The sequence below is a fragment of the Lelliottia nimipressuralis genome (assembly GCF_041464075.1).
GTDB classification, from domain to species: domain Bacteria; phylum Pseudomonadota; class Gammaproteobacteria; order Enterobacterales; family Enterobacteriaceae; genus Enterobacter; species Enterobacter nimipressuralis.
Genome location: NZ_CP167172.1, coordinates 3150776 through 3208446 on the forward strand (window position 1 = coordinate 3150776; position 57671 = coordinate 3208446).

Below are 57671 nucleotides of genomic sequence, written 5' to 3' on the forward strand. Positions count from 1 at the left end.
AGTTCTTCAAGGGGAATGGGACGACCGGGAACGGCCTTAACGTCGCCCAGGCGGCTAAACAGCTCACGGGCGTAAGGCATATTTTCATCAACGAGGATTTTCACGACAGAGTACCTGTTTGAGAGGAAGTTAACCGGCCAAGTGTGCCATAATCTCGCCGCCAGGCATACCCGAACGCTTTGCCTGGTTTACGGTGAGTAATGACTTTAAGGATTTTGACGATGCAGCCCATTTCAGGTACGCCGCCGCGCCCTCCCGGTGAAGGCCCAGTAACACCTTCCGCCATTGGCGAACAGCCGTTATCGACGCAGCAGCGCACGGTGCTGGAGCGACTGATCACCCGCCTGGTTGCGCTTACGTCGCAACAGAACGCGGAGGTGTGGGCGGGAGTGAAACATGATTTGGGGCTGAAAAACGACACGCCGCTGTTATCGCGCCACTTCCCTGCCGCCGAGCAAAACCTGAATCTGCGCCTGAATACCGCGCAGCAAAATCACACCACCCGCCAGATGGTGTCACAGCTCACCGAACTGTTAGGCCAGGGGAATAATCGTCAGGCGGTGAGTGATTTTATCCGCCAGCAGTTTGGTCAGACGGCCCTGAGCCAGCTCACACCGGACCAGCTGAAAACGGTGCTCACGCTGTTACAGAGCAATCAGCTCTCTATTCCGCAGCCGCAGCAACGCCCGGCGACGGAGCGCCCTCTGCAGCCAGCTGAGCATAATACTCTCAAGCAGATGGTCACCCGGCTGGCTGCTGCCACGGGCGAGTCAAACAAGCTTATCTGGCAATCCATGCTGGAACTTTCCGGTGTGAAAGCCGGTGAGTTGATCCCGGCGAAACAGTTTACCCATCTGGTGACCTGGCTTCAGGCGCGTCAGACGTTGAGCACCCAAAGCGCGCCCACGCTGCATACCCTGCAGGCGGCACTTAAACAGCCGCTGGAACCACGAGAATTTGAAGTGGTGCGTGAATACGCGCAGCAGAACTGGCAGGTAACGCCGCAGACGGTGCTGACCCCCGCCCAGATTCAGGATTTACTGAACCAGATCTTTATCCGCCGCGCCGAACGTGACGGCGGTGTGCCGGAAGCGCGCAATATTCAGCCGATCTACAGCCCGCTGTTCGCCCCGGTGGTGGACACCATAAAATCGATGTCTGCACGCCCCGGCCTGATGTTTATCGCGCTGATGGTGGCGCTGGCGTTGTTCTGGCTGGTTGCCTGAGCCGAAGCATCTGCCACCCGACCTGCTAAATTACGGACTTTGCAGGTCGGGTTATCCGACAATGACGTTTACTGCTTCCGGAATGCGATAACCGTTACCACTATCCCCACCACTGCCGAGACGGCCCCTGCCAGAAACACCGACGGATAGCCGAACGACGTCGCCAGTACCCCTGCCAGCGGGCCGGTGATACCGTACGAGATATCCTGGAATGCCGCATAGCCGCCGAGTGCAGTTCCACGAACCTGCGGTGCCACGCGTTTCACCACCTCCACGCCGAGTGCCGGGAAGATCAGCGAGCAGCCGCAGCCGGTTAACGCCGCACCCAGCAACGCAATCCACGCCACCGGTGCCTGCCACAACAGCAGCAGGCCGAGGGTCTCAATCATTAGCGAAACCACTGCCACTTTTACGCCGCCAAAACGGTCCGGCATCCAGCCGAACAGCACGCGCATCAGCACGAAGGCCCCACCGAATGCGGTTAAGGTGAAACCGGCCATTGCCCAGCCCCGGCTCATGAAGTAGAGCGAGACAAAGGTGCCAATTACGGCAAAACCTACGCCCTGCAATGCCAGACCGAGGCCCGGCTTCCAGATTTGACCGACCACGCTCCACAGCGACGGGCGATCGCCTTTATGAGCTGGCACTTTACGCACCGTGCCGTTAAAGGCCCACGCCACCAGCGGCAGCACCATGGTCGTCCCCGCCAGCACGGCGAAACCGAAATGGCTGTGGATCAGCAGCCCCAGCGGCGCGCCTGCGGCCAGTGCGCCGTAGATCGCCATCCCGTTCCAGGACATCACTTTTCCGGAACGCGTCGGCCCGACCAGCCCCATACCCCAGGTGAGCGTCCCGGTCAGCAGCTGGCTTTCGCCAAAACCGAGAATTAAACGCCCGACAATCAGCAGTGCGAATTTATAGATGGCGTCCACCGGCAGCAGCGCGGCCAGCAGCCATGCCCCACCCGCCAGCCCGCAGGCGAACATGCCCTGTAACGCGGAACGCTTTGCGCCATGCTGATCGGCCAGGCGTCCGGCATAGCCACGGGTTAACACGGTCGCCAGAAATTGAATTCCCACGGCGACACCCACCAGGGTATTGCCGTAGCCCAGCTCCTGATGCACAAACAAGGGGATTACCGGCAGCGGCAGGCCGACGGTCATATAGGTAAGAAACACCGCGAAGGCGATGCGAAACAGCGAGACATTCGCTGAAGAGGTTTTTTCTGCTTGGGTTACTGCGGTCATGCATTACTCCGAAAATGAAGAGTAAGGCGGGGAAATGCCACGCCCCCTCTACCTGAGGATCAGGATTAAGGTGCGTTGGTTGACGTTAAACGCTTACGCATTATCAAAGTGATAATGTTGAAGCCGAAGTTTGCCTTTTCAGTCAATCAATTGTCAACGCATAAAAAAGGAGCCATCAGGCTCCTTTTTTTCATCAGAGGAAAACTTACGCTTTCAGCTTACGCATTACCAGTGTGGCGTTGGTACCGCCGAAGCCGAAGCTGTTGGACATCACCGTCGTCAGCGCCTGCTCAGTCGGCTTGGTCACGATATTCAGGCCAGCAGCCTGCTCATCCAGCTCTTCAACGTTAATGCTTGGGGCGATAAAGCCGTGTTCCAGCATCAGCAGAGAGTAGATAGCTTCCTGCACGCCAGCGGCGCCCAGAGAGTGACCAGTCATCGCTTTCGTCGCGGAGATTGCCGGGCTGTTATCGCCGAAGACTTCACGAATTGCACCCAGCTCTTTCACGTCGCCGACCGGAGTCGAGGTACCGTGGGAGTTCAGGTAGTCGATTGGGGTATCAACGCCGTTCATCGCCAGCTTCATGCAGCGCACTGCGCCTTCGCCTGATGGAGCAACCATGTCTGCACCATCGGAAGTCGCACCGTAGCCCACAACTTCAGCGTAGATGTGCGCGCCACGTGCCAGCGCGTGTTCCAGCTCTTCAACCACAACCATACCGCCGCCGCCTGCGATGATGAAACCGTCACGGTTCGCATCATAGGTACGGGACGCTTTTTCTGGCGTTTCGTTGTATTTGGTGGACAGTGCGCCCATCGCGTCGAATTCACACGCCATTTCCCAGCACAGCTCTTCGCCGCCGCCAGCAAATACGATGTCTTGTTTACCCAACTGGATCTGCTCTACCGCGCTGCCGATACAGTGTGCGGAGGTCGCACATGCGGAGCTGATGGAGTAGTTCACACCGTGGATTTTGAAGGGGGTCGCGAGGCACGCGGACACCGCTGACGCCATCGCTTTGGTCACAACGTAAGGACCGACCGCTTTCAGGCCGCGCGGGCTACGCATTGCGTCTGCGCCGAACACCTGAGATTTAGAAGAACCACCGGAACCTGCGATCAGGCCCACGCGTGGGTTGTTCTGATAAACGTCTTCTTTCAATCCAGCATCTTCTACAGCCTGCTGCATTGAGAGGTAAGCGTAGATAGAGGCATCGTTCATGAAACGGACCACTTTGCGGTCAATCAGACCGGTGGTGTCCAGTTTGACGTTACCCCACACGTGGCTACGCATACCAGAATCTTTGAATTCTTGAGAGAAAGTGATCCCCGAGCGTCCTTCACGCAGAGATTCCAGGACTTCCTGCTGGTTGTTACCGATGCTGGAAACGATGCCCAGGCCAGTAATCACTGCACGTTTCATTCAATACCTCTGTAAGTCATACTATATTAAGTTTCGAGTCGCACAATAGCGTACACTTGTACGCTGAACAAGTCCGATCAGCCAATTTCTGTGGAAATTTGCACCATCGAACACACATCGCTAAGATCCTGCCACTGCCTGTCAGACGAGTAACTTACGTGAAACAAAACGCCATACAACCCGCCAACCTTGAGTTCAACGCTGAGGGTACACCTGTTTCCCGAGATTTCGACGATGTCTACTTCTCTAATGATAACGGACTGGAAGAAACCCGTTATGTTTTCCTCGACGGAAACCAGCTCAACGCGCGTTTCCCTGTCCATCCGCGCAGCCAGTTTGTGGTGGCGGAGAGCGGTTTTGGCACCGGATTAAACTTCCTCACCCTCTGGCAGGCGTTTGTTCAGTTCCGTGCGGCGCACCCTGACGCTACGCTACAAAGATTACATTTCATCAGTTTCGAGAAATTCCCCCTCACCGCCCACGACCTGACCCTGGCCCATCAGCACTGGCCGGAACTTCGCATCTGGGCCGAGCAGCTGCAGGCCCAGTGGCCACAGCCGATCGGCGGCTGTCATCGTTTAGTGTTAGACGGTGGTCAAGTCACGCTGGATTTGTGGCTCGGGGATATCAACGACCTGACGGACAAACTCGACGATTCTCTGAATCAAAAAGTGGACGCCTGGTTTTTGGATGGCTTTGCTCCCGCGAAAAACCCGGACATGTGGAGCCCGCATCTGTTCGCGGCGATGGCGCGTCTGGCGCGTCCTGGCGCTACGCTCGCGACCTTTACCTCCGCCGGGTTCGTGCGCCGTGGTTTGCAGGACGCCGGTTTCACTATGTACAAAACCAAAGGATTTGGCCGCAAGCGAGAGATGCTGACAGGCGTGATGGAGCAGGATAATCCCCTGCCTGAACGCACCCCCTGGTTTGCCCGCAGCGGTGCGGAAAAACGTGAAACGGCGATTATTGGCGGGGGTATTGCCAGCGCACTGCTGTCACTTGCCCTGCTCCAGCGCGGCTGGCAGGTGACGTTGTACTGCGCTGATAACGCCCCCGCCACGGGTGCCTCCGGCAATCGCCAGGGCGCGCTGTATCCTCTGCTGACCGCCCACGATCCGGCACTTAGCCAGTTTTTCCCGGCCGCCTTTACCTTTGCCCGGCATCTTTACGACAGCCTGCCAGTCACCTTTGACCATGCATGGTGCGGCGTCACACAGCTCGGCTGGGACGAAAAAAGCCAGCGCAAGATCGACCAGATGCTGAGCCTGGAATTACCGGCGCACATCGCGGAAGCCGTGGACGCCGAGCAGGTGCAGGCGTTAAGTGGCCTGGAGACGGGCTGCGGTGGCATTCACTATCCGCAAGGCGGCTGGCTCTGCCCGGCGCAGCTTACGGCAGCGGCCATTGCGCTGGCCCAGTCGCAAGGGCTGACCGTGCATTATGAACATCAGCTGGAATCCCTGGATCGCATCGACAGCGACTGGCAGCTGCGTTTTGCCCATGGTGCACAGGCCCGACACGCCGGAGTGGTGCTGACCAACGGCCATCGCATCAGCGATTTCCCGCAAACAGAAAATCTGCCGGTCTATCCGGTTGGCGGTCAGGTGAGCCATATTCCCACGACAGCTCAGCTCGGCAATCTCCGTCAGGTCTTGTGTTACGACGGCTATCTGACGCCACAAAACCCGACCAACGGTCATCACTGCATCGGAGCCAGCTATCATCGCGGCGAAGCGGACATTCGCTACAGCGAAGCGGATCAGCAGCAAAACCGCCAGCGCTTGATCGACTGCTTCCCGGAGGCTGAATGGGCGAAAGAGGTGGACGTAAGCGGCAGCGACGCGCGCTGCGGCGTGCGGTGTGCCACCCGCGATCATCTGCCGATGATCGGCAATGTGCCGGACTACGACGCGACGCTTGCGGCCTATCAGGATCTGGCAGAATCCAAAGAGAATGCCGTGCGTTCTCCCGTCTATCCAAACCTGTTTATGCTCGGTGCGCTCGGGTCGCGGGGATTGTGTACTGCGCCGCTGGCCGCTGAAATTCTGGCGTCGCAGATGAGCGATGAGCCGATCCCGATGGACGGTGTTACGCTTGCAGGATTGAACCCAAATCGGCTGTGGGTGCGAAAATTACTGAAGGGTAAAAAGGTAGGATAAGGTTTGGAGGCCCGGTAAGCGCAGCGCTACCGGGCAAAAAGCCACTACTTCAGATTAGCCTGCTGGAACAAATTGTCCCACATCCCCAGCACCAGTGACTGGTCGCGTGGAGAAAGCTCGCCCGCCTGAATGGCTTTTTCAAGACCACGGCTCACTTCAGCGTGGACCGCTTCAGGTGAGTGATCGTCGCCCGCTTCCAGCTCGGCAACAGCAAGCGTCAGGTGACCACGCAGATAACCGCTGGCAAACAGTTCATCGTCACTGGCGTGTTCCACCATGTCATCAATTAACGCCAGGATGCGTGATTCAAATTCTGCGATCATCTTTTTTCCTCAGTTGAGATCTTCCGGCCACGGGAAGCATTCCGCCGTTATTGCCGGCGTGTGGTAATAATTCTGTAGTGCCTTGATAAAACGCGCCGGTCGCTCCGGGATGCCTTTCTCAAGATATTCCATCACCTGCGCGTGAACGCGGCGCTGGAAGGTAATACGATCCGGCTCGCAATCGCCTTCGAGATTGTCACAGCTGACGTTGAACGGAAAACCTGCCGCCACGCAAAACAGCCAGTCGAAGGCCTGCGGTTTGACTTCCACATCTTCAAACTGCCCTTGCGTCGTGGCATCTCGCCCGTCCGGGCAGTACCAGTAACCGAAATCGACCAGTTCGCGGCGCGCTTTCCCGGCAATACACCAGTGGGAAATCTCGTGCAGACCGCTGGCATAAAACCCGTGGGCAAACACGATCCGGTTGTACGGCACGTCTGCATCAGCAGGAAGATAGATCGGTTCGTCGTCGCCTTTAATCAGACGGGTATTAAAATCATCCGCAAAACAGCTGTCGAAGATCTCAATCAACTGTTCATATTTATGCGTACTGTTCATTAGTTCATCCCCAACCAGTGGAGGATCTCCTGTCCGTGGCTGTCATAAAGAAGTTTGGCACTCATCACCGCCGACACAATCACAATCATCGGACGAATCAGTTTTTGCCCTTTGCTCAATACCAGACGCGAGCCGACGCGCGCGCCTAAAAACTGCCCGACCATCATCACAAAGCCGGTCGCCCAAATCACTTTCCCGCCAATGATAAACAGCAGCAGACCGCCCAGGTTTGAGGTGGCGTTGAGCACTTTTGCGTGGGCGGTAGATTTGGCGAGGTTAAAACCGGCCAGCGTCACAAACGCCAGGGCATAAAAAGAACCGGCACCCGGCCCGAAGAAGCCATCGTAAAAACCGACGCAGCCGCCTGCAATCAGGGCAAACGGCAGACCGTGCAGACGGCGCTGACGATCCTCTTCCCCTAATTTTGGCATCAGCAAAAAGTAGAGACCAATGCAGATCACGAGGATCGGTAAAATCTGGCGCAAAATATCCGATTGCACGTGCTGGACCAGCAGCGCGCCGCTGGTGGAGCCGATAAAGGTCATCAGAATATTGAGCTTTTGGTCGGCAAGACTGACCACTTTACGGCGAATAAAGTAGATGGAGGCAGAGAGCGAGCCGCCGCAGGCCTGTAGCTTATTGGTCGCCAGCGCCTGGGCCGGGCTCATACCCGCCGCCAGCAGCGCAGGCACTGTCAGCAGGCCACCTCCCCCCGCCAGCGCATCGATAAATCCCGCCAGCATCGCAACAAAAAACAGCACCGCCAGCAGCAGCGGTGACACCATAAACAGATCGACGAAATTATCCATTAAAGTACATGCTCATCCAGTAGCGCCTGGCAGGAAGGCGGCAACGGAGGCGGTGTCTTCTTCTCAGGCTTGGTGGTTCCAGGTTTTGCTGGCTCAAACCAGCTCTGGAGTTCTGCCCCGCAGCCATCTCCCGGCGGCGGTAACGGCTGATCTTCACATTCGAGGCTGTTGGCCGGGCAGCGCAGACGAACGTGCATATGCGCGCGATGCTGGAACCACGGGCGCACTTTACGCAGCCAGTCACGATCCGTTCCGGCGTCCAGACAGAGCTGCTGCTTGATCGCCGGATTGACGAAGATGCGCGTCACATCGTTATCTTTTGCCGCCAGCTTAATCATGCTGGAGACGTCTGATGACCACAGAGACGGCACCACGCTTTTGCCGTCACGGGCGACGAGATCCAATGCCTGGGGTTTAAGCAGCTGCGCCGAACTCCAGCGGGTTTTCGGTAGTTGCAGGAAAATATCCACATCCAGACCGGACTGATGGCTGGCGTGTCCGCCATTGAAGCGACCGCCCGCTGGCATCCCCATATCGCCGATCAGCATCGTCCCCAGCCCCAGGTTATGCACCTGATTGCCCAGACGCTGGATAAACAGCACCAGATCCGGATGACCAAAGTAGCGACGCTGGTCGGTACGCATCACCTGATAGGTGTCGGATTGCAGCGGCAGATCCTGCGCGCCAACGATGCAGCCGTTAGCAAACGCGCCGATCGACTGGGCGCTGCCCGCGATCGGGTGGGTGATTTTTTGCCACGGCGTGGCTGCGAGACTAGCTCCGCTGGCAAGCAGAGCCAACAGAGCAATAGCGGTTTTTTTCATGTTTACCAGCGTGGAATGGTGGTCGTCACGTCCGCATTCTGCGCGCGCTGGCGCAGGAAATGATCCATTAGCACGATGGCCAGCATCGCTTCCGCGATCGGCACCGCACGGATACCCACACAAGGATCGTGACGCCCTTTGGTGATCATCTCAACTTCTTCGCCGAAGCGGTTAATGGTGCGCCCCGGTACGGTAATGCTGGAGGTCGGTTTCAGTGCGATGTTGGCCACAATCTGCTGACCACTGCTGATGCCGCCCAAAATGCCGCCCGCATGATTGCTCTGGAAACCGTCTTTCGTGATTTCATCGCGATTCTGGCTGCCGCGCAGCGCCACCACGTCAAAACCATCGCCAATTTCCACGCCTTTCACCGCATTGATGCTCATCATCGCGTGGGCGATATCTGCATCCAGACGATCGAAGACCGGCTCACCCAGGCCCGGCGGAACGCCGTCAGCCACGACGGTCACTTTCGCGCCGATGGAGTCGCCCTCTTTTTTCAGGCCGCGCATCAGTTCGTCCAGTGCGTCAATTTTGTCGGCATCCGCGCAGAAGAACGGGTTCTGTTCAACCAGATCCCAGTCTTTGATCGCCAGAGGAATGTCACCCATCTGGGTCAGGCAGCCGCGAATCACGATGCCAAATTTTTGTGCCAGATATTTTTTAGCGATAGCGCCCGCCGCCACGCGCATGGCTGTTTCACGCGCCGACGAGCGTCCGCCGCCGCGATAGTCGCGAAAACCGTATTTTTGTTCGTAGGTGTAATCGGCATGACCGGGGCGGAAAACATCTTTAATGGCGCCGTAGTCCTGCGAGCGCTGATCGGTATTTTCAATCAGCAGACCAATGCTGGTGCCAGTAGTGCGGCCTTCAAAGACACCGGAGAGAATTTTGACCTGGTCCGGCTCGCGACGCTGCGTGGTGTAGCGCGAGGTGCCCGGACGGCGGCGATCGAGATCGTGCTGTAAATCCGCTTCGGTCAGTTCGATACCAGGGGGCACGCCGTCGACGATGCAACCCAGCGCCAGACCGTGTGATTCGCCGAAAGTCGTTACACGGAATAATTGTCCAATACTGTTTCCTGCCATCACGGCTCCGTTGTCGTTGTTCTGTGTTTGAGCAATGTGAAACGGGCCGAAGCCCGTTGGATTAATCTTTGTAAATGCTGAAGTGTTCGCGCGCGGCGATGAGCTGCGCTTTGGTCAGCATGAAGACGCCTTCACCACCGTTGTCGAATTCAAGCCAGGTGAACGGCACGTCCGGGTACTGCTCCATCAGATGTACCATGCTGTTACCGACTTCACAAATCAGAATACCGTCGTCAGTCAGATAATCCGGTGCGCAAGCCAGGATGCGGCGCGTCAGTTTCAGGCCGTCAGAACCGGAGGCCAGACCGAGTTCCGGCTCGTGGCGATATTCATTCGGCAGATCGGACATGTCTTCTGCATCCACGTACGGCGGATTGGTGACAATCAGATCGTATTGCAGTTTTGGCAGGTCGCGGAACAGGTCGGAGCGGATCGGCGTCACGTGGTGAATCAAACCGTGCTCTTCGATGTTGTGTTCGGTAACGGCCAGCGCGTCTGCGGAGATATCAACCGCATCCACTTCCGCTTCCGGGAAGGCATAGGCGCAGGCAATCGCGATACAGCCGCTGCCTGTACACATATCCAGAATGTGCTGCGGTTGGTGGTCGATCAGGCCTGCAAAGTGGTTGTTGATCAGTTCGCCAATCGGCGAGCGCGGCACCAGCACACGTTCATCAACGTAAAATTCGTGACCGCAGAACCAGGCTTTATTGGTGAGATAGGCGACCGGGATACGCTCGTTGACGCGGCGAATCACGCGCTCAACGATACGGTGTTTTTCGCTGGAGGTCAGACGCGCGGTGCGCATGTCTTCAGGGATATCCAGCGGCAGATACAGGGATGGCAGCACCAGCTGAACCGCCTCATCCCACGGGTTGTCTGTTCCATGGCCGTACCAGATGTTGGCGGCGCTAAAACGACTGACGGACCAACGCAACATGTCCTGAATGGTATGCAGTTCGTTTACTGCTTCATCGACAAATATTTTATCCATTATTCTCTCCAGGGCATGCTTGCATAATTTTCGGCGGCTAGTTTGCCATGAAGACGGCGATAAATCAGCATCGGGACGGCGTGGGAGAGGTGAAAAAATGCGTTTTGCTTGCGCCTCCCTCAGGTAAACTAAGGGAAATAAGAGATGAGACGGACTAATGAAAAAGAAAATGCCGCTTAGCGAGGAGGATCAGACGCTGTTTCGCCAGCTCATGAGCGGGACGCGCAAAATCACCCAGGACACCATTGTCCATCGCCCGATCCGCAAAAAAGTGACTGAAGTGCCGGTCAAACGGCTGCTGCAGGAACAGGCGGATAACAGCCACTATTTTTCAGACGAATTTCAGCCGCTGCTGAACACGCAGGGGGCAGTGAAATATGTGCGGGAAGATGTCAGCCATTTTGAGCTGAAAAAGTTACGTCGCGGAGATTATTCGCCGGAGCTTTTTCTCGATCTGCATGGTCTGACGCAAATGCAGGCGAAACAGGAGCTGGGCGCGCTCATTGCCGCGTGTCGTCGCGAGCACGTGTTCTGCACCTGTGTGATGCACGGCCACGGAAAGCATATTCTCAAACAGCAAACGCCGTTGTGGCTGGCTCAGCATCCACACGTGATGGCTTTTCATCAGGCGCCAAAAGAGTACGGCGGAGATGCCGCGCTGCTGGTGTTGATTGAAGTAGAAGAGTGGCAGCCACCGGAGCTGCCCTGACAGGCAGGCGGGTGGCACAGGCTACCCGCCAGATCATTCGTCACGTCAGATAGCTTTTGCCATCTTCAGGTTGCACGGACTCATTTGCCAGTTGAATACCCCTTTGCCCGCATCGTCGAGGGTGACGTTGGCAATTGCGGAGGTGGTGAACATCGGAGGCGTTTCGCCAGGGCACAGTTCAGACACCAGGTAGCCGACCAGCGGCAGATGGGAAATCACCAGTGCGGAAGAGACACCTTCATTGCACAGCGCCTGAAGATACGCGCTGACGAGACCCACATCCCCGCAGGGAGTAAGCTCAGGGAGAACATCGACGCTCTTCGGCAGGTTCATACACTCCCCTACCACATCCAGCGTCTGTTCGGCCCGCAGGAACGGACTCACCAGCACACGATCGATATCCACTTTTTGGCCTTTGAGCCAGGTTGCCATTTGACGGGATTCGTCACAACCACAGGTCGTCAAAGGACGAACAGAGTCACTGGCAGCATCAAGTGCCGCGTCGCCGTGACGCATGATAAAAACTTGCATATTGCACCGCTTTTGTTAACCAGGATCACCGGCGTTAACTACCCGCGAAAAGATCAAAAAGGTAGAAAACCCGATGGCCGGGCATTGTGCCTGATCCATCTGATGAATGAAACGCTGTTTTTTACCTTAATGGCGTAAGTATAGTCAATATCTGTTTACAAAATAGCCAAAACAGGTTCATTCACCGTCAGATATACTCTTGTTTGACCTTAAGTTACGGGGTCAGTTTCCTCTGCTGGCCAAAAGTGCAGGTTATTTTCTGCCATGCGCATTAATTGTTCACACGGCGTAAACCGGGGACCATAAAGCGAAGCCAGACGCTGCAATATTGCCACCACTTCACCCGCGCCAAGACTATCCATATAGCGGAACGGGCCACCCAGGAAAGGTGGAAAACCGATACCAAACACGGCACCAATATCGCCGTCTCGCGCACTTTTAACGACCTGCTCGTCAAAACAACGAGCCGCTTCGTTGAGCATCATCATGACGCATCGCTCAGCGCATTGCTGTGCTGACAACTTACCCTGGCCGCTGGCATGAATAAGCCCATAGACCGAGGGGTCGACCTGTTTCTTGCTTTTACGCCCTTTAACTGCGTAAAGATAGAAGCCCCGTCCATTTTTTCTGCCTTTGCGATCATCATTCAAGATCTTAGAAACAATGTTTGCAGGCGGGCTAAAACGTTCTCCATAAGCAGCTTCCAGCACAGGTATAATTTTAGTGCCAGTATCAATTCCAACCTCATCCAAAAGTTGGATTGGGCCAACTGGAAAACCAAACTTGACCAGCGCATTGTCAATGTGTTCGATTTTCTCGCCTTCCGTCAGCAGGCGCATCGCCTCATTAATATAAGGCGCGAGAATGCGGTTGACGTAAAAACCGGCCTTGTCGGCCACCACAATCGGTGTTTTGCCCTGCCGTTTGGCGAGCTTCACCACCGTGGCCACCGTTTGAGCGTTCGTCGAAGCGTGAGGTATGACTTCCACCAGCGGCATTTTTTCCACCGGACTAAAGAAGTGCAAACCGATTACCTGCTCCGGTCGCGCGGCACGTGCGGCGATATCGCCAATCGGCAGCGACGACGTATTCGAGGCAAAAATGGTGTGCGGCGCGCAGTGCTGTTCCACGTCGGCAACCATCTGCTGTTTCAGCGCCAGGTCTTCAAATACGGCTTCAATCACCAGGTCACGATGGTGAAAACCGCTGTAGTCGGTGGTGCCTGAAATCAGCGCCAGCTCTCTGTCGCGTTCACTGGCTTTGATATGGCGGCGTTTAACCTTTTGATCAAGGAGCTGCCAGCTGTATTGCAATGCGTGATTAATGCCCCTTGCGTTGATGTCTTTGATTCGTACAGGCAATTTACCTTTGCTGGCCGTGACGAACGCAATGCCACCGCCCATCAATCCCCCGCCCAAAACGCCTACAGAGGCCAGCGGCGCCGGTGACGCCTCGCTACCGGGATCTTTTTTCACGTCGGTACTGGCAAAGAAGATGCTGCGCAGTGCCTGGGACTGGGGCGTCATCGCCAGTTCGCCAAAGGCTTTGGCCTCAGCCGCATAACCGCTGCTGCTCCCTTGTGCCAGGCCGGTTTCAATCACCTCGAGAATGCGTTTGGTCGCCGGGTAGTTGCCTTTGGTTTTCTGTTCCGTTTTCTTGCCGACCACATTAAACAGCAGCGCGCGCCCGAGCGGGCCGGCGAGAATACGCTCGCGAACCGGCAGATGTCGGCTCGTCTGCCGCCCTTTTAACGCCAGCGCAACGGCCGCGTCCAGCAGAATGGAATGGGGAACCACTTCGTCCACCAGCCCGGCTTTCAGCGCCTGACGTGGGCGAAGCTGTTTACCGGTGAGTATCATTTCCAGCGCGGTACTCACGCCAATCAGGCGCGGTAAACGCTGGGTGCCACCGGACCCCGGTAGCAGACCGAGCTGCACTTCCGGCAGACCGAGCACAGTTTTCGCATCATCCGTACAAATACGGCTGTGGCACGCCAGCGCCAGTTCCAGGCCGCCGCCCAGGCAGGCACCGTGGATCGCCGCGATCACCGGGATCGGCAACGCGTGGATCTCGGCCATGATCTGCTGCCCCTGTCGGGCCAGCTCTTCCGCTTCCTGCGCGCTGCTGGCGCGGGCGATCATGTTGATATCTGCACCGGCGATGAAGTTATCGGGTTTGGCTGAGATAAAAATCAGCCCGCGAATATCTTTGTTTTCGCGGATTTGCCTGAGGATCGCGCGCACCTGAACGCCGAATTCGGCCTTCAGGGTATTCATCTTTTCGCCTGGCACATCGATGGTGACGACGGCAATATTGTCCAGCCGGACCTTCAGGTCAAAAGCGGAAGGGGTTTCCATTATTCAGCCTCCAGAACCATCGCCGCGCCCAGACCACCCGCCGCACAGGCGGTGACCAGACCAAAACCTCCGCCGCGACGGCGAAGCTCATGCAGCGTTTGCGTAATCATGCGTGCGCCGGTGGCGGCAAACGGATGGCCGTATGCGATTGATCCGCCCAGCACGTTAAATTTGCTCTCGTCCACTTCGCCCGTGGCATGCGCGCGGCCCAGCACATCGCGTGCAAAGCGTTCGCTGGCCAGCAGTTGCAAGTTGGCAAGCGTCTGCGCGGCAAAAGCTTCGTGCATATCAATAAGAGTTAAATCAGACAGCGTTAATCCGGCGCGCTCAAGCGCCAGCGGCGTGGACCAGGCCGGTCCCAGCAGCATATCCTGCCAGACGTCGATAGCGGTGAAGGCGTAGCTGCGCAGATAGCCCAGCGGCACCAGCCCCAGCTCTTTTGCCCGCGACTCGGTCATCAGGATCACTGCCGCCGCCCCATCGGTCAAAGGCGTGCTGTTCGCCGCCGTGACGGTGCCGTGCTTGCGGTCAAACGCAGGACGTAATTTTGCATAATCATCCAGCGTCGAACTGCCACGGATATTGTTATCTTCACTGAGCGGTTCGCGATACGGCGGGATATAGGCCGTCATCACTTCATCCGCCAGTTTTCCCTCGGACCACGCCAGCGCGGCACGCTGATGCGAGCGATGTGCCAGGGCATCTTGCTGTTCGCGGGTGATGCCGTAGGTTTTCGCCATTTGCTCTGCGGTATCGCCCATTCGCAGGCCGGTAGAATATTCCGCGACCGCTGGCGGCACCGGCGCCAGATCGCGCAGACGCAGGCGGGAGAATAGTTTGAGACGCTGCCCCATGGTGCGGGCTTTATTGACATCCACCAGCACACGGGCCAGCTTTTTACTGACGCCAATCGGCAGAACGGAAGAGGAGTCGGCCCCGCCTGCAATACCGGCGCGAATGGTGCCGGTCATCAGGCTTTCCGCTACGTTAGCGACGGCCTGGAAGCTGGTCGCACAGGCGCGACTGACGCTGTAGGCATCGGTATGGACGTTCATTCCCGTCCCAAGCACGATTTCGCGGGCGATATTGGGTGCTTCCGGCATCTGGACGACCTGGCCAAAAACCAGTTGTTCGATGACCTCTGGGGGTATTTCGCTGCGAGCCAGCATCTCCCCCACTACCATTTTCCCCAGATCGACAGCCGGTATTCCGTGAAATGCCGTCGCCTGACGTGCAAACGGAGTACGTAATCCGCTGACAATGGCAATGCGGTCACCCTGACGGGTGACGAGCGGTAGTGCCTGACTCATAAAAGTCCCCTGTAAATGATATAAGCGCAAAGTGGTCTGACCTGATAACAGTTTTAACCATTTTTTTACATAGAGCCAATCGGGGAAGCGAAAAAGTGCGAGCTAAGACACAGAGAAGAAAAGAAAATGCCCCTGGGTCACAGGGGCATTTGAGGTATTTTTTGCGGGCCGCGACTTTGCCTTATCAGGACTACGAAACTGCAGGTCAGATAAGTAAAAAATCACCCGGCAACTTTACGGAGAAATTAACGCAGACCGAGCTGGAAAATCAGAGTTTCAGCTTCACACGCAAAGATGAAATCGATATCAAGCTTCACGCCACCGTCCACTTCCGTGAGGGTGGATTTGATTTCACAGGGATCGGATTCCACGTCGCGCGCGCGTTTGGTCAGCGCGGCTAAGGTTTCTTCTGCATCCGAACGTTTGCTAAATACGCGGCTGTAAGACGCGGTGCAATCGGTGTTATCCATAATGGTACCGACATCCATACAGCAGCAAACCGGGGTTTCATCAGCACTGCATTTACTCATAGCTCAAGTTCCTCTGCATTCGCGCACGGCGCGAGATAAACACGTTGCTGATATTTTACGCCCTGGCCGTGGCTCTCTCCAGCCGTTAATGGCGCAAACGGGGATAAGTGACCGTTATCACACTAAAAAATGATCTAACGCAAAAATCACCCTTTCTGCTGAGTGCCGGTGGTCGCATTTTTGCCACAGAGATCTCGTTTCAAAAAACATCTTTGAAAAACTTCAGAAACATACTTGCAACATCCCATCTGGTCCGACCTATACTCTCGCCACTGGTCTGATTTCTAAGTGTTACCGCAGACCCTACACTTCGCGCTCCTGTTACTCTATGTAACATATATTGCATAAAAATAACTCAATGAGGTTATGGTCATGAGCCAGAAAACCCTGTTCAAAAAGACTGCGCTGGCAGTCGCAGTGGCAATCGTATCAACCTCCGCCTGGTCAGCGGGCTTCCAGCTTAACGAATTTTCTTCCTCTGGCCTTGGCCGTGCATATTCTGGGGAAGGTGCGATTGCCGATGACGCAGGCAACGTGAGCCGTAACCCGGCGCTGATCACTATGTTTGATCGCCCAACCTTCTCAATGGGTGCCGTTTATATCGATCCTGATGTGAACGTTACCGGGAAATCCAATTTAACCGGACAGAGTGCTAACCAGGACAACATCGCGCCCGTGGCGTGGGTACCTAACATGCACTTTGTTATGCCAATCAACGATCAATTTGGCTGGGGCGCATCCGTCACATCCAACTATGGTCTGGCAACAGAATTTAACGACAGCTACGCGGCCGGCATTTATGGCGGTAAGACTGACCTGCAGACCATCAACCTCAACCTGAGCGGCGCGTATCGTCTGGACAGCAACTGGAGCTTCGGTGTGGGCTTTGATGCGGTTTACGCGAAAGCCAAAATCGAGCGCTATGCGGGTTCACTCGGTCCACTGCTGGCAGGCCAGCTGCAGGGGATGGTGCCTCCATCCATGCTGGACGGTATTAACTCCCCTGACGATCAGATCGCTTACCTGAAGGGTGACGAGTGGGGCTTCGGCTGGAACGCCGGTATCCTTTATGAGCTGGATAAAAACAACCGCTGGGGTCTGACCTACCGTTCTGAAGTGAAAATCGACTTCGACGGCGACTATAAAAGCTCCATTGACCCGAACCTGAGCAACATCTTTGCCAGCATGGGCCTGACCGGTCTGCCAGCGGGCACCGGCGGCAGAACCCAGAGTGGCGCGCTGACGCTGAACCTGCCAGAAATGTGGGAAGTGTCTGGTTATAACCGCGTGGCACCGCAGTGGGCTGTCCACTACAGCCTGACCTACACCAGCTGGAGTCAGTTCCAGGAGCTGAAAGCCACCGGCAACGACGGCCAGACGCTGTTCTATAAAGATGAAAGCTTCAAAGATGCTTATCGTATCGCGCTGGGTACGACCTACTACTACGATAAGAACTGGACCTTCCGTACCGGTATCGCGTTCGATGACAGCCCGGTTCCTGCGGACAAACGCTCCATTTCTATCCCGGATCAGGACCGTCTGTGGCTGAGCGCCGGTATGACTTATGCGTTTAACGACGATGCGTCTATCGATGTGGGTGCTTCTTATATGCACGGTCAGAACGTCAGCTTCACCGAGGGTGAAGGCCCTGCTGCGTACACCTTTAAATCTGAAGGTAAAGCCTGGCTGTTCGGTACCAACTTCAACTACGCGTTCTAATCGCGCCAGCATTAAAAAAGGTGAGCATTTGCTCACCTTTTTTTATTTATTCTTTATCTATCTCTGAAAGTTCATTCTCGATAGCTTTGGCATTCGGATTGTCTTCCGGTTTCAGCTTACCGCCGTTGGCAATAAAGTCGTGATTCTGGAAGTAGGCTTCACGCACCATAATGTACGGATCGGAAGACTGTCGGAGCAGGCCGTCGGAATCCAGCAACTGAGCGCGTGTCTCAATCCCTTCCACGGTCCATTTACCAATGGACAGCGGCCAGGTCAGCCATGACAGCACCGGATAGAGGGTATCGACCATATCGCCACCGTCGTCACGAACGGTAAAGCTGCCGTAGAATGGCAGGTGCATATACGGACCATAGCCCACGCCATAACTGCCCAGCGTGCTACCAAAACGGTGCGGCTGTTCACGCTGCAGCTTCGGATTAGCCATTCCCGCCACATCAATAAAGCCACCCATCCCTAACAAGCTGTTCAGGAAGAAACGAGTGAAGTGCACCATCCCCTGATACGGGTCGCCCTGCAGGAAGAAGTTCACCATCACAGCGGGTTCTTCCAGGTTACTGGTGAAATTGCTCAAACCATTACGAGCAGGTTGCGGAACGTAATCACGCCATGCCACAGCAACCGGGCGGACCAGATACGGGTCCAGCACGTTGTAGTTAAAGCTATACATGGATCGGTTGAATCCTTCTAAAGGATCGGAGCGCCCCGTTTGCTCTCCAGAGCTGGCACAGCCCACGAGCAACGTCGTGCCCAGCGCAAGCGCCGACAGCCGAAATTTCATATATTTCTCCCTGTTAGTATGGCTATCGTTGACTGCCATCCGCGACAGAGCGCCTGGCGCTCTATGAATAGTCGTGCAAGTGATTGTAACAGCACGTTTCGGGATGTCCACGCACACAGTGACAGGCAATCATCTGCCATCACTCTGATCTCAGCATAGCCTGCTTTATCATTTCTTTTCGTCGGCAATTTTATCCTGTGTCTGAAGGTGATGTATCGCCTTTATTGCCATTGCCGGAAAAATAAGAGCTTCCCCACGGGCAATATCCGGAAAACCGCTACGATTATGGTAATGACAACGAAGCGAGACGCCCCAGATGGATGAACTAAACGCAGAAAAAATTGATAAACATACTGATGAGCTGGAAGTGGAAAGTGAAGAAAAACAGCGGGGTGGCAAAATCGAAGTCGATGAAGACCATCTCCCCTCACGGGCGATGGCTATCCACGAGCATATCCGTCAGGACGGTGAAAAAGAGCTTGAGCGCGATGCAATGGCGCTGTTCTGGTCAGCGATCGCCGCCGGGTTATCGATGGGGGCCTCCCTGCTTGCAAAGGGGATCTTTCACGTGCAGCTGGAGGGAGTTCCGGGTGGATTCCTGCTTGAAAACCTTGGTTACACCTTTGGTTTTGTCATCGTCATTATGGCGCGTCAGCAGCTGTTCACGGAAAACACCGTGACGGCGGTGCTGCCGGTGATGCAAAAACCGACGTGGGGAAATTTCGGCCTTCTGATGCGCCTGTGGGGCGTGGTCCTGCTGGGGAATATTATCGGCACCGGCGTGGCAGCCTGGGCGTTCGAATATATGCCGATATTTGATGAACCCACCCGCGACGCATTCCTTAAAATCGGTATGGACGTGATGAAAAATACTCCGGCAGAGATGTTCGCCAACGCCATTATCTCAGGCTGGATCATTGCCACTATGGTCTGGATGTTCCCCTCTGCGGGTGCGGCTAAAATCGTGGTAATCATCTTGATGACCTGGCTCATCGCACTGGGCGACACCACCCACATTGTCGTTGGTACGGTGGAGGTGCTCTATCTGGTGTTTAACGGCACCCAGCACTGGAGTGATTTCTTCTGGCCATTCGCGCTGCCGACACTGGCAGGAAATATCTGCGGCGGGACCTTTATTTTCGCCCTGTTGAGCCATGCGCAAATCCGCAACGACATGTCCAACAAGCGTAAGGCCCAGCTGAAGGAAAAGGAAAAAGCCCGACAAAACAAGGACGAGAATCCAAAAAAAATCGACTAAATGGCGACACTTTAAGCAGTCAGGCGGTATCGCGCTTAACGCCCTGTGTAAATGAGGCTATACTCGTGCCGCTTCGTCCCCTTAGTTAAATGGATATAACGAGCCCCTCCTAAGGGCTAGTTGCAGGTTCGATTCCTGCAGGGGACACCATTCCTGCCTCTCCCGAACGCTACCCAACTCAACAAAACCCCTCTATAATCAGCAATAACCCTACTGACCCTGCTAGCCGACATCAACTGACATCTACCCAACTAAACGTAAATCAATTGATGTTTGGGGGCCTTTGTGGGGGCTTGCCGTGTTCAATTAAAATTGAGGCCCCCAAATGCCACTTAATGCTCGTCAGGTCGATACTGCAAAACCTAAAGATAAAATCTACAAACTTGCCGATGGTGGCGGGATGTATCTCCAAATCAATGTTAATGGTTCCAAATACTGGCGCATGAAGTATCGGTTTGCGGGCAAAGAGAAAAAATTATCTTTCGGGACTTATCCTGACGTTTCTCTTTCTGATGCTCGCTCAAAACGTGAAGATGCCAGGAAAACTCTGGCTGCGGGTAATGATCCCGGTGAGCTTAAGAAAGCGGAAGAGCTTGCTAAAAAAATGTCTTTTGAAAATACCTTCGAGTCTATTGCGACTGAATGGTACAGAGCAAAAGTCCAGGGCTGGTCAAAAAGTTATGCTGATTATGTCGACCGAGCCTTTAAGAACAATGTGTTTCCCTATATAGGTTCTCGACCAGTTAACGAAATAAAACCCCTTGAACTTCTGTCTGTTCTGCAACGAATCGAAAAACGTGGCGCGCCTGAGTTAGCCAATAAGGTCCGCCAGCGGTGTGGCGAAGTTTTCCGATACGCAATTGTAACGGGCCGAGCTGAGTACAATCCAGCCCCCGATCTCGCAAGCGCTTTACAAGGATATCAAAAGCGACACTATCCATTCTTACAGTCTTCCGAACTACCCGAATTTCTCAACAAATTATCTGAGTACACAGGAAGTTTTATTACGCTACAGGCAACCCGTTTGCTTATGTTGACAGGTTTAAGAACCGTTGAATTACGTATGGCGGAATGGAGAGAAATTGATTTTGATAATCATATCTGGGAAATACCAAAAACCAGAATGAAGATGAAAAGGGCCCATCTGGTGCCACTATCACGTCAATCACTAGAGGCTCTTCACCAACTGAAGCTGATCACCGGTCGTTACCAACTCATTTTTTCTGGACGAAACGATGTCAATAAGCCGATGAGCGAAGCCAGTATTAACATGGTCTTGAAGCGAATTGGTTATGACAAAAGGGCTACAGGGCATGGTTTCCGACACACAATGAGCACCATCCTTCATGAAGAGGGTTTCAATACTTCGTGGATTGAAATGCAGTTGGCTCACACGGATAAAAACAGCATTCGCGGAATCTACAATCACGCTCAGTACCTGGAGGGCAGACGCGAAATGATGCAATGGTATGCTGATTATATCGATAACCTCGCAACCGGTCCCGAGTAGAAGATAGAATTCCCCTCACATTGGCCCGGTAATTAAGACCGGGCCAATGCTTTCCTGCCGTACCTACTGACCACTCTCCTCATTTCGCTTGATCAGATAGTATAAAATGGACCGCCACCGGGGCCTCGAACCCCGCACCTGCAACATCAGTGTCACCGGCTCTATCCTGCTGAGCTAGTGGCGGAATATAGATCTTATCAATGTCGTATAAATTATTACTCATAGCTCATTTCCCCCACAACCATTCTATATTAACCATTTATTTCTCATAAATTCATAGTGTTAAAGTTGTTTTGATGTGCATTTCAAAGGGTAACAATATTTATCGTGCTGCTGCGGCGAGTATGTCAGTGCTCTAATTATTAGCCCTCTAATGCTGAAAATGTAAATTGCAAAGAAGCGTCTTCTTTGGTATGAAAGGTAGCATTGAAAAATAAGATAAATCTTAGCAAAAAAAAACCACACAATACAACGTACTATATTTTGCAGCGAAGGGGATATTTTCTACCTCCCAAGTTATATTCATTTAAGAGTCATACAACTGCCATATAAAACATATCTATATTGTTCCTTAGTAATTTTGCGTACAGGAATCTTTATGAACAGCGCTCTAACCACAGTATCAGAAAATGAAATCAAACCCCTGATTAGCGCCTACAGTAAACGCCCAGTCTTAAGAGTACGCAGCCTTAGTAAGACTTGGCCTAGGCAACCTAACCTACTAAAGAATATCAATTTTGATCTTTATGCTGGTGAGATGGCAGGGGTTATTGGCAAGTCTGGATCCGGTAAATCAACCCTGCTTCAGCTACTAAATGGAATACAATCTTCTAGTGGTGGCGAAATCCTTAGTCATCATGAATCTGGCACGTTGATTGATATCACAAAATTAAAACGTCGAGCTCTAACAAGCTGGCGAAGCCGGTGTAGCATGATTTTTCAGGACTATTGTCTCGTCCCGCGTCTTGATGTCTTGACCAATGTCATGTTAGGTCGACTGCACCATACCTCTACGCTCAAATCCCTTTTCAATCTATTTTCTGAAGCTGACCGGTCTCGCGCAATATCTTTGCTGGAGTGGATGAACATGTTGCCATATGCATTACAGCGAGCAGAAAACCTCTCTGGCGGTCAGATGCAGCGCGTGGCCATTTGTCGGTCGCTAATGCAAAATCCAAAGATTTTATTGGCCGACGAGCCCGTGGCCGCACTGGATCCAAAAAACACTCACCTGATTATGAGCGCTCTCTGCGAAATAGCCGGACAAGGTGTCGCCGTAATGGTCAATCTCCATTCCCCGGAACTGGTTAAAAAGTATTGTTCGCGCGTTATTGGCATTGCTGGTGGACAAATCATCTTCGACGGGCCGCCCTCAGGGCTGAATTCTAAAATTCTGCACCAGTTGTACAACGAAAAAGATTAACTACTTAATTCATTTATACGGGGAAAGAAATGACAACACATTTTTGTAATGGCATTCGAATTTCTGCAATTATTCTTGGCATCGCGATTTCAGGACAAGCAACCGCTGCTGAACAACCAGAAACATTAAATCTCGGTATCCTGGGTGGTCAGAATTCCACTCAACAAATCGGTGATAATCAATGCGTTAAATCATTCCTGGATAAAGAGCTAAATATTGAAACTAAACTCAGAAATGCTTCCGACTACACGGCAATCACACAGGGCCTGCTGGGGGGAAAGGTGGACGTGGTGTTGAACATGTCACCGGCCGCCTACGCGTCGGTATATATCAAAAATCCGAATGCCGTTGATGTCATTGGAATGACTGCAGATGATGCAACCGGTGCACACGGTTACCATTCGGTGGTCGTGGTGAAAGCCGACAGCCCTTACCAGATATTAGATGACCTGAAAGGCAAATCCTTTGCTTTTGCCGATCCCGACTCCACTTCAGGATACCTAATCCCTGACTACTCCTTCAGACAAAAGCTAGGGGGAAATGTGGATAACCACTATAACCATTTCTTTTCCAGTATTACATTCTCTGGTGGGCATGAGCAGGATATTCTTGGCGTTCTGAACGGACAGTTTGCCGGAGCAGTGACCTACAGTTCGATGTCAGGGGATTACAACACCGGTTATAGTGCCAGCGCCTTCCGCTCATTGATCCGTGCAGGACACACAGATGTGATGAAACAGATTCGTATTATCTGGCAATCCCCGCTGATTCCGGGTGGACCAATCCTCATCAGCAATACTCTTCCTACAGAGTTTAAAGAAAATGTAATCCGTGCCATCAAAAAACTGGATACGGACGATCATGCCTGTTTTGTAAAAGCTGTCGGAGGACCATTACATATTCGTGAAGGGAGCGTCGCTGATTTCCAGCACATCATCGATATGAAGCGTGAAATATTGAGTGCGCATTAATACAGCTTTCGATCCTCCCGGCAGTAAAGTCGGGAGATTTCAGCCCCGGAAAACAACGATCAATGAGTAGCCTCCATAACGAGTTTGAACGCTATTACCAACAGATTCGCAAGCGTCAAAGGCGGGACACACTGGGCGTATCCGCTCTTCTTCTGTTGCTCTATTTTTCTGCCGGACATATTGCCGAGTTCAGCCCTGCCAGCATATGGCATGCGTTACCTGATTTCTTCAGCTATCTGCGTGATATCTTGCCTGCACTTCATCTGTCCGACCTGTTTGCAGGTTCTGATATTAGAGGGTCATTGTCATGGTGGGGTTATCGTCTGCCTATTCAGTTACCGCTCATTCTTGAAACACTACAGATGGCAATGGCTTCAACGATTATTGCAGTTTTTCTCGCCATTCCACTTTCGTTCCTTACTGCTAACAATGGAGGAATCGCGTTACCGATACGCTTAACCTTCCGTACGCTGGTGGCTTTCTTGCGAACCATGCCTGACCTTGCATGGGCAATGATTTTCGTCATGGCATTTGGTATTGGTCCGTTTTCGGGATTTCTGGCCCTGTTGTTACACAGCACCGGAAGTTTAACGAAACTCTTTTACGACACTATAGAAAGCACTTATGATAAACCAGTCCTAGGGCTCAAGGCATGTGGCGCGTCGCCCTTTCAGCAGACACGCTTTGCCTTGTGGCCACAGGTAAAACCCCTGTTTATATCATTTAGCCTCATGTGCCTTGAAATCAATTTTCGATCATCAACCATTCTTGGGCTTGTGGGTGCTGGCGGGATAGGTCAGGAACTCATGACTAATATCAAGCTCGACCGTTACGATCAGGTCAGCATGACGCTGCTGCTCATCATCGTTGTCGTCACTATTCTGGATAGCTTTTCCGGATTACTGCGAAAAAAGGTACTGTACGGACACAAAGTACCGCGCACATTTAACCCATTAAAATCCAGTTCTCTCCAGTATGACAAAAAAAATCTGCGCAATTTTAGTAGAGACTTACTATTTCATACCGGGCTATGGATTTTGGCTTGCGTGTCGTACTACCTTTGGTTTTTTTCACAACATGGTATCAGTTTAGAGCAGCTCAGCAGTGGTATTCGCCAAATAGGCTTTTATTTGCATCGGATGTTTACCTGGCATAATTTTTCTGACTGGCCACTGAGTTATTATCTGACACAAATACTGATCACTCTGGCGATTGTTTTCACCGGGACGATCACCGCTACGGCAATCGCTCTTCCACTTTCCTTTTTGGCAGCGCGCAATGTTATGCAAGGCAAGTTAGCAGGCATTGCCGCCCTGCTGATGCGTCGCCTGTTTGATATTTTGCGCGGAGTAGATATGGCCATATGGGGGCTCATTTTTGTTCGTGCTATTGGTCTTGGTCCATTGGCTGGCGCATTGGCGATTCTCATGCAAGACATAGGACTTCTGGGACGGTTATATGCTGAAAGTCATGAAGCTGTAGATGGTTCCCCAACAAAGGGACTCACATCGGTTGCAGCCAGCCCTCTGCAAAAGCACCGCTTTGGTATTTTTACGCAATCTTTCCCGGCTTTCATCGCTCTGAGCCTTTACCAAATCGAATCAAACACCAGGTCAGCTGCAGTATTAGGTTTTGTGGGTGCAGGAGGCATCGGACTCGTCTATGCAGAAAACATGCGTTTGTGGAATTGGGACGTGGTCATGTTCATCACTCTGATAATGGTTATTGTCGTGATGGCCATTGACGCGATCTCAGCATGGCTACGTTACCGCTATATTGACGGAAATGTAGTCCCCCAGTTTACTCTCCCTGAGCGTCGGAATTCTGGTGCTGAGAGCTCTTAATTTTGAATCATCGAAATGACCTCTGTCGCCAGGAGCGTTCTTTCTTAACGGCTGCAATCACCTTAACAACAGCATAACCCAGCGTTCTGTTGATGTAATGTTTAGTGTTGCGTTTGTAGCGTCACTATTTGTACCTCCTTAACATCCTTTATGTCTTCCCGCTGTTTCCCACCTTAACAGCGGGATTTTTTTAGCTAAGGGGGAGCCTGGCGGCCCTCCTTGCCCCCTGTTAGTAAGGAAATATGATGATTGATTTAATGAAAGCCCTTGGACTTGGACTTGTTGTCCTTCTCCCTCTGGCAAATCCACTGACCACAGTTGCATTGTTTCTTGCACTCACTGGTGGGATGAGTGTAGCCATGAGAAACCGCATTGCATTTCTGGCCTCAATGAACGTATTTATTATCATGATGGTGACGTATTACGCGGGACAGTTGGTGATGAACACGTTCGGGATTTCTATTCCTGGACTGCGTATTGCCGGGGGATTGATTGTCGCATTCATTGGCTTTCGTATGCTATTCCCGCAGCCCACCAGACCAGTTTCACTCAGTTCTGACGCTGAAACTGCCGATACTGGAATAGCTTTTGTACCGCTAGCGATGCCCTCAACAGCAGGTCCCGGTACTATTGCCATGATTATCAGCTCTGCTTCTACTTCAGCGGCTCGGCATGGTGCTGAATATGCCCCCTGGATAATTCTTGTAGCACCACCACTCATTTTCCTACTGGTGGGCCTGATTCTCTGGTTGAGTCTTCGAAGCTCTGGAACCATTATGCGACTTGTCGGGACTGGTGGTATTGATGCTATTTCAAGGCTGATGGGGTTTCTTCTGGTCTGTACTGGCGTGCAATTCATTATTAACGGCAAGCTTGAGCTCGTTTCACTCGGTCAGGGATAACAAACTTTACTCCTTCATTCTTTTTAGTGGCAGAAAATAACCAGCTGCTGGCGACCAGTCCCAAGGACCTCGCCAGATGAGTGCCATGTACATAAATGCTGCTTTCTGCCTGACTGGCTACGATTTACAGCGCTTGTTCCCTGCAAAAGATAATCAGCGGCGCGACTGAGATAATGGTGTCCTTTTTCGCCAAAGGAAGATCATTGGCACGTGAAAATAGCTGCTATTTAGTTTCCCCAATCGACGGACGTTAAAAACACAAAAAACACTCATGATTAACTTCCTGTAACTAAGATTAAGCGTAATAACTCTTTATCTTCCGCTGGCATATTTGAATGAATACCAAATCAAATCAATCTCACAAACACAATGCATGTAACCTAACATGTTTAGATTTGGATAACAGTCACTATCATTGCTTCGTGCATTTCAGTAACTAAAGCCTATGAACCCCAGAGTTGATAATCAACAAGGTCCATGTCAATTGAAAGTTTTATATGTTTTTTTATAGCGTCACAAATTGGACCAAAACCACCAGCATGTTCATAAGCTGTATAACGCATCGTTTCGTTCTCTTTGTTTAGGATAACGTTTATCGCCCTCCCTTTAATATACATATTGACGTCTATATTAAAATAGGATTTCAATGCATAATCCCGTGTACAAAGAGCAGTACTCAGTATAAAGTGAATGGTATTATCTTGAGACATAGGTATATCAGCAATGGAGCAAATTAAACCATCTCTCTCACTACTTTCGATCCCTATTTCAACGACATTAAATTTTTGGTTATTCGCAGAATATTTTATATTGCTAAGCAGACCTAATGCTGAAATATATTCACTTTTGAGTTGAGAGATCGCCTTATGCAAACGTTCAAGCATGTTATTAGGAGCTTCCGCAATGTTTAAGCACTCATCTGCCTTGCCAATTAATTTACATCTCACCGTTACTCCTTAGCAAGGATGGAATTGCCAATTATTTTTTTATCAAAATACGAAGGCAGACAAAAATCAACCCTCAAATTAACAGATTAGCCATTGCTCTCTTTAACGATGAAGTTAGATATTTAATAGAGTTGTGATGCCTGGTGCCTCCAGGTGAGTCTTTGGTCAGCAGCCTTGACTCGCATCTATTTCGATTCCCTACGACCACAGGAGTAGTTTGCTGGTTCTGCCCCTCCGCACAGGGGGATTCATCACAACAGGAAAGGATACTGATAGCTAACCCGACCTATCCGGGTGAACCCTCAGAAGCAGTATGCTTTCCTGTTATTAAGTTAAAATGCCTACCCGAACCGACGAGGATAATTGTGGAAACGATAAATAAGCCCCACAACCGTGTATTAACAATTCGTTACCAGATTAGTGAAAAAATGACAATGTTATATACGTCAGATTCAAGAATACAGAGGGATATAGCGACATTCTGTTGACACAGAAAAAAAACGTTAACAGTATCATTAAAGTCTGGTTTCCTGCCGGTTTTCCAGACACGGCGGTGCTTTCAGTTACTTCTGAAGCGCAACACCAGGTAGTTAATCCCCTGAAAGCACCGCCACCTACAAATTTGATGAAAAAAAAGAAGGCAGATTAAAATCATCTGCCTGATAAGTTAAATCGATGCTATCTTAGGAGTTACTTAATTTCTTCGATCTCACCCGGTTTCCAAGTTTTATCAAACCAGGGCTCGAGAGGCCCATATAGGCGAATGATTGTAAACCAGCCTTTTCCAGGAACTGTCTGCATCCAATTGGCTTCCTTACCCTTAGGTGGTTTAGGGCCGAAGAATAAGTCTACGGACCCATCTTGATTTGCAATCAATTTGTCTCGTTTGTTATTTTTACTCGGGAATGGCTGTGAGGTCTGCAGTTCAGAACGGGTTTGAGGGTCATAAATAACCACTGACCAGAAGTCATTTGCCGGCACATTGCCAGGAATGTTGAGCCTGTAGTTCTTAGAACCATTAAGGGGGGCTCCCATCTTATCTGCGCTGGCAATAGCATACTGCGAACCATTGCCCACCGATTTTGCCGCCATTGATGGTGTATTAACAGTTGCGACGTAGAAGAAGCTGGTTCTGGCATCAAGATCGCGGCCAGCAAGCCCATCTCCACCAAGCCAGAGATAGTCGTCACCAATGAAACTGGTTCGCCATTGACTGTTAGGATAAAGAACAGAGCGAGGATCTCGGTTATGAAAACTAATCGCTCTGGCCGTTGCGTTACCCGTCGCAACTGCATCTGTTAAAATTGCTTTCATCCGTTTATCAGGATCAAACTTTTTACCTTTGCTAATACCAATTGAGGCAGCAAGACCACGTATTTCAGGATCAATAAAATCGACAGGCTCTTTCTGTATGACGTTATTGAGTTCATTATAAAACTCAAAATTGTTTGCATGGACAGTATTAAATGCCTTCTTAGATGAATTGATAAATTCCATTTTAGGTGGACTATCTGCTTTGCTGAGCGGATAAACTTTGAAACCATCGCGAAACATCTTTGATGCGGCATCTGGCTTACCATCAACCAGAAATCCACGTAAAATAACAATGTTTACATATGAAGGTGAGCGCGTAATATAATATTCACCGCCATTCCTGACATCCTTAGGTAGATTACCCATATAATCAGATGGCACGATTAAATATTTTCCTCCCCTTCCCCGATCCGGCCCAGGGACGCCCATATCAACAACGAATCTGAAAAATGCGTCATTCACTGTTCCCGGACCACTTCCAGGCGGTACCTCAATGACCGTTGGGCCATCAGTTTCGAGGTCAAGCATTGAGAAAGCGTAAACGGTATCAGTATTCGCCGTCAGTAACAGAGGGTTTGAATCTGCAAGTTGATCATAAATTGTTGCCTGATTACTTTTACTTGCACCCAATGCAATATTTCCACGGCGAATTGCTTCAATACTTGCGGCAGGCATAAGGCTCAAGAAAACCTCGACTCCGCGAACGAAGTCAAGGTTATCAAAAGCCAGTTTTGCCGTTTCTTTTGTTGGGACACCATCGATAAAGTTAAGTGTTCCAATACGGGTGTGGATCTTATCCTGAGTTAGAATATCTTCCGGAATAAATGTATTAAAGCCATGAGTCGGAACCGTTACATCAGGAGTCTTTTGTGCGTAGCTACATTGAATGTTTACCGCACTAATAAATGTCATAATAGCCAAACATGTTTTACGCCTAATCATCATAAATTCCTCCACTTTAATATTATAAAACGCATTCATATAAAATCATTATACAACCGAATAATCTAGAACAATGACGTTCTGAAGTAGAGGCTTGAAAATCTCTTTCAATTCCTCATGAACTGAATGTGGCAAATATCTTTGTCGGGCAGTATCATCCGAAAATGTCATGAAAACACAATGTGTATAGCCTGCATTTTTCATCTCTGGGCTATCATTCTCTCCCCACTCAACATCTAAAACACCTTCAATTTTATTTCTAACATCTAAAAACAAAATACGAATAATATCAATATCAAGACTCGAAACATCAGGTTTAAACTGTATAAACAGTACGTGTCTAATCATTAACACCTCTTCTAAAATAAAGGCACATATTCTGAAATAAAAAATAATTCATTAATAGATCAAGGTAACAATAACAGTATCCTGATAATGCTCCTGAGCCAGACCATTCTGGGGTAATACCCGCCCATATATAGAGATCATGAGCGGGTTAGCAATGCCCGCTCCAACACCACTCAGGGTATCCACATTATTTTTATTACCCCAGGTTTGTGTTCGTGCCGCATCGCGATAAATTTGATACTGAACAAAATCACCCTAGTCATTGCTCATTCTCCGTGCTCCCCCCGCCGAATATAATCCCTCGTTCAAAGCCAGTTGCCAGGTTGTACCCACAGGACATTGCAATGTCAGACTCAAGCGTTGATCGAGTGGGGCAGTAATATCATACTCATGAGTACCAAAATCGATATCCGAAATCGAACGGATCATACATGTGTCTTCAGCACTTGCGACAACATTGAGGTAGTAACTCACCTAACTTTATATCTAAAAAGAGTTAAGTTGTGTGTTCACACATTTTATTTACTTCAATGTAATACTGATTTATTTCCCATATGAATATCTGAAAAAAACACAAATTAAACTCTCAACGGTTTTTACAAAAAGCAAGCACTATAAAATAATAAACACACTAGAAAATCACTTCGTACGAATTTTTATCCTGCCAGACTCTCGAAAAACGTGCTGCGTTGCCAGCAGTGTAATGGACAGTGTGCCTGATATTTCGATGACCAAGATAATCCTGTATCAGGCGTGTATCCATACCTTGCTCTGCCAGTTCATACCCACATGCATGCCGCAGCATATGAGGATGTACATCGAAAGGGAGACCAGCCAGTCGTCCATACTCTTTGCAAATCATATAAAAACGCTGACGTGAGATACGCCCACCTTTACGCGAAACAAATAGCCACTGAATATCATTATCAGTTACAAGTTGATTTCGTATATTTAGCCACATATCCAGTGCCTTTCTGGCCTGTACATGTAAAGGGTGTACAGTACTAAATCCATTTTTTAATCGACTAATAGATAAGCGCCCCCCTGACAAGTCAAGGTCTGATAGTTTTAACCCTGTTAACTCACTCGTTCTGAATCCATGTAAATAGCAGAGCAGCAACATACAGTAATCTCTTAATCCATTCTTACTACCAAATGTGGCCCTGGCTAAAACAGATACTTCCTGACGCGTGAGATATAATCTTTGCTTCATGGAAAACTCCGGCATCATGTAGTCTGATAAAATAAGCATGTTCAGGAATAAACTGTTGTTAACACATTCCCGGCATCCTCTGAATCACAAGAATCCATCCTAAAATATTCAACCCGCGTTCAGTCACCTGCATAAGGGCAACTGTCACAGGTGACGGTTAAGCTCCTTCTCCAAAATTTCATTAATAAAAATGATTACTTACGGGCCGTACTAGTGCTGTCCGCACAAACCTCGTCATCAGTAGGTGTTAGTCACTTTCTTAACAACCGACACTACCCTGTATGCGGCCGTGTATTTTTTCCCACAGCCTGCTTATGAGACTTTTTGCCTGACACACTTTTAATACATAATTTTCTGATGCAAGATTGTGTCAAATCGGACAATTGAGGAAGAAAAGTGGAAATGACTCGAGAAAGGGCTGAGCATTTGATCTGCCAAAGAGGGTGGTTATCGCTCATGCCTGAAGATTTCAGAACGAGGCTGCTGAAGCATGCTTTACTTCTGAAATTTGAACCTGGGCAATTTATCTTCCGTACCGGAGCCCCTGCCGGAGGAATCTTTGGCCTTGTCGACGGAACCGTTGTTATCAATACGGCTCCGCTTGATTCAGTGCCTCGCCTCATCCACATTGCTGTACCGGGTGGATGGACGGGAGAAGATAGTTTTCTAACGGGCGATACTCGAAGAATTGAAGTTGTCGCACAAAGTGAAACCTGGGTTTTGCACGTACCGATTAAAGCGATGGAACAAATGGTGTCTGCTTATCCAAATGACATTCGCGCTTTTGGCGTGATTTCTATGCAGCAGGCTGATTCAGCTTTAAGAATTGTGCATGACTTACAGAAGAGGGATATCAGCTCAAGAATCGCCTCAGCGTTACACCGTATGTCGTGGTCCACAGATACTCCGGTAACGGTTTCCCAGGATAATCTCAGCATCATTACCAACACTTCTCGTAAGCAGGTCAACAACGTCATTCAGCGGTTTGTTGAAGAGGGATGGGTTGAAACCAGTTACCGCTCAATCACCGTTAAAGATCCTGCTGCACTGCTACAGCATGCAGAAAAGGACATAAGTAACTAGCTAAACGATATTCCCATTATGCATTCCATTGATTTACGTATTGAGCCGATCACGCACACTGCATAACCAGGAAATGGACAGCCTGGTTATTACGGCTCAAATAGCAATCGAGTTGTATTATCTTCAATAGATCCCGAGCGCTTCCCGTCAGCATCGAAAAAACGATCCTTGCGACATACTTTAGCCTTCGTGTCACAAAAAATTCCATTTGCAAAAGTAAATGCTGAATGATCGAAGTCGCCCATTGCACTCAGTTGTTCTCCACGCACTTTGCCCAAAAATTTCGTTGTTAAAGCATCTGAAACTCCTTTGGCATCAGCGCAAAAAAACACATCGCACACAACCCCTTGGGCTGGGGAAGTCAGCCTATGTAGTGTCGATGCTCCCGCTGATACCACGGTTGCACCCACTATCAAAAAAACCATCCTTAAAATTGTGCTCATTGACATAACTTGCCCTCTATAGATTAGTTTCACTCAGTTCGAATACTATTGGCGACACCGTATCCTTCTTGCCTATGAACTCTATGATTCACTGAACAGGTTAAACAGTGTTCTAACCATATGTGGTTTGTAATCGTTTTTTTGAACGGTTCATATTGACAGAAAGGAAAACCGTTATGAGATTAAGAGGGACTTAAACCAAAATAACGAACAACTTAACTTTGTGTCGCCCGCTCTCCCGTAGCGGGCTTTTTTTACTTACTAATAACCCCTTTGATACCTACTGAATGTCGGCATAATCGGGTTGATTTAAGCCAAAACGCCTTAGGATCCTTCGATTAATCCGCCAGCCATAAGTTTTATAAAATTGTCCTCCGTTTTCCATATCTTCCTGAAGTAACGATAATATTTCGTGCTAAATTACTCAGTTGAATTTCTTCATCACTAGTGTCAACACTACTGTGCCAGGTATCAATAAAGACAAGTACGGCGCGAAGGATTACGAACCTATGTTGCGAAAAAACGCGGAAGCGATAGTGATTCAAAGGGGCTGGTTGAGCCGGACATCTGAAGCGTTCAGGGTCCGTCTTCTGGAAAATGCCGAGCTACTGAAGTTCGACACGGGACATGTCATCTTCGCTAAGGGTGACAAGGCTGGTGGGATTTATGGGCTTGTATCAGGGACTCTGGGGATCATGGCTGCACCACCTTATTCAACGCCCCGTTTGATCGATATTGCAGTTTCAGGCGACTGGATTGGTGAAGACAGCTTTATTTCGGGCAAACCAAGAAGGATTGAACTGGTTGCACAAAATGAAACCTGGCTACTGCATGTACCGCTTGAAAAAATGGAGCAAATGGCTGAACAAGATCCTGACAATATGCGCGCTTTTGGCGTGATGTCTATCCTGGGGGCGGACTCGATGCTCAGGCTTGTACATGACTTACAGAAGAAAAGCGCAAGCGCCAGAGTCGCCTCTGCCCTTCATCGTATTTGCTGGGCAACGCATATTCCCGTAGCAGTTTCACAAGAAAGCCTGAGCGTCATCACTACCACATCGCGAAAACAAGTTAATGCCATTATCAAGCGTTTCGTTGAAGAGGGCTGGGTTGAGACTGGTTACCGATCAATCACAGTTTTAAATCCAGAAGCGTTAAAACATCATGCAGATGAGGATATGGCTGACTGATTAGTGTAATAATCACCACGCTGATAATGTATTTTCTTGGCTATACTACCCAAAACGATCGTTAACCAGATAGGGAAATAATGACATTGATGTCCCTGAAATCACGAGAAAAGGCTGAGAAAATCATCTGCCAGCGAGGCTGGCTATCTCATATGCCATTTGATTTCAGAATGTTGTTATTACACAATGCAGAATTTTTACGATTCCGGGCCGGGACCGTGATCTTTTGCTCGGGGGATCCTGCCGGCGGTATTTATGGTCTTGTCAGTGGGGTAGTAACGGTAAAAACAGCGCCTTCAGGCCAGACACCAAGGCTAATACATATTGCAGTGCCTGGTGGCTGGACAGGTGAAGACAGTTTCCTGACTGGTGATCCTCGGCGTATCTCTTTGACGGCCTACACTGACATTCAGGTTATGCACGTCCCACTCCCCGTGATGGAAGAAATGGTCTGTGCCGATCCAAATACCTTACGGGCTTTCTCCTCTATGTCTCTCATGTCGACGGACTCTCTAATCAGAATCGTTCATGACTTGCAAATAAAAGATGTCAGTTCAAGGATTGCCTCTGCCCTGCATCGAATGTCCTGGTCAACAGATACGCCAGTAATGGTATCCCAGGAAAATCTGAGCATCATTACAAATACCTCTCGTAAACAGGTCAATATCGCAGTTCAACGCTTTGAGGAAAAAGGTTGGATTGAGGCTAGCTACCGTGCAATAACAGTTATCAATCCTGATGCTTTACTACAATTTGCAGAACGCAGGACTTAGCTTTTTAGCTTTTTAGCTTTTTAGCTTTTTAGCTTTTTAGCTTCTTAGCTTCTTAGCTTCTTAGCTTCTTAGCTTCTTAGCTTCTTAGCTTCTTAGCTTCTTAGCTTCTTAGCTTCTTAGCTTCTTAGCTTCTTAGCTTCTTAGCTTCTTAGCTTCTTAGCTTCTTAGCTTCTTAGCTTCTTAGCTTCTTAGCTTCTTAGCTTCTTAGCTTCTTAGCTTCTTAGCTTCTTAGCTTCTTAGTCCGCAATTATTAATTTTTTAAATAAAAATATCAAACGTAATCCGCAACATAATGACAAGATGCCCCCGATTAGATAATAATATTTCTTCCAAGCATATTTTTCTTTACTCTATTTTGTTTCTCAGGCTCTCAAAAATTTATTTTTCTATCGGAAAAATAATTCAAGTGGAATTTGATCGACTGGTAAGTCGTACGGTGAGAAACGTATTGGAGAACTAAGGCTTACCGGCTCCCCGTTGATCAATACACCGTGATGTTAGTAATGTCTTCATATTGACCCAGCCCCAAAATCCTGCTCCATCCAGAAACAAAATTCCGACATGATAAACACTCCCCTGAACGGAGGTGGTGCCGATGAAAAAGTCACGATTCATCGAAGAGCAGATTATCTTTGCCCTGAAGCAGGCTGAGTTGGGTACGTCCGTGCCAGATGTCTCCCGTAAGCTGGGTATCTCTGATGCCACTTTTTACACGCGGCGCAAGAAGTACGGCGGAATTTCCCCTATGAACTCAAACATATTCAGCAACTGGAAGAGGAAAATCTGCGGCTGAAGAAGCAGGTTGCTGACCTCAGCCTCGATAAGACCATGTTGCAGGACGTGATGGTAAAAAAGAGCTGACGCTGGTACGCCTACGCGAATGTGTTAGCGAAATACAGGCCCGATTTAGTGTCAGCGAAAGACAAATCTGTTTTGTGCTACGACTCAGTCGCAGTTCGTTTAGATATCGTTCAGTTGCTGCCGATGACAGTGCGCTGCGCCTGCGCATACGCGAGATCACCCAAACCCGGGTGCATTACGGTTACCGCCGTGTACACGTGATGCTCAGACGGGAGGGCTGGCGCGATAACCACAAAAGGATTTACCGGCTTTACAGCGAGCAGGGGCTATCGCTGCGCCTCAAACGTCCACAGCGCAATAAATCCGTGCAGCGCTGGCAGCCGCAGTCTCAGGGGCTATATCCGAATCACGTCTGGGGCATTGATTTTGTCTCGGGCGCGCTGTTTGACGGGCGAAGACTGCGCCTGCGAACGGTTATCGACCTTTGCACCCGCGAATGCCTGGGGATCTGCTTAGGGCAGAATCTGCGTTCAACAGAAGTGGCAGAAATGATGAAAAGCATAGCATTCAGGTGTCATTACCGTAGTTGCTGAAAACCGATAATGGTTCTGAATTTGCACGAAAAATGCTGGACAGGTGGGTGTATGAAAGAGGAATAAGGATCGACTTCTCACGCCCGGGAACGCCTAAGGACAACGCTACGGTCAAGTCCTTCAACGGCAGGTTGCGGCAGGAATGCCTGAACGAGAACTGGTTCATATCTCTGGAGGATGCACGGTGCAAAATCGAGGCCTGGCGCATACACTATAACCAGAGTCGTCCCCATTATGCACTGGGCTGGATGACGCCCTCCTAGTTTGCTGAAAAATCTGTCGGTTGCCAGAATATGCAGCCAGAATGAAGCCGGTTATTCCTGATTATGAATGGATCATATACGGGGTCAGGGCCATTGAGTTGCGCTTTGGACTGACGGTTGTATCTAATACTGGGGGCAGGTCACTCGCGATAGAAATCGCCAGAATCAATGACCGGAATCATCCGGGGACACAGGAGAAATCCAGAATATGTCGTGTTTATTATTTGACAATTGCTAAAATCGTTACGACTCTCAGTTTAGGTTGACTGTTAATGACGTGGTACTGTTTAACCTAAATGGCAGGTTAATAATTTTAGTCGGTTTAGTGAAATTTATATTCACCCCACATCATTATATTAATTCTGGATTAATGGTGTGCATCAATGGGCCAGTGTCAGACATAGTTACACTTGGTGGTTTTATTTATTAAAAAGAGTAAAGAATGATTGATTGTGTAAATATTAGATACTTCAGAGAAAAAGGTGGTCCGATGAACGGCAACTATCTTTCTTGCGATATCAACATGATGTTGCGTCTTCAACCTTTAGTTTCAACGAAAGAAGCATACCCGTGGGTGAGTGATTTTTTTGGTAGAACAAATCCTCAGTCTGGAAAAGCAGTTGAGACTCATAGTAAGCGAGTAAAGCAAATCAATCATGATATAGTCTCTTAATACAATAATTTAGTTACCCTCTAAAAAAGATCTAATGCTATTTATTTCCGTTTAATTGTCTGTCCTTCACATGCTCGAGGACACTTAATACCTGGGGCGAACATCTAATAAGAGGTGATTCCCCCTGCACGCCTTGACTTTATTTTAAATGTATTCTCTGTAATGCCAATATATTACAGAAAATCGTAGCATATATATACCATTGTTTAATAAGAGGATGTTGATATGAGTTTTGAATGGGATTCCAATGCAAGTCAAACGTATACTGAGAATTATGGAAGTCGTATTATCCGTAGGGATAACTTCGACAAACAGCTGGGATGTTGTTTCACCATGGATGCTCCCGAATGTGAACTTATCCTAAAAGTGAATACCACGTCTAAAACTGCCTTTACATGGCCAGTAGCCACTGAATATTCAATAGAAAAGCAGACAAGAATAAATGTTCAGCGCGGTAAGTTGGTGATATCCCCTGAGCGATGGGTTGAAGAAGGAATAGATGGGAGGACGGGGGAGCATGAGAATCCAGTATATATAACAGTAAGTGAGGGCGCAGAGTTAAATATTGAAAATATAGACATAAATGCTTCATCAAATAGTGGGCGTTGTATCTGGGATGTTGCAGGTACACTAATAATGGATGGTGGGGACTGTCGAAGTCCTGCAAAGCTTAATATCCGAGGAAATGGTTTCTGGAGAAGAAAGCAGGAATACATGAACCTCCAGGGAGATTATGTTATTGACAGCTCACCAGTGAATGGGGCTGACTACTCCTGCTTACTCAGCGCAGGTAATTTTTATATGGGTGGCATTGAGTATGTTGAAGATTATGCATCATTTCTTATTAAAGGTGATTCTAGGGTAAAGATTTCAATTGAAAAACAGCCTGGTAGTGAGTATATCGGTGGTATCAACATCAAGGGATGGTTAACATTACAGGACACCTCAAAGTTAACAATTTCAAATACTCAACGCAATGGAGAGTTTAACATTACAGGTGGGTTTAATTTGAAAGGAACTGCAGCGGAAGTATATTTTGGTGAGGCAGGAAAATCGTGCCCAATTATCCTTGAATCCGGGGATTTAAAGACAGGACGTTATAATGGTGTGTTTAACTTTATTACACACAAGTCAGAGAGCAATAAGAGTGCTTTTATTTTTGTTAATGCTCAAAGTGATTTCATTAATCTTTTATATCAAGGAGAATATGTCACTATCAATGGTGACACGGCAGTACCCGACAAGCAGTACATTGCACGATTTTATAACTTAAGCCCTGGCATCCAGTCAGTTGTTGTAGTGTTAAAATAATTGATGTTAACCACGAAGCGAATAGAAAAGAATACTAAACATGAGAGAACACACCCAAATTATTAAACATACTATAGAATTTCATCCTTCTCCATGAATACATACTGAGAGGTAAAATAGATATGTACTAAGATTCTTTTCAATAAGAACCTACAAATCTTCCGACCAAAATATTCCTCTCCGGTTACGGAGAGGAAACATCTAATCTGTATCATATTCTGGCAGTCTGCTGCACGCAAGTGATGTGATGGACGCCCTTTCCTGAAGCAGCCAGTGCCATACTGTAACTGTCTGCGTTTGCTACGGGAGTAAATCACATGAGCACGATCCACGATCAGAGTTGTTGGTATTGATATCGCCAAATCAGTTTTTCAGGTCTGCGCCTGGATTGTTGATGGTTCCGTCGCATGGAACAAGAATATATCTCGTTCTAAATGCTGGATACTATACGACAGTTTGAACCTGGAACTCTTGTTGCTATGGAGGCCTGCGGCACTTCGCATTGCTAGGGGGCGAACCTTCGCATCTATGGGCTATTGCGTCAGACTCATCCCGCACTTTTGTCCGTACCGTGCCGGGAGTCTGATGAAATATCTGAATCTGAGCAGCTGTCAGTCCGGAAAACATCAGTACAAAAATGCTCGTCAGGAGAATACCTGACTACCGCATCTGCTCGAGTTTCAGTTCGCTGTACCGGAGCCAAATCGGGTGTGGTGCGGAAATATTACGTATATCCAAGCAGGAAACCACTGGTGCTATCTGGTGGTTGTGTTATGGATATTTTTGCCCGCAGAATTATCGGCTGTTGTCTGTCAGCTAATGCCGATATCGCACTGATAAGCGATGCCTTTCGGATGGCCTATGAGACACGAGGTCAACCATATGATCTCATTTTCATAGCGACCAAGGAAGTCAATATACAGGCTTGAAATATCAAGAACTTCTTTGGCGTTAGAGAATAAAACAAAGCGTCATCCGACGGGGGAACTACTTGGATAACAGTCCCATGGAACGCTTCTTCCGCAGTCTGAAAACAGAATGGGTGCCGGTGGAAGGTTATGCAGGTAAGAACGAGGCCCGACAGCAAATTAATGGTTACATCTTGAACCACTATATCAGCGTCAGACCCATCATTATAACGGCGGGCTGACGCTGGAAGACTCAGAGTACAGATACCGTTTTTACTGTAACAACGGGGCCAATATTACTTGACCACTATACATTGCTAATGAGCCACACGTTATCGCCGCCACCAAATACCACTTGCGTTACATCATTTTTTTGCCACTTCAGGTTGAATCTTGTCAAATCACCCTCATATTCCGCAGCATTGATTGAAAATATGTTATCCAGATCGTCATTCAACTGGCGTGTCAATTTCAACCTAACCTGGCTTTTGTCTTTTACTACGATTGCAGGAAAGGTTACAGGACCAGTTGGGTTATCATAATCTGGTTGTAAGCTCAGTACCTTTCCGTCTTTATCCGTATAACTGATGACTGCGGTTGTGATATGAAGCACCGTATCCACCTTAGAAACTGAACAATCCCAGACAAAAGGACTGGTTGCAAAAACAAGTTTTCCGGTCACCGAATCAATGCTTAAATACATCATTGTTGGGTACATAATTGACTGTAGTGTAACTTTTGTTGTTGTATCCATATTAAGTTCCTTATAGTTTAGAATGCCAGTTTTTTTGTTGTGCTGTACCATTAGATATCTTTCAACTCTCAGCAGAAAGGCAGAAAAGGTGTAATGCCAAAGAGTTCTCAAAAAGTATCCGAACGTTTTATTAAAATATCAAGAAACATTAAATCAATGATTAAAATCATGGTATCTAAGGTGTATAAGCCTGATACGCGAGAAAATAGTAATGTTGCCGGGAACTCGCAATGATAGCTGGGGATGATCGTGTATAGCCCCTTGCTTACAGTGATTTCGAGTCAACAAGGTCAGTGCTGCAATACTGAGACAGCATTGATGCCTCAGGCTTCCGGGTTTCTGTGTCAAGTGTTTGAGCGAGGGGGTGTTGTTATCAACGAGTGCTGTAACCCGAGCACCATTAGGCGTGCAGACGGTTTACTGTTTCAGGGACGAGAGCACGGATGACGGGATACTCGCTCAGGGAGTAAGGAGACGCCGCCGGGGCATCACTCAGGGCTGGCGAAGCGGTAAGCCGGGAACGGCAGTAACTCATGCTGGCGGTCCTCTGGCCAGGAGGGCAGACGCTTCAGTACGTCCGTCAGTGTCATGATTTACAATTGTTGACCGGCATCTCCCTTGATACGAAGACGAAGATGTCTAACAGAATAGTTTTTTGTGAAATATATTTAGACCAAAAAAAATTATCCACAAAAAAACATAAAGTCAGCGCATTGAATTATCGCGTTTTTACTTACCAATGGAATCACAGCATTTATGCAGTCCAGCATTGGTACCTATAACACCGTTACCAAATATCACTGGCGTATAGTCCTTGTACTCACCTTAGACATATTTCAAGGCAGGGGGAATGGACCATGTACCGTTGATAATCGATGGTTTTTTCTCGCTTGGCCAGTACAACCTTAGCATCAGAATAAACTCTCCTGAAGGTGCGGGAAGCCAGTTAGACTCCTTATCCTTACCAGGTGAGTCCTTTTGTATATAGAGTTCGGTTGTTCCATCAGAGTTTATATGTAAATTCTGGCGTGGACTGAGCGAATATCGATTAACAGGGTTATCGACAAAAAAGTAGTCTTTGTCGTACATTGTCAAAGACCAGAAACCTTCCACAGGAGGTAAGTGACCTTCAGGGAAGCGTAATATGTACTTGTTGGATCCATGATATTTTTGCCCCTGAGCATCCATCTTAGACACCGGATAGATAGCATCTTCAGGGAGGTTAGCACCGAGGCCAATGGCGGTAACAAGAGCTCGCATTCGATAATCGGTACCGTAAACGCCAGTTTTCGTCGTGAACAACCAGCCGTTTTCGCCCTTTAAGAATTTAACTTGCTGCACCATTCTGTCAAATGCGAGATCCGGAACACGCTGTGCAAATTCAGTCTTAAGTCTGCTTCTATCAAATCCACGTCCCGGAAGGATACCAATACGCTCAAATCTCTTAATGTGCGCCATATCAGCTTCTGAGGGAGGGTTCATCTTCATCAGTTCGCAAAATAACGTAAAGTAAGACACCGTATCCATTCTATTAACCTGGTCGCGCACTGCGGTTTTCATGTCAATGGATGGATCAACTTTGCCAGGGAGGGGAGTGTAAGGTTTACCATATGCACTGAGGGGGACAAGCTGAAACGCGTCCTGCAATTTGTGGACAGCTGCATAATCCTCTGGCGTACCCGTGCAATAGATACGGCCAAGCAACCACACAATGCTGGTAGCTGATTTAAATTCCGTTATACCCTCCGGCAGGTTTCCTTTCCAGCCAGGGCCCGTTATTGCATACGTCTGCGGTCCGGTACCTGTCGTACGTTTCCCCGGAGCCTCGAATACAGTGGTCCAGCCATCAAGCAAAGGCATCAAAAAATAGCGATCCTTCATATCAGGAATGCTGAGCACCCACGGCTCTGTACCGACATCGAAAAAGGCATTTGTATAAAGTGTGTCAGCATTAGGTGCCGTAACATCTCTGAATGTTGCGTCGGGATAGCCACGCATCTTGATCAGTTGCCCCATCGGCGCCCTGGTTCCCTCAAGTTCAGTCACGTTCGAGAAGACACGTCGGGTTAGCTCCATCGTCACCAGTGGATAGGCGAAAAGATAAGCCTCCGTCGCCAGGTCCAGATCATCCAGCCCCTCAGCCAGGTCACTAAAAACGCCCTGCTCTGCAAACGCCGAACGGGAAATTGTCGTGCTGGCAAGAAACCCCAGCCCACCTAACAATACTGACCGACGAGTTACTTTCAATTTTCCACTCCTCTTTGCTGACCAAACTATCGCATTTTTTAAATTCTTCGGTGTCATGTACATCCCGTCTAATTCCAATATGCTGTCGTCTAAATATCGAACCGTAAACGACAAGTGGATATGACATGCAACCTAAATTGTTGCCGTAATGGATACAATCAGTTATCGGCATCTTTTTATACTTCTCAACGAAATTTAGAATTGCCAATGCCATTTATGTTTCTAAATAATACAATTGATAGTTTATTTCATTTAGAGCCTTATTGTATGATGATTTTCTTCTCGATTTTCGTACTCAGCTTCCTACGAAAACAATATGCCGGAACTATATTCAGCTTTTATCGCCAGGAAAGCTGCAGGGTGAAATTCGATTCCAGTTCCCCCGGATTACTTTCTTTCTTTTGCGTGAGTGCACGATGTACGCGCACATTAAACGGGATGACCAGCACATCATTTTCTTTTAGGGGTGTCTTAAGGTCATACCAGTAATTCATTTCGGCCAGACTGAAATACTGCGCCGGGTTAGCCGCCCTGTTCTCTTCCTGCTGCTTATCAGCCTCAGGCTGTGGCGAGTCCTCGGCCAGCGTCAGGGGCCAGGCGGCAGGGTTTTCCTCATCCGCACCCGGACTGATGGTGTAGTACAGCGCGTCGTTGCGCTGCCTCTGCGCCCTGTCACGCAGTGTGCCCCTCACCGGGTTATCCGGCCAGTACTCCGCCTTAAACATCACCCCGACGCCATCGACCTCACACTGACTCAGATTGAGACGCAGGGTCTGGATGGTCGGATTGTGCCTGCTGCTCTGCACGCCCTGAGCATCCTGCTGCTGACGCGTAAACATCAGCCGGTTGTTCTCCAGTTTTACCGTGCACGACGGGGCCGTCACGGTGCCGCTGAGCGTGATGTCCTGTGCCGCCAGATACGTCTCCGTGTTCGCCAGGGCCACATTGTCTTTCAGATAACCGGTCAGCACGGCGCACAGCAGCACCCCCGGTAACACACCGGTGGCCATCCCCTTCAGAAGGTTAACCGACTGTTGTCCCTCTTCATCGAGATGCACTCCGGCCAGACGCGCCCGGAGGGTGAGGTACATCCGCTTCAGCTTCATAATGTTCTCCCCGCGTGATGGCTCAGTCATAGGACACCTGATACAGCCCTTTGGCCGTGACCTGCCCGGCGGTAATAGGCCGGTCATTCAGGGGGCGGGCCCAGAACGCCTGCAGTGAAACTATAATCCCCTGCGTCAGCTCACTGCCGGTATCGGCCGGCTGTGGGTTTTCCAGCACCAGGGGCTGATTCCGGTCCCAGTGGACCACGCCCTGCTGTGTGCGTCCGAACCCGCTGGCGTCGTACTTCATCAGAAATCCGGTCCCGGTATCCTGACCGTTTTCATCCCGCGCCGTCAGGATGGTCGCAGCTCCGGACGCAGAGTCCGTCACGCTGCCCGACGGGATAACCCGGATACGTAGGTGACGAGTGTTCTCCGAACAGTTGGCCACCACCGTCAGTGGCAGTGACGCCACCGAATCCGTGTACCCGCCCGGCACCACGTTGCGCCGCAGCCAGACCTGGCTGATTTCCGGCAGGGTAAAACTCAGACTCCCCGCCGAGGTGGTGCAGGTCGGTACCCGCAAATCCGCAGACACCCGGATGGTGTCCTGCAGGACAGACTTCACCTGACCGTCCGGACCCGTGAAGGTCGTCGTGCGGGTGAACTCTGCCGGTGGCAGGTCTGCCAGTCCGGCGCCGGTATCCCTCCCGGTTCTGACCAGCCCCACGGTAATCTCACCCTGCTCTTTCAGCTGCATCCCGCTGCCCGACGTTGAGCGCCGGGCCTGCGGGGCCACCTGCACGCTGATGCCAATACCTTTCAGTCCGCTCTTAAACAGATACCAGCCCTGCTCTGCCCGGGTGTTATCCCTGTCGAGCGTCATCTGAGACAGCGTCCACTCCCGCGTCCAGCTGTCCTGGTCCGTACAGGCCTGACACACCACGTCCGGCAGGGTCAGTATCTGTGACACAAACGCCACCTGCGGATTGACCGGCGTATCCGGCGACAGTGCCCGGATGCCGAAGGTCACCGGGACCGGCGAACTCTTCTGCGGTGCCGGTGTGTCAGCCCCGGCGATGACCGGGAGCAGTATCAGTACTGTCCCGACCGTCAGCGGTGCGAGCTGTTGTATCGCACTACGTACTATCCCGACCCGTTCGTTCATCCGTACACCTCTTCCCGTCAGTCACCTGACCTGTGAGCCCACGTCAGCTGCAGACCGCGGATACCGTGACCAGCCTGTCTTCCCCGGCCTTCTCCGGCACGCTGTACTGCGCCCGGCACTGATTATCCTTTCCGTCGCCCCAGCTGGCCTGAACGGTGCCTTTATCCGGCATCCCCGAGAGGTAGGCCTGACTCGCGTCACCCACAATCCCGGTGACCGGCAGGGCAGTGTCATCATCCTGTTCAAGCACCACCATCGAGCCGAACGGCACCTCATCCTTCTCACGTGTCAGCGTCAGCAGAAGGCGATAGCCTTTGTTGCTCCTGAAGGGCACAGAGACCAGCGCACCGCGCGTCGGCACCACATTCTTACTGGAGGCGTCCAGCTCCACGTTCCCCGGCAGGTTCACCATATCCACATTGATACGGTTCTGGTCATACGGCGTTAACCCGCTGACCAGGGCATATCCCCGCCAGTCCGTGACGGCACTGTTCACACTCAGTCCGCCGACACCCGGTACCGCCACCAGAGCATTACCTCCGCTCAGGGCCAGCTGTTTACCGAGCGTCACGCCGTGGGGATGGACAGCCATCCCGCCGCTGACACCATAAGAGATGCTGTTGCTGCCCCCACCATAGCTGTAGCCACCGTTCACAGACCCGTAATTCCCGCTGTAGCCCAGACTGGTGTTCCCGGTTTTGCTCCCACTTATCCCATGCGAAGCCGACCAGGAGAGTGCACCGTTCAGGGCCGAGCCGCTGAGCCCCGCCTGCTGACTCACCTCACCGTTATTTCGGGTGTAGGAGTACGTCCCGTTCACACTGCTGGCGCTCAGCCATTTACCCAGTGGCAGTGAAATGTTCACCCCCACCGTCCTGTCCGTTCTGTTGTCATCACCCGAAGAATGGGAGCCACCGTTGTTATCGTCATTGCTGTAACGACTGTCGCTGCCGTTCCAGGTGCTATACCCCAGTGAGATACCGATACCGATGTCCCTCACCGTGGTGTTGTAACTGAGTGACGCATTGTTCTGCACCGCATCACTGCCCCAGATCGTGGAACGGCTGCCGCTCAGTGACACATTTCCCCATACCCCCAGGGACTGCGACAGTGACACGCTGTAGCTGTCACGCGAGCCGTTGCTTTGCATCCTCTCCTCACCGTCCTTCAGGGGCTTCATACTCAGAAGCTCTGAATAACTGTGGAAATCCCGCGTCTGACTGTGGGACCAGGCGACGCCGACGGACGTGTTCCCGAAGTTGCGGGACCAGTTCACATCGTGTGATACCCCGGTCGGGGCCCCTTTTTCACCGGGCACCACCGACAGGTCGGCCCGGGAGGTGTTCAGGGTGTAGCTCACCGCCCCCCACGCGCCGGCATACAGGCTCGTTCCCGCCGCCACCGCCTGATAGTTCTTCGACAGTAAAATCCCGCCGTTCAGGGTGGTGTTTGCCCCGGCCCCCCAGGACACGCCCGTCTGGACAAATTTGTCATCGGCATAGCCGGTACTGCTCACGGCCCGTCCACCCGAGGCACTCCAGGTCAGTCCGCCCTGACGCAACAGGGCACCACTCTGGGCCTGAGCCATCGTGAAGTGGCGGGTCCGGCCGTCCGCTTCACGCACCTCCACGTCCACGTCTCCGTTACCACTGCGGTTAAAGTCCGTCAGGGAAAACGGTCCCTGGGGCACGTTCTGCTGATAAATCACTTTCCCGTACTGACGCACGATCACCGTCGCCGGTGAATTCGCCACACCCGTTATCGCCGGGCTGTATTTCGTAAATTTCGGATCCAGCATGGCGTCATCGGAATCCATCTTTATCCCGGAGAACTGCACCGAGTCCACGCCGCCGCCCGAGGAGGTGGTGTTCCCCACCGTCAGCTGCCCGCCGCCCAGCTGCGCAAAATCACGCTGGGCATACACCTGTGAGGCATTCCACTCCGTACTCTGCCCCTGACTCCGGTGTCCCGTCAGGTCATTCCGGATACGCCAGCCCAGCAGGTTCATCTGGCCGTTCAGGCCAAGAAAATCACTGCCCGACTTTTTACCCTGACTGTTCTGCTGGCTGCCGCTGTAGTTGTAGTTTGTCAGAATGGCCGACATGCCCTCATCCCAGAGCTGCGGGGATGTTCTCAGTCGCGATGCCGGCCCCAGCGATGCCTGAGGCACCGTCAGCGACAGCACATGTTTGTTAAAATCGAACTCTTCTTTTGCATAAGGAACCATCGCCAGTAAACCGCCTGTCGGGCAGGCGTCATTTTCTAGTTGAGGGGATCCCACGTTGTCGGTCACTTTTTCGATAAGGAGCCCCGACTCGGGGGATAATGACGTCGATGAGGATGCCAAGGTATCCAGTTTTGAACTCGCCTTAATACCCCACCATGCTGCCAGTTGCTGCTCATTGACACAGGCATATAGCTTTCCGGGGTTTTCCGGCAATGATCGAAACGTCACCATCCTCCCTTCGTCCACGACCTTGTCGTTGACTGTCACTTTCACGACATAACGGCCCGGTTGCTTCCCTCCTTTATGAGTGAAATAAGACAGATCGACATGCTTGTCTTCATGTCCATCCATGGACAAAAAGGCGCTATCAAAGCTCAACGCCGGATCTATGTCCCGTTTATCCCCCCCCTCAAGAACCGACACAGCCGGCACTCCTGGCTTGCCAGTAGCAGATGCATCTTCTGCGATGAAAAAGACGGACACAGCCAGGATCCTTATCGCCCGGATATACATCGCAGGGCGGAGCCATAACGTTGAGCACATCATCCTCATCATTCTTCCCACGCTCACAGCTCACCCCGGGAACACCCATCCCCTTCTCTGATGACACTCAGAATATTTTTTTCACGGGCAAAGTCGTCATCCCACGGTCGTCAATGGTGCTGAAGCTGAAAGTGCCATGATTAACACTTATCGGGAACGAAAGTTCGCCAAATGGCGAGATCATGGTGTCTTTATCTGACTGAACCGCTCTTCCGTCCAGGGAGAGCTGCGACATTGTCACAAACCACGGTGTCGGATTTTTAACCACAATACTTTTTCCGGTAGAGGTTACCGTCAGTTTTTCAGGAGCGGCTTTTATAGCGGCTGCATCATTAATGGCTGCTGGACGGTAAAACAATTTGATACGGGTATTCACCGCAAATTGCAGGCCACTTTGAACTGCTTTTTGATAGCTCTTTTCACCTTTTTTTGGGGGAATGGCCAGGCTGTTCAGGTAATACACTGATTCCCGGTCAGCGGGCAAACTTTCGGAGAGTTTATTGATACGCAGTTGTACGGCACTTTTTGGATCCAGACGATATAGCGGTGGTGTGACTGCAAACGGCACATTCTTTTTATCAGACACCACCTCATCAGATTTATCTCCGTATGGTGAGATCCAGAATCGCATTAGCCATACGTCATCAGAAGAAGAATTACTGACCATCATGGAAGAGGCATCCTTACCGCCATCAAAAATCAGACGAGTCCCTTCCAGTGATATTCCTCCCTGGCCACCATTAGCCAGTGCATTATGCAAGCTGCTCATGCCGACCAGCGACAGCAATACCAGATGCAACGCAGTTTGTATTCTCATTCTGACTAACTCTCATTAAGGGGCAGAACTTTGGCATACAGGAACACCTACACAATCCTGCATTCTGCAATCAGATAAAAAACGGAAACGTCCACGGGTGGCGTTTCCGTCAAAGGGGGTATTCACGCAACTGCTTTAATTGTATTTATGACACGGACCGAGTGTGTAAACGCTTTTACCCCAGTCAATCGCATCAGCAACTATCCGTAGATCACCGTAATATGCTAACCATCATCACCTCTGGTACTGCACAGGAATGAAGTGATGTCCGGCTTATGCCTGGTCGATATACACCATCCAGGACATGGTCACCTGGTCTGCGGCAGAAGCAAGGTCCGGGTTACGGGTGCCATCCGTGCTTTCGGGATCTGTGGCAATCAGGGCTCCAAAGCCAATCTTTGCGGATTTATAGGCTTCATCTGACTTATCCGATGAAAAGCCCCCTTCATTCTGCCCGTCATCAATCAACAGGGCACCACCGCTCTCAGCATATTGATCCGTCATAAAGACAAATTCCCCGCTACCAACGCCCTCGTTATTGACCTTTTCACCCGCATGGTTGGCAACCTCGCCGCCAAACGTCACGTTCTCATCGCCCAGAGTCGGACCATCCCATGAAATTTTGCCTGCCCCCGGCACACTTGCTGCCTCATCGGTGTAAAAGATGGCGTTCGCCAGATAAGGCATCACACGCCAGAAGCCGCCTTTCGAACCAAAATTTTTTCTGTAGGAGGGAAAATCATCCATGGTGGGATCCCCCATATCTGTGGACACAGTTCTGAGCTTCATGCTAGTGCTGAGATGGCAACTGTCACCGCCGGTTGCCGTAACCGTCACATAGACGGGAGCATTCACGCTCCTCACATCGACGGCAGACGCCCCATCTTTGCGCGTCCACGTCATTTCCATCGGGTGGTCTGCTTTTCCGACGGTGATGGCGCATCCGTCATCCGCCAGAACAGTGACCGACGCTGAAATTTCGGCACTGCTCGGACTGTCTGCCGCCAGAGCTGAACCTGCAACCAGAAGGCAGAGGCTTCCGGCCCGTAATGCGGTGACAACTGAACGGGATGTTTTATACCTTTCCATAAGCACACTCCTGTATTTACAACACACATAATGAACGCTCCTGAAGAGCCAGACAGGACTCTGACCGGATACCCTGCAGAGACGCTGCTCACCCCGCTGTTACTGGCGTCATTCTGAGGGGGCAGCTATACTGCCTTCCGCACCTTCAGACGCCTCCGGGATTTTTGCTGATGCGAAGATTTCCGGCTGACTGATGATGAGGCTCCCATTCATGACCCGGGCCATCACCCTCTTCATCGAAACGACTCTTTATTCTGTCAATATGTTTTTCACATCAGGCCTGGGGAAAACCACTACGGGCGCTGCAAAAACACCCCGGTGGCCAGACAGGCGAACAGCCCTTCGGCCTTCACCGGCGGAGAAAAATAGTAGCCCTGCTGCTCGCGCCCCCCTTGGGCCAGCAGCCATTCTGAACCGTACCGGGTTTCTTGGAGACTAAACTCTCAATAACAGGAGATCTCAAATGAAATCACAATCCGCCAAACGCTATCCCCTGAACTGCGTGAGCGCGCGGTCAGAATGTTGTTGGAACACCGTGATGAGTATGACTCTGAGCCGGATGCCATTCGCGACATCTCGTCAAAAATCGGGTGCCATTACGACACCCTACGAGCCTAGTTGCGTCAGTATAAAAATGATGTCCGTGGTGGTGTCAGACCCGTCAGCACTGGTGATGGCGGACTGAGCACCCATGAGCGCCAGCGTTTAAAAGAACTGGAGCGTTAAAATCGGGAGCTACGCCGCAGCAATGATATATTGCGCCAGACCTCAGCTTATTTTGCTCAGGCGGAACTCGACCGCCACTGGAAAAATAATGCCACTTATGCAGCATCTGAGTGGTACACACGGGCCGGGCCGGTATATCGCGAGCTGGATATTGCCCTGTCGACATATTACTGGCACCAGCAACGCCGCCTGCATCCTGAGAAATGTAGCCAACGATAAAGGTGCGATGCTCAAATCAGCCACGAAATAAAATGCGTTTACGAAGAAAATCACAGTGTCTATGGAGCACGAAAAGTCCGGCGTCAGTTTCAGGGGGAGGGCTTCAGCGTGGCCAGATGCACCATCGCGAGGCTGATGAAAAATATGGGCCTGAGCGACGTGCCCCGGGGTGAAAAGTGCGTACGACAGTCAGCCTGAAAGAGGCTGCAGCAGGTGACCGGGTAAACCGTAAGTTCGTGGCAGAGCGACACAACCAGCTTTGGCGTGCAGATATTACGTACGGTGTGCCCGGAGTTCAGGGCGAGCATGGAGGCTCAAATGAACCACGAGTCTGTCTGGAATATTGAAACGGCAACTCATGACGAGAAGCCCAACAATCCCACCGGGTGTGACGGTGGAGAACCTGAGCGGCAGTGACCTGAGGCATGTCCGCAGCGTGATTTAACCCGCTGACAACGGGGATTGAGGCGAGATCACTAAGCCGAGATGATCCTCAAGGTTAAGTGCTGAAAGGCTGAAGAACATGAACCCGTTAATCCGCCTCTGTGGGTCGAAAACGTCACCACGGCCTACGTCATCTGACAGGCCGTGCAGAAGGAACTGGCAGCGGTATGTACTGCCGGTCGAAGGTGTTTTGACATGTATGCGGAACACCGGGGCAGCAGCGTCTATCACGCTCGCGTTGCTGACTTCTGCCAACTTGCGGCAAGCAAGGATAAAGAGTGCGACGGGCAGCCTCCTCAGTATGTCTGAGTCCAGGCAGGTGAACCGGGGAAGGTCAGTGACGGATGTTAAGGGGGCATGGCCCCGATGACGTGCTGGCTGGCGGAGCTTCCGTAGTAGTCCGTGATGGGGAAAGCCCATTACATGGCGAAGGGAAGCAGTTTAAATGTGTTTGCGACGTGAATTAACTGACCTAACGAGGTGAAGACCTTTGATAATCAGCGAAATGGAACGCAAGCTTGTTAAATGGCAGCCACCGATCCGTCCCGACGAATTGAACGGCTGCGGCGCCTGATATCGACATAATCGGGGTGGAGATCGTGCTGCAAATAGTGCACTTCACATCATCGCTATCGGACGTTTACGAACTGATGCAAAAACAGAGGAATATGTTGCCAGACGATTAGCCGAGGGGCATACAAAAATGGAAGCAATCCGATGCCTGAAGCGCTATATCTCACGTGAAGTCTATTCGCTACTGCGTAATCAAAACAGGCAGGTCAACAGTATCCCGATAACGGCTTGACTCTTAGAAGGGCGTCCAGGGACGCCAGTATACCTGCCTTAAATATCAACAAGTTCTTTGGCGTTACAGGATAAATCAAAGCGTCAATCGGCGGAGGAACTGCTGGGATAACAGTCCAATGGAACGCTCTTCTTCCGCAGTCTGAAAACAGAATGGGTGTCGACGAATGGTTACGCAGGCAAGGAGGAAGCCCGGCGACAAATCGGCGGATATATCCTGAATTACTACAATAGCGTCAGACCTCATCATTACAACGGAGGGCTAACGCAGGAAGAATCTGAGAACAGATACCGTTCTTACTGTAAGACTGTGGCCAGTATTACTTGACCACTACACCATGACCCGTGACGTTACTTTCCTTCAAATAGAATAAGCCTCCAAAGAGGCTTATTGAATTAAAATACAGACCGTCTTTTACTTAACGCATGCAACATAAACGTTATTACTGACAGGTCCCCAGTTAACCTGCCCGTCACGAAGATTGATCCCTAAATAGCCACTGCTCTGATAAGTTCCTGTCCAGTATGTCACTGCCATCGCAAAACCATATACTGTCATATCACCCCATTCACTCCACAGAGACCCCGTCTCACCTCGCATATTTTTGGAATATTGCTTAGTCTGACTTCCCCCCAGCTGTAAAGCATCAGGAAGTTGCTGCCCATTGTCAGTGCAATAAGCTGCTGCATCATTCCAGTTTTTTGCCTGATTTTGGACGGTAAACCAGTTATTTACAGCAAACCGGTAAATAATCTCTGTCCCCCCTGCTTTCGGCGTCGCCGTTATAATGACGGGCTCTTTGTCTCCTTCAGAAGTAAACGTTACCACACCATCTTCCACTGACACCCAGGGAGCACTTGAGTGCCAGTCATAATCCGTGACATTCTCCCCCTTTAGTTCCATTTTAAACTGAGCACCGACAAATCCTGTTTTTGGGAAACCGCTTGTCGCAGACCATGAATAACCATTCACCTGAATATCCTTTATTGCGCCCTTAAGTATCACCTCTTTACCCAGCGACTCCAGCGCCTGACCGTCAAATTCGGGTGTTACCGTCCAGGTACCCGCCTTCGTGCCAACCAGTGTTGTCGTGTAAACTCCCTCTCCCTCGTCCTCCGTGGCCGCCACCGTCACCTCGCTACCGTCCGGCACCCCGAAGGAGACCTTCGACTTCTGGCCCGTTACCGGATTACCGTACATATCCTTTGCCGTAAAACTCAGCTTCAACATAGACGCACCATCCGCGATAGTCATGTTGCCCTCCGGCAGGTCAAAGCCAGAATGAGCGCCATCCGCATCACCCGCCGTCAGCGTGACCTGCCGACTCAGTGCACCCACCTCCGTGCCGTCATACTTCGGCTTCACCGTATAAGTCCCCGCCTGCGTGCCGTGCAGCCGGGCCGTATAGATTCCCGGTGTTCCACTCTCCGTCGTCGCATCCACCGTCACCCCGGACGTCACTTCCTGGCTGCCGTCCCACACGCTGAAGGTCACTTTGTTCGCCACCCCCGTCACCGGGTTGCCGCTGACATCGTTTGCCGCGAAGCGCAGTGGCAGTGACGTCGTGTCATCAGCCACTACGCTCGTGTCACCCGGCAGGTCAAAGGTCGATGTTGCACCTGAGATCTCACCCGCCGTCAGCGTGACCTGCTGACTCAGTGTACCCACCTCCGTGCCGTCATACTTCGGCTTCACCGTATAAGTCCCCGCCTGCGTACCGTGCAGCTGTGCGGTGTAAATCCCGGGGCTCGCCTCTGTCGTTGCGTCCACCGTCACCCCGGACGTCACTTCCTGGCTGCCGTCCCACACGCTGAAGGTCACTTTGTTCGCCACCTCCGTCACCGGGTTGCCGCTGACATCGTTTGCCGCGAAGCGCAGTGGCAGTGACGTCGTGCCATCAGCCACTACGCTCGTGTCACCCGGCAGGTCAAAGGTCGATGTTGCACCTGAGACCTCACCCGCCGTCAGCGTGACCTGCTGACTCAGTGTACCCACCTCCGTGCCGTCATACTTCGGCTTCACCGTATAAGTCCCCGCCTGCGTGCCGTGCAGCCGGGCCGTATAGATTCCCGGTGTTCCACTCTCCGTCGTCGCATCCACCGTCACCCCGGACGTCACTTCCTGGCTGCCGTCCCACACGCTGAAGGTCACTTTGTTCGCCACCCCCGTCACCGGGTTGCCGCTGACATCGTTTGCCGCGAAGCGCAGTGGCAGTGACGTCGTGCCATCAGCCACTACGCTCGTGTCACCCGGCAGGTCAAAGGTCGATGTTGCACCTGAGACCTCACCCGCCGTCAGCGTGACCTGCTGACTCAGTGTACCCACCTCCGTGCCGTCATACTTCGGCTTCACCGTATAAGTCCCCGCCTGCGTACCGTGCAGCTGTGCGGTGTAAATCCCGGGGCTCGCCTCTGTCGTTGCGTCCACCGTCACCCCTGTGCCAGTCACCGTCTGATTATTGCTGTCCAGCACGCGGAAGGTCACCCGTGATACCTGACCCGAAACCAGATTATCGTGCGCATCCTTTGCCGTGAACTGTAGCCTCACCTCAGACTGGCCGTCCGCCGGAACCGTGCTGGTGCCTGTCGTCGCAATGGCCGAGCGAACACCGTCCATATCTCCGGCGGTAAGCGTCACTGTATTGCTGAGGGAATTCAGCGGCTGCCCATCATACTTCGGTATGACGAAATAGGTTCCCGCCCTCGTGCCGACCAGTGTCGCTGTGTACACCCCGGCACTCTCCTCTGTTATCGCCTGAATCGTCACCTCACTGGCATCTGCCAGACTGCTGTCCTGCACGCGGAAGGTCACCTTCGCCACCTGACCTGTTACCGGATTGTCGTACATATCCTTTGCCGTGAACTGCAGCGCCACCGGGGACGTACCATCCGCCACTACAGTGCTCTCACCAGGCAGAGTCAATTCCGAATGAGCCTCATCCACCGCGCCGGCACTCAGCGTCACTTCTTTGCTGAGCGACTCCTGCGCCTGACCCTCATATTCAGGTGTCACCGTATAAGTCCCCGCCTTCGTGCCGTACAGCATCGATGTGTACACCCCTGGCTCCGCTTCCGTTGTGGTGTCGATCGTCACCGCATTCCCGGCATCGATATGAGTGCTGTCCTGCACCCTGAAAGTCACTTTTTGTTCCTGGCCCGTCACCGGATTACCGTACATATCTTTTGCCGTGAAAGTCAGTTTTACCCGGGACGAGTCCCCCTGCCCGACGATATTGTCTCCTGACAGTTCAAAGTGAGATATTCCGCTGTCCACCTGCCCGGCAGTCAGGGATACCTGAACGCCATTCACGGCCATCGGACTCCCGTTATACAGCGGTTTCACCGTATAAGTCCCCGCCTGCGTGCCGTGCAGTTGTGCGGTATAAACGCCATTACCATTATCGTTCACCGTACCCACCGTCACCGCAGGAGAGGTCACCGCTCCCACGCCATCCTGCACGCTGAAGCTCACTTGCGACGCCACGCCCGTCACCGGGTTGCCATTTGCATCTTTTGCCGTGAACTGTAGCGTCACCTCAGACTGATCGTCCGCCGGGACCGTGCTGGTGCCTGTCGCGACAAAGGCAGAATGAGCACCGTCAATCCCCCCAGCCGTCAGCATGAAATCAGTCCTGAACGATTCCAGAGGCTCGCTGTCATACATCGGTCTCACCGTATAGCTTCCCGCCTTTGTGCCGACCAGCGTCGCCGTGTAAACGCCGGGGGTTGCCTCTGTTGTGGTATCCACCGTCACCCCGGTGCCGATCACCGGCTGATTATTACTGTCCAGCACGCGGAAGGTCACCTTCTGCGCCACGCCCGCCACCGGGTTGCCGTTCGCATCCTTAGCCCTGAACTGCAGCGCCACCGGGGACGTACCATCCGCCGCAACCGTGCTCTCACCAGGCAGTACAAATTCCGACTGAGTCTCATCCACCGTGCCGGCACTCAGCGTGACATTTTCGCTGAGCGACGACAGCGCCTGGCCGTCATACTCTGGCGTCACCGTCCAGGTTCCCGCCTTCGTACCACTCAGCGTTGCCGTATACACCCCGTTCCCTTTCTCTGTCGTGGCACCTACCGTCACCCCGCTGTCGGCAGCCATGCGCAGGCCGGCATTCGGGCCGCTGCTGTCCTGCACGCTGAAGGTCACGTTCTGCGCCTGCCCCGTCACCGGATTACCGTACATATCCTGTGCCGTAAAACTCAGGGTCAGCGTGGATGTCCCGTCCGCCGCAACAGTCCTGCCATCCGGCATCCCAAAGAGCGATGTCTTGTCGTCTACCTCGCCGGCCGTCAGCTCAACACCGGTGCTGAGCGAACCTACCGGCTGACCCTTATACAACGGTGTCACGGTATAGTGACCCGCCTTTGTGCCGTGCAGCGTCGCCGTGTAAACCCCGGGCTCGCCTTCTGACGTGGCACCTACCGTCACCGCCGGACCGGTAACGGGCTGACTGTTGCTGTCCAGTACGCGGAAGGTCACCTGAGATGCCTGATCCGTCACCGGACTATCGTTCACATCTTTTGCCGTGAAGCTCAGTTTCAACGTGGAGATATCATTGGCTGAAATAGTGTCGGTGTCTGTTGTGATGACTGAACGGGTATCACTCAGACCTGTCCTGCTGATGGCGATCCTTGCCGGGCTCAGGGTCATACCGAAGACTTCCGGCGTCAGAAGAATAGTTTCTTCATCCATGCCTGCCGTCACCGTCACTTCATAGACACCCGGTTCTTTTTTACTCACCTCTGTCAGTGTGGCTGATTTCAACCTGTCAGGCCTGATGTTGATTGCCGTAACCGGTGCGTCCACTGTCTCGCCCTGACTGTCTCTGAGCGTTAACGTCAGGAGCTGATTGCTGCGTCCATCGGCCGTAAGTGTGCTGTTGGGTGGCATAAAAGTGCTGCTGGTTTGACTGACGACCGGTGCGTGAACGCTTATCTGCGTCTCACTGGTATTCGATCGGCGCCCCTTCCTGTCAACAGCCACACCGGTAAGAATATAGTTATTGACCCCCTGTACAGACTGGTAAACAGGAAGGATGACACTGTAGTTCTGCGGATCGTCCTGAGTGATCTTCCCTCCCGCAGCCAGTAAGGCCGGTGCTGACCAGTCAATACGCTCCAGTCCGTTATGGCTGGTGACGGATACACCCAGTGATTTTTTCTCCCCGGCGTAACCGGTCACCAGCGACGCAGTACGCAGGCGGATGTCATCCTTCCTGCGATACTCCAGTATGATGTTGTTATTGCGCTCAACAAAATCGTGACGGCTACCCGCCAGGCTTCGCATCACAGCCACCGCATCAGGATCAACCTGCTGCCCCCAGGGCGTCCCCGGCTGATAACGCAGCTCCAGACCAAAACGGGTGTCGTTTTCACCGGCCTTGCCCTGACGTTGTTCGGTGGTCAGTGTGACCAGGGGTACCGGCGTATAGTCCAGTCCGAAGGTGAAGGCATGCGGATCCCGCTGACGATTGTCCTTACCAAACAAGGCTACGTCGTTCCCGTAGTACTGCTCGTACATCAGTTTTCCGCCCAGTTGTGGCAGAGCGGGTAGCCAGGCCTGTGTGCGCAGATCCCACCCGTCAGCCGGGCGCTCCTCATAGCCGTCCAGATCGGGGGAGTTTTTCCAGTTGGTCAGACGCAGGTAACTGTTGGCCCCCAGTTTCAGATAGTCGCGCCAGTACTCCATCCCCACGCCCGCCCGGGCATGGTCACGCGACAGGTCATAATCCACGAAGGTGTTTCCGCCGAGCATCCAGTCATCACTGAACCAGCGGACACCGAACCCCAGGTTAGACTGGGTGCGTTCATCTGTACGGTGAAAACTGCCCTGAGTGAAGGCAAGCAGCGTCTGTTGCTCATAGAGTGGCATCAGCAGGTCGAACTGGGAGTTTTTCAGCGAGAAATCCCTGTCGGTATCCAGCTGTACGCGCGCGGTCCCAAACTGCGCCATCCACTTCTGCACTTCACTTGTGGCGGCACCTGTCGCCATGCCGCGAGCCATTGCCGCCGCAGCATCCGCACCGGGATCATTTGACAGGAACGCGCCCGCCTGCGACGCAATGCCCGCAACCTGTGCGGCCTGTCCGTCACCAGGCGACTGACGATTCTCAGGCTGACTGCCCGGCGTCACGGAAAGACGTGGAACATCCAGCTCATCCCCGGGCCGGAGTTGTTCAAACTTATGGGCAAACGTACGAAACTGGTTGAGTTTACGTAATTCAACCAGTGTGATACCGAACTTTCTGGCAACGGAATCCGTCGT

The 57671-nt window shown here is 51.3% G+C and carries 43 protein-coding genes, 2 tRNA genes, 7 pseudogenes and 1 other annotated feature (2 of these 53 running past the window's edge); of the genes and pseudogenes, 22 read left to right on the forward strand and 30 right to left on the reverse strand.

Annotated elements, in window-relative coordinates:
* Window positions 1-104 carry the start of a 4-phosphoerythronate dehydrogenase PdxB gene (gene pdxB, locus ACB496_RS15050; RefSeq protein WP_371972950.1) on the reverse strand. 1033 nt of this gene lie to the left of the window's left edge, so only the first 104 of its 1137 coding nucleotides appear in the window; its start codon is at window positions 102-104; its stop codon lies beyond the left edge, outside the window.
* 117 nt (window positions 105-221) lie between these two features.
* Between pdxB and flk the strand changes: the two genes are divergently transcribed.
* Window positions 222-1226: a flagella biosynthesis regulator Flk gene (gene flk / locus ACB496_RS15055; RefSeq protein ID WP_371972951.1), complete on the forward strand. Its 1005-nt coding sequence runs from the start codon at window positions 222-224 to the stop codon at window positions 1224-1226.
* 68 nt (window positions 1227-1294) lie between these two features.
* On the opposite strand, the gene ACB496_RS15060 is transcribed toward flk, so the two are convergent.
* Window positions 1295-2473, reverse strand: a complete 1179-nt coding sequence (locus tag ACB496_RS15060) for an MFS transporter (RefSeq protein ID WP_129035534.1) — start codon at window positions 2471-2473, stop codon at window positions 1295-1297.
* A gap of 205 nt (window positions 2474-2678) precedes the next feature.
* Entirely contained in the window at window positions 2679-3896 is a 1218-nt protein-coding gene (fabB, locus tag ACB496_RS15065) for a beta-ketoacyl-ACP synthase I (protein WP_100779415.1), read from the reverse strand.
* Window positions 3897-4054: 158 nt separating this feature from the next.
* On the opposite strand from fabB, the gene mnmC reads away from it, so the two are divergent.
* On the forward strand, window positions 4055-6055 hold the full coding sequence (gene mnmC / locus ACB496_RS15070) for a bifunctional tRNA (5-methylaminomethyl-2-thiouridine)(34)-methyltransferase MnmD/FAD-dependent 5-carboxymethylaminomethyl-2-thiouridine(34) oxidoreductase MnmC (RefSeq protein WP_371972952.1): 2001 nt from the start codon (window positions 4055-4057) through the stop codon (window positions 6053-6055).
* A 44-nt stretch (window positions 6056-6099) separates the two neighbouring features.
* Here mnmC and ACB496_RS15075 read toward each other — a convergent pair whose 3' ends face one another.
* The 6 genes from ACB496_RS15075 to prmB all read right to left on the reverse strand — a co-directional run bounded on the left by ACB496_RS15075 (window position 6100) and on the right by prmB (window position 10651).
* Window positions 6100-6378: a YfcL family protein gene (locus tag ACB496_RS15075; RefSeq protein WP_100779413.1), complete on the reverse strand. Its 279-nt coding sequence runs from the start codon at window positions 6376-6378 to the stop codon at window positions 6100-6102.
* A 9-nt stretch (window positions 6379-6387) separates the two neighbouring features.
* The gene (locus ACB496_RS15080) at window positions 6388-6936 is read right to left on the reverse strand and encodes an elongation factor P hydroxylase (RefSeq protein ID WP_102104925.1); all 549 of its coding nucleotides are present in this window, start codon (window positions 6934-6936) and stop codon (window positions 6388-6390) included.
* The gene (locus ACB496_RS15085) at window positions 6936-7745 is read right to left on the reverse strand and encodes a sulfite exporter TauE/SafE family protein (RefSeq protein WP_100779411.1); all 810 of its coding nucleotides are present in this window, start codon (window positions 7743-7745) and stop codon (window positions 6936-6938) included. Before ACB496_RS15085 ends, ACB496_RS15080 begins: the two co-directional genes overlap by 1 nt.
* Window positions 7745-8569 (reverse strand): penicillin-insensitive murein endopeptidase, encoded by an 825-nt coding sequence (gene mepA / locus ACB496_RS15090; protein ID WP_371972953.1) that lies wholly within the window; start codon window positions 8567-8569, stop codon window positions 7745-7747. Before mepA ends, ACB496_RS15085 begins: the two co-directional genes overlap by 1 nt.
* A gap of 2 nt (window positions 8570-8571) precedes the next feature.
* Window positions 8572-9657, reverse strand: coding sequence for a chorismate synthase (gene aroC, locus ACB496_RS15095; protein ID WP_248858833.1), 1086 nt, complete (start codon window positions 9655-9657; stop codon window positions 8572-8574).
* Window positions 9658-9718: 61 nt separating this feature from the next.
* Complete coding sequence (gene prmB, locus ACB496_RS15100; protein ID WP_102104928.1) at window positions 9719-10651, reverse strand: 50S ribosomal protein L3 N(5)-glutamine methyltransferase; 933 nt, start codon at window positions 10649-10651, stop codon at window positions 9719-9721.
* A 157-nt stretch (window positions 10652-10808) separates the two neighbouring features.
* Between prmB and smrB the strand changes: the two genes are divergently transcribed.
* Entirely contained in the window at window positions 10809-11360 is a 552-nt protein-coding gene (gene smrB, locus ACB496_RS15105; protein ID WP_095282796.1) for an endonuclease SmrB, read from the forward strand.
* Window positions 11361-11405: 45 nt separating this feature from the next.
* Here the strand turns inward: smrB and sixA are convergent, their stop codons facing one another.
* The 4 genes from sixA to ACB496_RS15125 all read right to left on the reverse strand — a co-directional run bounded on the left by sixA (window position 11406) and on the right by ACB496_RS15125 (window position 16088).
* Window positions 11406-11891, reverse strand: coding sequence for a phosphohistidine phosphatase SixA (sixA, locus tag ACB496_RS15110; RefSeq protein ID WP_100779407.1), 486 nt, complete (start codon window positions 11889-11891; stop codon window positions 11406-11408).
* A 209-nt stretch (window positions 11892-12100) separates the two neighbouring features.
* A complete protein-coding gene (fadJ, locus tag ACB496_RS15115; RefSeq protein WP_371972954.1) occupies window positions 12101-14248 on the reverse strand; it encodes a fatty acid oxidation complex subunit alpha FadJ in 2148 nt (715 codons plus the stop codon).
* Window positions 14248-15558 (reverse strand): acetyl-CoA C-acyltransferase FadI, encoded by a 1311-nt coding sequence (gene fadI / locus ACB496_RS15120; protein WP_371972955.1) that lies wholly within the window; start codon window positions 15556-15558, stop codon window positions 14248-14250. Before fadI ends, fadJ begins: the two co-directional genes overlap by 1 nt.
* Window positions 15559-15803: 245 nt before the next feature.
* On the reverse strand, window positions 15804-16088 hold the full coding sequence (locus tag ACB496_RS15125) for a YfcZ/YiiS family protein (RefSeq protein ID WP_107703168.1): 285 nt from the start codon (window positions 16086-16088) through the stop codon (window positions 15804-15806).
* A 372-nt stretch (window positions 16089-16460) separates the two neighbouring features.
* On the opposite strand from ACB496_RS15125, the gene fadL reads away from it, so the two are divergent.
* The gene (gene fadL, locus ACB496_RS15130) at window positions 16461-17807 is read left to right on the forward strand and encodes a long-chain fatty acid transporter FadL (RefSeq protein ID WP_100779403.1); all 1347 of its coding nucleotides are present in this window, start codon (window positions 16461-16463) and stop codon (window positions 17805-17807) included.
* A gap of 46 nt (window positions 17808-17853) precedes the next feature.
* Here fadL and mlaA read toward each other — a convergent pair whose 3' ends face one another.
* A complete protein-coding gene (mlaA, locus tag ACB496_RS15135) occupies window positions 17854-18606 on the reverse strand; it encodes a phospholipid-binding lipoprotein MlaA (RefSeq protein ID WP_100779402.1) in 753 nt (250 codons plus the stop codon).
* A gap of 316 nt (window positions 18607-18922) precedes the next feature.
* Between mlaA and ACB496_RS15140 the strand changes: the two genes are divergently transcribed.
* From ACB496_RS15140 to ACB496_RS15150, 3 genes are all read left to right on the forward strand, one after another.
* Window positions 18923-19864, forward strand: a complete 942-nt coding sequence (locus tag ACB496_RS15140) for a formate/nitrite transporter family protein (protein ID WP_371972956.1) — start codon at window positions 18923-18925, stop codon at window positions 19862-19864.
* Window positions 19865-19939: 75 nt separating this feature from the next.
* A tRNA-Arg gene (locus ACB496_RS15145) sits at window positions 19940-20014 on the forward strand.
* A 175-nt stretch (window positions 20015-20189) separates the two neighbouring features.
* A complete protein-coding gene (locus ACB496_RS15150) occupies window positions 20190-21374 on the forward strand; it encodes a tyrosine-type recombinase/integrase (RefSeq protein WP_371972957.1) in 1185 nt (394 codons plus the stop codon).
* 107 nt (window positions 21375-21481) lie between these two features.
* Here ACB496_RS15150 and ACB496_RS15155 read toward each other — a convergent pair.
* A tRNA-Ile gene (locus ACB496_RS15155) sits at window positions 21482-21558 on the reverse strand.
* Window positions 21559-21972: 414 nt separating this feature from the next.
* Between ACB496_RS15155 and phnC the strand changes: the two genes are divergently transcribed.
* The 5 genes and pseudogenes from phnC to ACB496_RS15180 all read left to right on the forward strand — a co-directional run bounded on the left by phnC (window position 21973) and on the right by ACB496_RS15180 (window position 26514).
* On the forward strand, window positions 21973-22797 hold the full coding sequence (gene phnC / locus ACB496_RS15160; RefSeq protein WP_371972958.1) for a phosphonate ABC transporter ATP-binding protein: 825 nt from the start codon (window positions 21973-21975) through the stop codon (window positions 22795-22797).
* A gap of 29 nt (window positions 22798-22826) precedes the next feature.
* Window positions 22827-23768, forward strand: coding sequence for a phosphonate ABC transporter substrate-binding protein (gene phnD, locus ACB496_RS15165; RefSeq protein WP_371972959.1), 942 nt, complete (start codon window positions 22827-22829; stop codon window positions 23766-23768).
* A 62-nt stretch (window positions 23769-23830) separates the two neighbouring features.
* Window positions 23831-24700: pseudogene (gene phnE, locus ACB496_RS15170) on the forward strand (phosphonate ABC transporter, permease protein PhnE); the annotation flags it as partial.
* Window positions 24701-24757: 57 nt separating this feature from the next.
* Window positions 24758-25612, forward strand: a complete 855-nt coding sequence (gene phnE / locus ACB496_RS15175; protein WP_371975241.1) for a phosphonate ABC transporter, permease protein PhnE — start codon at window positions 24758-24760, stop codon at window positions 25610-25612.
* Between the two features lie 245 nt (window positions 25613-25857).
* Window positions 25858-26514: a MarC family NAAT transporter gene (locus ACB496_RS15180; RefSeq protein ID WP_371975242.1), complete on the forward strand. Its 657-nt coding sequence runs from the start codon at window positions 25858-25860 to the stop codon at window positions 26512-26514.
* A 443-nt stretch (window positions 26515-26957) separates the two neighbouring features.
* Here the strand turns inward: ACB496_RS15180 and ACB496_RS15185 are convergent, their stop codons facing one another.
* From ACB496_RS15185 to ACB496_RS15205, 5 genes and pseudogenes are all read right to left on the reverse strand, one after another.
* Window positions 26958-27461 carry a hypothetical protein gene (locus ACB496_RS15185; protein WP_371972960.1) on the reverse strand — a complete coding sequence of 168 codons (504 nt, stop codon included), beginning with the start codon at window positions 27459-27461 and terminating at the stop codon, window positions 26958-26960.
* 690 nt (window positions 27462-28151) lie between these two features.
* A complete protein-coding gene (locus ACB496_RS15190) occupies window positions 28152-29756 on the reverse strand; it encodes a DUF1254 domain-containing protein (protein ID WP_371972961.1) in 1605 nt (534 codons plus the stop codon).
* 9 nt (window positions 29757-29765) lie between these two features.
* Window positions 29766-30065, reverse strand: a complete 300-nt coding sequence (locus ACB496_RS15195) for a Dabb family protein (protein ID WP_371972962.1) — start codon at window positions 30063-30065, stop codon at window positions 29766-29768.
* Between the two features lie 51 nt (window positions 30066-30116).
* Window positions 30117-30494 (reverse strand): annotated as a pseudogene (locus ACB496_RS15200) (spore coat U domain-containing protein).
* A 202-nt stretch (window positions 30495-30696) separates the two neighbouring features.
* Window positions 30697-31278: a tyrosine-type DNA invertase gene (locus ACB496_RS15205; RefSeq protein ID WP_371972963.1), complete on the reverse strand. Its 582-nt coding sequence runs from the start codon at window positions 31276-31278 to the stop codon at window positions 30697-30699.
* Window positions 31279-31680: 402 nt separating this feature from the next.
* Between ACB496_RS15205 and ACB496_RS15210 the strand changes: the two genes are divergently transcribed.
* A complete protein-coding gene (locus ACB496_RS15210; RefSeq protein WP_371975243.1) occupies window positions 31681-32361 on the forward strand; it encodes a Crp/Fnr family transcriptional regulator in 681 nt (226 codons plus the stop codon).
* Between the two features lie 89 nt (window positions 32362-32450).
* Here ACB496_RS15210 and ACB496_RS15215 read toward each other — a convergent pair whose 3' ends face one another.
* Window positions 32451-32810 carry a YcgJ family protein gene (locus ACB496_RS15215; protein WP_371972964.1) on the reverse strand — a complete coding sequence of 120 codons (360 nt, stop codon included), beginning with the start codon at window positions 32808-32810 and terminating at the stop codon, window positions 32451-32453.
* A gap of 503 nt (window positions 32811-33313) precedes the next feature.
* On the opposite strand from ACB496_RS15215, the gene ACB496_RS15220 reads away from it, so the two are divergent.
* From ACB496_RS15220 to ACB496_RS15245, 6 genes and pseudogenes are all read left to right on the forward strand, one after another.
* Complete coding sequence (locus tag ACB496_RS15220; protein WP_371972965.1) at window positions 33314-33994, forward strand: Crp/Fnr family transcriptional regulator; 681 nt, start codon at window positions 33314-33316, stop codon at window positions 33992-33994.
* An 80-nt stretch (window positions 33995-34074) separates the two neighbouring features.
* Window positions 34075-34767: a Crp/Fnr family transcriptional regulator gene (locus tag ACB496_RS15225; RefSeq protein ID WP_371972966.1), complete on the forward strand. Its 693-nt coding sequence runs from the start codon at window positions 34075-34077 to the stop codon at window positions 34765-34767.
* A 595-nt stretch (window positions 34768-35362) separates the two neighbouring features.
* A pseudogene (locus ACB496_RS15230) lies at window positions 35363-36424 on the forward strand (IS3 family transposase).
* 490 nt (window positions 36425-36914) lie between these two features.
* Window positions 36915-37097 (forward strand): hypothetical protein, encoded by a 183-nt coding sequence (locus ACB496_RS15235; RefSeq protein ID WP_371972967.1) that lies wholly within the window; start codon window positions 36915-36917, stop codon window positions 37095-37097.
* 225 nt (window positions 37098-37322) lie between these two features.
* Entirely contained in the window at window positions 37323-38408 is a 1086-nt protein-coding gene (locus tag ACB496_RS15240) for a hypothetical protein (protein ID WP_371972968.1), read from the forward strand.
* Window positions 38409-38975: 567 nt separating this feature from the next.
* Window positions 38976-39620, forward strand: a pseudogene (locus tag ACB496_RS15245) (IS3 family transposase); the annotation flags it as partial.
* A 3-nt stretch (window positions 39621-39623) separates the two neighbouring features.
* Here ACB496_RS15245 and ACB496_RS15250 read toward each other — a convergent pair.
* The 8 genes from ACB496_RS15250 to ACB496_RS15285 form a co-directional block, all read right to left on the reverse strand.
* The gene (locus ACB496_RS15250; protein ID WP_371972969.1) at window positions 39624-40070 is read right to left on the reverse strand and encodes a hypothetical protein; all 447 of its coding nucleotides are present in this window, start codon (window positions 40068-40070) and stop codon (window positions 39624-39626) included.
* Window positions 40071-40470: 400 nt separating this feature from the next.
* A complete protein-coding gene (locus tag ACB496_RS15255) occupies window positions 40471-40605 on the reverse strand; it encodes a hypothetical protein (protein WP_371972970.1) in 135 nt (44 codons plus the stop codon).
* Between the two features lie 290 nt (window positions 40606-40895).
* Entirely contained in the window at window positions 40896-42317 is a 1422-nt protein-coding gene (locus ACB496_RS15260; protein WP_371972971.1) for a DUF1254 domain-containing protein, read from the reverse strand.
* 338 nt (window positions 42318-42655) lie between these two features.
* Complete coding sequence (locus tag ACB496_RS15265; protein ID WP_371972972.1) at window positions 42656-43453, reverse strand: hypothetical protein; 798 nt, start codon at window positions 43451-43453, stop codon at window positions 42656-42658.
* Complete coding sequence (locus tag ACB496_RS15270) at window positions 43446-44531, reverse strand: hypothetical protein (protein WP_371972973.1); 1086 nt, start codon at window positions 44529-44531, stop codon at window positions 43446-43448. Before ACB496_RS15270 ends, ACB496_RS15265 begins: the two co-directional genes overlap by 8 nt.
* A 43-nt stretch (window positions 44532-44574) precedes the next feature.
* Window positions 44575-47313 (reverse strand): fimbria/pilus outer membrane usher protein, encoded by a 2739-nt coding sequence (locus ACB496_RS15275; protein WP_371972974.1) that lies wholly within the window; start codon window positions 47311-47313, stop codon window positions 44575-44577.
* A gap of 55 nt (window positions 47314-47368) precedes the next feature.
* Window positions 47369-48118, reverse strand: a complete 750-nt coding sequence (locus ACB496_RS15280; RefSeq protein ID WP_371972975.1) for a molecular chaperone — start codon at window positions 48116-48118, stop codon at window positions 47369-47371.
* A gap of 273 nt (window positions 48119-48391) precedes the next feature.
* Window positions 48392-49207 carry a hypothetical protein gene (locus tag ACB496_RS15285; RefSeq protein WP_371972976.1) on the reverse strand — a complete coding sequence of 272 codons (816 nt, stop codon included), beginning with the start codon at window positions 49205-49207 and terminating at the stop codon, window positions 48392-48394.
* A 468-nt stretch (window positions 49208-49675) separates the two neighbouring features.
* Between ACB496_RS15285 and ACB496_RS15290 the strand changes: the two are divergent.
* The 3 pseudogenes from ACB496_RS15290 to ACB496_RS15300 all read left to right on the forward strand — a co-directional run.
* A pseudogene (locus ACB496_RS15290) lies at window positions 49676-50433 on the forward strand (IS3 family transposase); the annotation flags it as partial.
* Window positions 49978-50092, forward strand: a sequence feature (AL1L pseudoknot). (Overlaps the previous pseudogene by 115 nt.)
* 737 nt (window positions 50434-51170) lie before the next feature.
* Window positions 51171-51401 (forward strand): annotated as a pseudogene (locus tag ACB496_RS15295) (IS110 family transposase); the annotation flags it as partial.
* Window positions 51402-51417: 16 nt separating this feature from the next.
* Window positions 51418-51728 (forward strand): annotated as a pseudogene (locus ACB496_RS15300) (integrase core domain-containing protein); the annotation flags it as partial.
* Between the two features lie 87 nt (window positions 51729-51815).
* Here ACB496_RS15300 and ACB496_RS15305 read toward each other — a convergent pair.
* Window positions 51816-57671, reverse strand: partial view of an invasin domain 3-containing protein gene (locus tag ACB496_RS15305; protein ID WP_371972977.1) — the 3' portion only. Its footprint extends 180 nt past the window's final position; 5856 of the gene's 6036 nt are visible here — the last part of the coding sequence; its start codon lies off the right edge, out of view; its stop codon occupies window positions 51816-51818.

What these genes read in the sequence shown, in the direction of transcription:
- flk (WP_371972951.1), top strand. Translation starts at nt 222, where the DNA reads ATGCAGCCCATTTCAGGTACGCCGCCGCGCCCTCCCGGTGAAGGCCCA.
- ACB496_RS15060 (WP_129035534.1), bottom strand. Translation starts at nt 2,473, where the DNA reads ATGACCGCAGTAACCCAAGCAGAAAAAACCTCTTCAGCGAATGTCTCG.
- fabB (WP_100779415.1), bottom strand. Translation starts at nt 3,896, where the DNA reads ATGAAACGTGCAGTGATTACTGGCCTGGGCATCGTTTCCAGCATCGGT.
- ACB496_RS15075 (WP_100779413.1), bottom strand. Translation starts at nt 6,378, where the DNA reads ATGATCGCAGAATTTGAATCACGCATCCTGGCGTTAATTGATGACATG.
- ACB496_RS15080 (WP_102104925.1), bottom strand. Translation starts at nt 6,936, where the DNA reads ATGAACAGTACGCATAAATATGAACAGTTGATTGAGATCTTCGACAGC.
- ACB496_RS15085 (WP_100779411.1), bottom strand. Translation starts at nt 7,745, where the DNA reads ATGGATAATTTCGTCGATCTGTTTATGGTGTCACCGCTGCTGCTGGCG.
- mepA (WP_371972953.1), bottom strand. Translation starts at nt 8,569, where the DNA reads ATGAAAAAAACCGCTATTGCTCTGTTGGCTCTGCTTGCCAGCGGAGCT.
- aroC (WP_248858833.1), bottom strand. Translation starts at nt 9,657, where the DNA reads ATGGCAGGAAACAGTATTGGACAATTATTCCGTGTAACGACTTTCGGC.
- prmB (WP_102104928.1), bottom strand. Translation starts at nt 10,651, where the DNA reads ATGGATAAAATATTTGTCGATGAAGCAGTAAACGAACTGCATACCATT.
- smrB (WP_095282796.1), top strand. Translation starts at nt 10,809, where the DNA reads ATGAAAAAGAAAATGCCGCTTAGCGAGGAGGATCAGACGCTGTTTCGC.
- sixA (WP_100779407.1), bottom strand. Translation starts at nt 11,891, where the DNA reads ATGCAAGTTTTTATCATGCGTCACGGCGACGCGGCACTTGATGCTGCC.
- fadJ (WP_371972954.1), bottom strand. Translation starts at nt 14,248, where the DNA reads ATGGAAACCCCTTCCGCTTTTGACCTGAAGGTCCGGCTGGACAATATT.
- fadI (WP_371972955.1), bottom strand. Translation starts at nt 15,558, where the DNA reads ATGAGTCAGGCACTACCGCTCGTCACCCGTCAGGGTGACCGCATTGCC.
- ACB496_RS15125 (WP_107703168.1), bottom strand. Translation starts at nt 16,088, where the DNA reads ATGAGTAAATGCAGTGCTGATGAAACCCCGGTTTGCTGCTGTATGGAT.
- fadL (WP_100779403.1), top strand. Translation starts at nt 16,461, where the DNA reads ATGAGCCAGAAAACCCTGTTCAAAAAGACTGCGCTGGCAGTCGCAGTG.
- mlaA (WP_100779402.1), bottom strand. Translation starts at nt 18,606, where the DNA reads ATGAAATTTCGGCTGTCGGCGCTTGCGCTGGGCACGACGTTGCTCGTG.
- ACB496_RS15140 (WP_371972956.1), top strand. Translation starts at nt 18,923, where the DNA reads ATGGATGAACTAAACGCAGAAAAAATTGATAAACATACTGATGAGCTG.
- ACB496_RS15150 (WP_371972957.1), top strand. Translation starts at nt 20,190, where the DNA reads ATGCCACTTAATGCTCGTCAGGTCGATACTGCAAAACCTAAAGATAAA.
- phnC (WP_371972958.1), top strand. Translation starts at nt 21,973, where the DNA reads ATGAACAGCGCTCTAACCACAGTATCAGAAAATGAAATCAAACCCCTG.
- phnD (WP_371972959.1), top strand. Translation starts at nt 22,827, where the DNA reads ATGACAACACATTTTTGTAATGGCATTCGAATTTCTGCAATTATTCTT.
- ACB496_RS15180 (WP_371975242.1), top strand. Translation starts at nt 25,858, where the DNA reads ATGATTGATTTAATGAAAGCCCTTGGACTTGGACTTGTTGTCCTTCTC.
- ACB496_RS15190 (WP_371972961.1), bottom strand. Translation starts at nt 29,756, where the DNA reads ATGAATGCGTTTTATAATATTAAAGTGGAGGAATTTATGATGATTAGG.
- ACB496_RS15195 (WP_371972962.1), bottom strand. Translation starts at nt 30,065, where the DNA reads ATGATTAGACACGTACTGTTTATACAGTTTAAACCTGATGTTTCGAGT.
- ACB496_RS15205 (WP_371972963.1), bottom strand. Translation starts at nt 31,278, where the DNA reads ATGAAGCAAAGATTATATCTCACGCGTCAGGAAGTATCTGTTTTAGCC.
- ACB496_RS15210 (WP_371975243.1), top strand. Translation starts at nt 31,681, where the DNA reads ATGACTCGAGAAAGGGCTGAGCATTTGATCTGCCAAAGAGGGTGGTTA.
- ACB496_RS15215 (WP_371972964.1), bottom strand. Translation starts at nt 32,810, where the DNA reads ATGTCAATGAGCACAATTTTAAGGATGGTTTTTTTGATAGTGGGTGCA.
- ACB496_RS15220 (WP_371972965.1), top strand. Translation starts at nt 33,314, where the DNA reads ATGTTGCGAAAAAACGCGGAAGCGATAGTGATTCAAAGGGGCTGGTTG.
- ACB496_RS15225 (WP_371972966.1), top strand. Translation starts at nt 34,075, where the DNA reads ATGACATTGATGTCCCTGAAATCACGAGAAAAGGCTGAGAAAATCATC.
- ACB496_RS15235 (WP_371972967.1), top strand. Translation starts at nt 36,915, where the DNA reads ATGAACGGCAACTATCTTTCTTGCGATATCAACATGATGTTGCGTCTT.
- ACB496_RS15240 (WP_371972968.1), top strand. Translation starts at nt 37,323, where the DNA reads ATGAGTTTTGAATGGGATTCCAATGCAAGTCAAACGTATACTGAGAAT.
- ACB496_RS15250 (WP_371972969.1), bottom strand. Translation starts at nt 40,070, where the DNA reads ATGGATACAACAACAAAAGTTACACTACAGTCAATTATGTACCCAACA.
- ACB496_RS15255 (WP_371972970.1), bottom strand. Translation starts at nt 40,605, where the DNA reads ATGAGTTACTGCCGTTCCCGGCTTACCGCTTCGCCAGCCCTGAGTGAT.
- ACB496_RS15265 (WP_371972972.1), bottom strand. Translation starts at nt 43,453, where the DNA reads ATGACTGAGCCATCACGCGGGGAGAACATTATGAAGCTGAAGCGGATG.
- ACB496_RS15270 (WP_371972973.1), bottom strand. Translation starts at nt 44,531, where the DNA reads ATGAACGAACGGGTCGGGATAGTACGTAGTGCGATACAACAGCTCGCA.
- ACB496_RS15275 (WP_371972974.1), bottom strand. Translation starts at nt 47,313, where the DNA reads ATGATGAGGATGATGTGCTCAACGTTATGGCTCCGCCCTGCGATGTAT.
- ACB496_RS15280 (WP_371972975.1), bottom strand. Translation starts at nt 48,118, where the DNA reads ATGAGAATACAAACTGCGTTGCATCTGGTATTGCTGTCGCTGGTCGGC.
- ACB496_RS15285 (WP_371972976.1), bottom strand. Translation starts at nt 49,207, where the DNA reads ATGGAAAGGTATAAAACATCCCGTTCAGTTGTCACCGCATTACGGGCC.